The organism is Paraglaciecola sp. L3A3, assembly GCF_009796765.1.
Taxonomy (GTDB): Bacteria; Pseudomonadota; Gammaproteobacteria; order Enterobacterales; family Alteromonadaceae; genus Paraglaciecola.
This window is the reverse complement of sequence record NZ_CP047023.1, coordinates 4072031-4129701: the sequence shown is the minus strand read 5'-3', so window position 1 is coordinate 4129701 and position 57671 is coordinate 4072031. Positions and strand designations below refer to the sequence as shown.

Sequence of the window (57671 nt, the reverse complement as noted above, 5' to 3'; positions counted from 1 at the left end):
ACCTTATTAAAAGTGATTATGGGTATGTTACCCATCAGTGGTGGCAGCTTAACCATTGCTGGTGAAAATGCAGCTAAACGCAGTGTTGAATCTCGCCCCGAAATGGGCATAGGTTATGTGCCTCAAGGCAGACATATATTTCCTCAGTTAACCGTTGAAGAAAATTTAAAGGTCAGCTTAAACTGTAAGCGTCAAACCAGTAAAACCATTCCTGAACATGTGTATGAATTATTTCCGGTTTTAAAAGAAATGTTACACCGCCGAGGAGGCGATTTGTCTGGTGGTCAGCAGCAACAATTAGCTATTGGACGAGCATTGGTGTTAAACCCAGAAGTGTTAATTCTGGATGAACCAAACGAAGGTATTCAGCCAAATATTGTGCAACTCATTCGTGACGTACTATTAAAACTGAATAAAGAACAAGGCATGACTATAGTGCTAGTAGAACAAAAACTGCCTTTTGCTAGAGCTATTGGTGAAGAATTCATATTAATGGAAAAAGGGCATGTTATGTCGTCGGGTCCCATGGCACAATTAACCGATGAATTAGTTGGCAAGTACTTAGCTGTATAAAAAATGCCAGACTGAGTAAAAAGTCTGGCAGTATAAAAACAAACGGTGTGCCGTGAAAATACAGAAAAAAACAGATAAAATAATTTACCTAGGTGGACAAAATTAGTATGTCTGCGACTTCCATCCTGAAAAGAGAATGGCTGGCTAAGTTAGCACTAACTTTCAGCTATTCTGTTCATGGTACTCAATTGGCTCGTACTCAACGGGTCGGCCCTTTGACTATTCAAAAAGCCTTTTATCCCGAAGGTCGTGATTGTGCTCATGTGTATTTGTTACACCCTCCGGCTGGTATAGTGTCGGGTGATACATTACATGTCGATGTTAATTTAGAGCCAAAAGCCCATGTGCTGGTGACAACGCCAGGAGCCAATCGTTTTTATCGTGCTCGTGAAGATGCCAGTATTGGTACGCCAGTGCAAAAACAAATCACCCATGTGTATTTACCCTCAGAAGCAAAGTGTGAACATTTTCCATTAGAGACCATTGTTTACGAAGGAGCGGAAGGGGTGAATCAGGTTGTGGTTAACTTAGCCGCTGATAGCACTTATTTAGGCTGGGATATTACTTGTTTAGGTTTGCCCAGTGCAGCTCAGTTATTTCTTAGCGGTACGTTCAGTCAACTCAACCAAGTGTATTGCGACAATAAACTTATTTTTCATGACAGAATTAAAGTTAGTCCCGAACCCTGCAAAGGCAACGAGCAAGTACAACAGCATGTTGTAGGTTTAGCTGGTAACAGTGTGTTTGCGACCTTATTAGCTTATGCCTCAGCTGAATTAGTGAATCAAAAAACACAAACAGAATTAATTCAGCAGCTTAGAGAAACCATTACACAACAAAACCTACAAAACCAAGTCAGTGTGACCCATATCAATCAGCTGATTATTGTTCGTTACTTGGGTCATCATGCTGAGCAGTGCAAGCAGATATTTATTTTATTGTGGCAGCAACTTAGGCCACTTTATATGCAAAAGCAAGGCATAGTGCCACGCATTTGGCATACTTAATTGTCATCCATTTAGCCTAAAAAATAGCCTAGAGAAAGAGCAAAGAAACTATGGACCTATTACCAAGAGAAAAAGACAAACTGTTATTATTTACTGCGGCATTATTGGCAGAACGTCGATTAAAACGAGGCGTGAAACTGAACTACCCAGAAGCTATGGCGTATATTTCTATGGAAATAATGGAAGGAGCCAGAGACGGCAAAACCGTAGCCGAAATGATGGATTACGGCCGTACTTTGCTAAGCCGCGACCAAGTTATGGAAGGGGTACCAGAGTTGGTAGCTGAAGTCCAAGTTGAAGCGACTTTTCCTGATGGTACTAAACTCGTCACCGTCCATAATCCCATAGTGTAAGGAATAAATATGATCCCTGGTGAAATTAAAACAGATCATGGCGAACGCCAATTAAATGTGGGCCGTGAAACGATTCAGGTGACTGTGGCCAATAGTGGTGACAGACCTATTCAAGTGGGCTCTCACTATCATTTTTATGAAGTGAACCCAGCATTAAGATTTGACCGTGAAATGTGTAAAGGTTTTAGGTTAGACATTACCTCGGGCACTGCGGTGCGTTTTGAACCGGGCCAAGAGCGAGCAGTAACCTTAGTGGCTTATGCCGGAAAACGTCGCGTGTTCGGTTTTCGTGGTGATGTACAGGGAGATTTAGACTAATGGCAACAATTGATACGCATGCTTATGCTCATATGTTTGGCCCAACTGTGGGTGACCGGGTACGGTTAGCCGACACCGACTTATGGTTAGAAGTAGAAAAAGATTTCACTGAATACGGTGAAGAAGTCAAATTTGGCGGCGGTAAAGTTATTCGCGATGGTATGGGTCAAAGCCAAGCCTCTTGTTATGAAACTGTGGATGTTGTGATCACCAACGCACTAATTTTAGATCATTGGGGCATAGTCAAAGCCGACATTGGTGTAAAAGATGGCCGCATTGCCATAATCGGTAAGGCTGGTAATCCTGATATTCAAGATAATATTGATATCGAAGTCGGTCCTGGCACAGAAGTCATCGCCGGTGAAGGGCAAATACTCACGGCTGGTGGCATAGACGCACATATTCATTTTATTTGCCCACAACAAATTGACGAAGCTTTAATGTCGGGCGTAACAACTATGATAGGCGGCGGCACAGGTCCGGCAACAGGTACCAATGCTACTACTTGTACACCTGGGCCTTGGAACATTTATAAAATGTTGCAAGCCACTAATGATTTCCCCATGAACTTTGGTTTTTTAGGTAAAGGTAATGCCAGTTTACCCTTAGCCCTAGAAGAGCAAATTGAAGCCGGTGTCTGTGGTCTTAAGTTACACGAAGACTGGGGCACGACTCCAGCGGCTATTGATTGTTGTTTGTCAGTGGCTGATCGCTACGACATACAAGTAGCGATTCATACTGATACCTTAAATGAATCAGGTTTTGTTGAAGATACCTTAGGCGCATTTAAAGGCCGCACTATTCATACCTATCATACCGAAGGTGCCGGTGGTGGCCATTCGCCCGATATTATTCGTGCTTGCGGTGAAGCCAATGTATTGCCTTCGTCAACTAACCCAACACGGCCATATACTATTAATACTATTGATGAACATTTAGATATGTTGATGGTCTGCCATCACCTTGATCCGAGTATTCCTGAAGATGTGGCCTTTGCTGATTCGCGCATTCGTAAAGAAAGTATTGCCGCTGAAGATATTATGCATGACTTAGGGGCCATCAGTATGATTGCTTCTGACTCACAAGCCATGGGCCGAGTGGGGGAGATGATCACTCGTACTTGGCAAACTGCCCACAAAATGAAACAACAGCGCGGGCCGCTAGCACCAGATACAGAGCGTAACGATAACTTTAGACTTAAACGTTATGTGGCTAAGTACACTATTAACCCTGCTATTAGCCATGGTATTAGCCATGAAGTTGGCTCAATTGAAGTGGGCAAGTTAGCTGACTTAGTATTATGGAAACCGGCATTCTTTGGCATTAAACCAGCGATGATCATCAAAGGTGGTTTTATTGCTGCGGCCCCTATGGGTGACGCCAATGCGTCTATTCCTACTCCGCAACCTGTGTATTATCGCCGAATGTTTGGTGCTCACGGCAGTGCGGCGGCTAATACCTCGATGACCTTTATGTCTCAGGCATCCATTGATAAAGGCGTGCCAAGCGAAATAGGCATGACGCGCCTTACTGGTGCGTGTAAAAACACTCGCAACATTGGTAAAGACGATATGATCCACAATAATTGGCAGCCTAAAATTGAAGTCGACGCACAAACTTATGAAGTGCGCGCAGATGGTGAGTTATTGACTTGTGAACCAGCAGAGTCATTACCGTTAGCACAGCTTTATTGTCTATTTTGATTGTGCAGCATAGGTTAACGTATAAATATAATTTTGAAAGTTAGGAATCGAACAAAGCATGTTACAAGCATATGAGCGTTTACAGCATACGCATGATCCAATTGATGACAGCATCACGTTAGATCATGACACCCGTAAAAAAGCGCGTATCAAAATAAAGACCGACAAAGGATTAGACCTAGGTATTTTTATGGAGCGCGGCCACCCCTTATTAGTGGGTGAAGTACTTAAAACTGAATGTGGTAAGTTAATCGAAATTAAAGGCCAAGCAGAGCCAGTTAGTACCGCTATTGGCACAGATTGGTTAACATTTAGTAAAGTGTGTTATCACTTAGGTAACCGCCATACTGTATTGCAAGTTGGTGAGTTGTGGGTACGTTTTAAACCTGATCATGTTTTGGAACAGCTAGCAGAAAAATATGGCTTAAGTGTGAACCACACTCCGGCTATTTTTGAACCTGAAAATGGCGCCTATGGCAGTGGTGGGCATTCTCACGCACATGAACAGGATCATTCCCATTAGTAGTCCTGATCCGCTCAAACTAAACCGCTTACTGCAACTTTGTAGCGCCAATTTGCCTGTAGGTGGTTTTTCGTTTTCTCAAGGTTTGGAATACGCGGTAGAAAAACAGTGGATCAATAACGCTGCAAGTACGCAAAGTTGGATTGAGTTAAATTTGTCGGTGGCCATTGCTCAAACAGATTTAGCCATTATCAAACGTTTGTATGCGGCCTTAATTGAAAATGATACTCAGCAGTTTAGCTACTGGAATGAATACATATTAGCCAGCCGTGAAAGTTACGAATTGCATATGGCTGACTTAGCTATGGGCAAAGCACTAGTAAGGTTACTTAGCTTACTAGATAACCTCGATTTAGCTGAGGTAGAAGCACTGCTCGTTATCAAAGAGCTGAGTTTTGTGAGTGTGTTTGCCATAGCTGCCTATGCATTTAAGCTAGACTTAATTTCGGCGCAAAGTGGTTTTTGCTGGACCTATATTGACAACCAAGTGGCAGCGGCCACTAAGTTGGTACCTTTAGGGCAAACTCAGGCACAAAATTTATTATATGAACTATCTGCGAAAGTTGACGCAGTGGTCATTCAAGCAAATCAAGTAGCTGATGACGATATAAGTGCGAGCTTACCGCATTTAGCTATGGCCAGTGCTTGGCACGAAGATCAATACACGCGATTATTTCGCTCTTGAGTTTGCACAGATAAAAGAATTAACAGCTTTATTTATTAAAGAGATTTTGAACATTATGAAGAAAAAACAAATATTACGTATCGGTGTCGGCGGCCCTGTAGGTTCGGGTAAAACAGCCTTATTGCGCGAATTATGCCTAGCCTTACGTGACAAATACAATATGGCAGTTGTGACTAACGACATTTATACCCGTGAAGATGCCGAGTTTTTAACCCGCCACGATGCCTTAGCACAAGATCGCATTATTGGGGTCGAAACAGGTGGTTGCCCACATACAGCTATTCGTGAAGATGCTTCAATGAATCTAGCGGCCATTGACGAATTACAATCACGTCATGTTGATTTAGATTTTGTATTAGTGGAAAGTGGTGGTGATAACTTAAGTGCTACTTTTAGCCCTGAATTATCAGATTTAACTTTATATGTTATTGATGTGTCTGCTGGTGATAAGATCCCCCGTAAAGGCGGCCCAGGTATCACTAAATCAGACTTATTGATTATCAATAAAATAGACGTTGCTGAACTAGTAGGTGCCTCTCTAGAGGTGATGGACAGAGACAGTAAAAAAATGCGTGGTGATAAGCCTTTTATTTTCAGTAATATGAAAACTCAACAGGGGTTAGCTGAAATCATAGAGTTTATCGAAACCGAAGGTATGCTTAAGGTTTAACAAACTAATTTATTTAATTTGCTGGTGGCAATAAACGTCACCCATTATTTTTAAGGATTTTTATTATGAAATTAATCACGACTATATTTGCCTTGTTACTCAGTGCCCAAGCAATGGCTCACGAAGATCATGCTTTAGGTGATAGTCACCTTGCTTACCACATGGCTTTATACGCATTACTTACCTTAGTTATTTTTAAAGGTTATGGCTGGTTAAAGGCAAAAAAGCGCAGTAAAAATAAAGAATAATTGTTAAGTCTATTTATCAAAATGGCCCTGCTTGTAGGGCCTTTTATATGTTACTCATACGGCAGAAAATACCTGTAAAGTTGCAATATCTTGATTCTCAGGGCATGGTAAGTAAAAGTGCCCCACTAACTCGTCTTAGGAAATTTAGAATTGGATGAAATTTTCTGCAGACGGGTTAACTTGATCCTAGAGGTGAGCTATGTCTTATAAGTTCAAATTTTTTGCCCAGCCGATAGTGACAAATATAAAAACCTTTGTTGAAGTGGCTTTTATAGAGTTCAGTATTGGGGTCATTTGTGCATTTTTTGCTTATACCTATTATGATGGATTTATTCAGGTTTTTGTTGGTTGCCTGTTAATTGCACTAGTCTGTTTATTTTTAACTATTCATAATATCTATGTGGTGCTTAAAATTAGAAAAGAGCAAAAGCTAAGGGATGTGGCAAATAATAGCTAAGACAGAAATTTCTATCTGCAACATATAAAAAAGGCCTCAACTGAGGCCTTTTTTGATTCTAGTCAACACTAAAAATTAACCAAATAATACGCGGTTAACTTTGTTTTCTAACATTTCTTGACGACCACTTTCATGTTGTGGAGCAATCTCGTTATCTAGTGCGTAAGCTGCTAATGATTCTAAGCTGTGCTCACCTTTTGCAATAGATTTACCTAAATCACCATTCCAATTTCTGTAACGCTCAGATACAGCGGCACCTAAGAAATCATTCTCAACAATAACGGCTGCTTTTTTCAGAGCTAAAGCTAAGTGATCCATACCACCGATATGACCATGGAATAAATCGGCTGGATCTGAAGATTGGCGACGTAGTTTAGTATCAAACAAGAATCCGCCGTTTTCGAATCCACCGGCTTTTAAAATATCAGTCATAACAAGTGTTAATTCAGGCACATCAATTGGGAATTGATCAGTATCCCAACCATTCTGTGCATCACCACGGTTAGCATCAATTGAACCAAACAAACCAAGAGAGATAGCAGTGGCTATTTCATGTTGGAAAGAGTGACCCGCTAATGTTGCATGGTTAACTTCAATGTTTACTTTAATTTCGTTTTCTAAACCAAACTGTTTCAAGAAACCGTACACAGTAGCGGTGTCATAGTCGTATTGATGTTTAGTTGGTTCTTGAGGCTTAGGTTCAATTAATAAAGTACCTTTGAAGCCAATTTTATGCTTATGTTCAACAACCATTTGCATAAAGCGACCCATTTGCTCACGCTCTTGACGTAGGTCAGTGTTAAGCAATGATTCATAACCTTCACGACCACCCCATAACACGTAGTTTTGACCGCCTAAACGTTTAGTGGCATTCATAGCATTAAATACTTGTGTTGCTGCGTAGGTGAATACTTCTGGATTAGGGTTGGTTGATGCGCCAGCTGCGTATCTAGGGTTACTAAAAGCGTTAGCAGTACCCCATAATAACTTCATGCCAGTTTCTTCTTGTTTTTGTTCAAGGACGTCAGTCATTTCAGCGAAGTTATTTACATATTCTTTGATGCTGTTGCCTTCAGGCGCCACATCAATATCGTGAAAACTGTAATGAGGAATGCTTAACTTTGAAAAGAATTCAAAAGCAACATCAGCTTTTTGCTTGGCACGTTCCATTGCATCACCTGCTTTCAACCACGGGCGATTAAAAGTACCTTGACCAAATACGTCAGCACCGTCCCAACAAAAGTTGTGCCAGTAACAAGCACCAAAACGTAAGTGTTCGGCCATAGTTTTACCTAGTATTTTTTCATCGGCGTTGTAATGATGAAAAGCTAAAGGGTCGGTTGAATCTGGTCCTGCATATTCAATTTTTTGGATGTTCTTAAAATATTCGGCCATGAGGCTCTCCTGCTATTAATTATTTCTAAATTTAAATTATCATCTGCTAAATATGACAGATGCTCAATTATGTTTTCTCGGTAAAGATTTGTTCTTTTTATTTAAAATAAGGGGGCTAATTGTTTATATAACTGTTTGAATTTTTCACGGCGTTTTGCGTATAAAATTGCATTAGTGTTGTTGGGTTCAAACACGGCTTCTAAGTCTGGTTGTGGACAAATTTGCTCTAATTTTTTATCCGTATCAATTGCTATTTGCGCGAGTCGGGCGGCACCTAAACCTGGACCTACGTCTCCTCCTTTACGGTAATTAACCGAACGGTTTAACACGTCAGCTAATAGTTGACGCCAATAAACACTTTTAGCACCACCACCAATTAAGGTGATTTCGTCGGCATCAACACCTGAGTTATGTAAACACTCAATGCCATCGGCAAAAGCAAAACTCACGCCTTCTAACACACTATGAGTTAAGCTAGCTTGATCGGTTGAGTGAGTTAAACCAAAAAAGCTACCGGTTGCCATTGGGTTATTATGAGGGGTACGTTCACCACTTAAATAAGGTAAAAATATTGGTGCGTTAGCTATGTCGATATCAGCTTCGTCTAACTCTTTAAGTAACTCTGCTACCGGCTTTTGCGCGATAGATTCTGCATACCATTGCAAACAACTTGCAGCACTTAACATGACTGACATGAGATGCCAAGTGTTAGGTAAGGCGTGACAAAAACTATGTACAGCTGATTCAGGGTTGGCTTTAAAACCATCTGTTACTGCAAAATACACACCTGATGTACCTAGGGATAACATGGCTTGACCAGGCTTCACTATGCCAACACCCACAGCTCCTGCGGCATTGTCACCTCCGCCTGCAACAACTGGTACAGTTTGCATGTTCCAACGGGCTGCAACATCTGCACTTAAGTTGCCGGTGATCTCTGAACCTTCATAAAGTTTAGGCATATTGGCTTCGGATAAACCACAGGCGGCTAATAAACCTGCATGCCATTGACGAGAACTTACGTCTAACCACATAGTGCCAGCAGCATCAGACATATCTGATGCAAAATCACCTGTCATTAAATAACGTAAGTAGTCTTTAGGCAGTAAAACTTTATCAACTTTTGCGAAGTTGTCGGCTTCGTGATTTTTAACCCATAATAATTTAGGTGCGGTAAAACCGGGCATCACAATATTACCAGTGATTTTTTGTACTTCAGGAACTAGCTTTTCTAGTGCCTTACATTCGGCTTCACAGCGGCCGTCATTCCATAAAATGGCAGGACGAATTATATTTTGTTGAGTGTCTAATAAAGTGGCACCATGCATTTGTCCAGCTAGACCAATTGCTTGTACTTTTTCTAAGGGCTGCTTTTTACTTAGAATATCCATCGCTTCACAAAATCCAGTCCACCAATCTTGAGGGTTTTGTTCAGACCAAAGTGGATGAGGACGACTCACATCGAAAGAGCTTGAAGCGCTATCAATTATTTCGCCATCTGTGTTTGTTAACACTATTTTAATACCTGAAGTGCCTAAATCGACGCCTAGAAACATTATACTTCTCCTGAAAAGTTTTAATGACTATAGCAAAGAGAATAGGATATAAAGAGCCTAGGAAGCGAAAACGAAATTAAATAACGAAAAAAAGTAAAAAATATCTAGGCAGAATCTACAATCATTTGTAACAATGATGTTACGAGAAATAAGAAAACATAAAACTATTTATAGACCCTAGATACACCGGAGTTATTTATGTTCCAAGCTAAACACAGTATTAGTCTTTTGTTTAATGCCAATAAAGTATACGACCGTCAAGTGATTGAAGGAATTGGTCATTATCTGCAATCGTCAAAAGTAGATTGGGATATCTATCTTGAAGAAGATCTTTTAACACGCCTAGAAAATATAGATGAATGGGGAGGAGACGGAATTATTGCTGACTTTGATGATCCGACAATCCAAACCGCCTTATTAAATGCCAAAGTTCCGGTTATTGGTGTGGGAGGATCATATTCAAATCAGGCTGATTACCCAGACGTGCCCTATGTTGCCACAGATAACTTTGCTGTAGTTAAGTGTGCTTATGAGCATTTAAAGAAAAAAGGCTTGGAACGTTTTGCTTTTTATGGATTTCCGGCTGACAACAATCACAGATGGGCTGTAGAGCGTGAGCAGGCGATGATTAAGTTGTGTAAGGAGGATGGTTACGATTGTTCTATTTATCGTGGCCATCCAACCCGACCAGAAACTTGGCAATATACCATGAACAGAGTGACAGATTGGATCCAAGCTTTACCTAATCCAGTTGGCATAGTTGCAGTAACAGATGCGCGCGCTAGGCATTTATTGCAAGCTTGCGATCATATTGGAAAATTAGTACCTGACAATATTTCTATTGTAGGCATAGATGATGATGATATTGCCCGTTATTTGAGTCGTATTAGTTTAAGCTCAGTTACACAAGGCTGTTTTGATATGGGCTTTCAAGCGGCAAAATTATTACATCGTCATTTAGATAATGATGGTTTAAAAAACAAACGAGTGTTAGTGCCGCCATTAGGGGTGTCGGAACGTCAATCTACTGATTTTAAAGCTTTAAAAGATCCCTTTGTTATCCAAGCTATGCACTATATTCGGCAAAATGCTTGTCGTGGGATTAAGGTTGATCAGGTGTTGGATTTTGTTGGGGTATCTCGTTCAAATCTAGAACAACGCTTCAAAGATGAAAGAGGTCACAGCATACATGCTGAAATCCACAATGAAAAATTAGAGAAGGCCAGCAAGTTACTCGCAGAAACAGAGTTACCAACCAGTGAAGTCGCACAAGTGTGTGGTTATCCTTCGCTTCAATATATGTATGCTGTGTTTAAAAAACATTATAGTCAAACACCGAGAGAATACAGAATAGAACATACTCAAAATTAACTCTTATGGTTTAGTTGATTTTAAATACTTCTTAACCAATGCCTCTAAAGATTTAAGCTTTAGAGGCTTAGTAATATAATCATTCATGCCGATTTTTTTCGCGTTGGTATAATCTTCTTTCATGGCATTCGCTGACAAACCACAAATAATTAGGTCTTTATGACCGTGCTTTCTAATTTCTTGTGTTGCTTCGTAGCCATCCATTATTGGCATTTGAATATCCATTAATATCAGGTCGTAATATGGGGAGTTAGTGACTTTAGTCACGGCTTGAAGCCCATCTTCAGCTGTGTCGTAACTTATGCCCAATATTTTTAGCATCTCGCCTGCTACTGCTTGGTTTATGTGATTATCTTCAACCAGTAAAATATGTCCAAGGTAAGTTTGTTGAACGTAACCATCAAGTTTAATAAGCGTAGGATCTTGCATTATATTTGTGCTACTAAATACATGAGCTAGAAAGTCAGCGGCTTGATGTGGCACAAAAGGGTGGGTCAGACATTCTGCCGACCATAATGAGGTTAATTGACTAGGTAAATTACTGGGTTGCGAATTAGTAATAAAACCAATTTTGTCTGTTTTTTCTTTTATTTTGATTACTAGTTGATGGAATTTTTTGAATGCAGGCAAACTCGCCACATCAATAATCACTGCATCTTCTGCAGTGATTTTATTGGCGTGTTCAGAGATAGCAGATAATGGAAAGTGATGATAGTTCGGGCAAGTTCTTTCAATGTACTGAGAATATAATAGGCCTTTTCTACTTTCACTAAAATAATAAAGCTTCCCATCGGTTATTTTTTGCATGGGCAAAATGGCCGTTGCATTTCTGCTTATATGAAGAGGGATCATTAAGCTAAATGTACTGCCTTTGCCTGGTTTTGAAAGTAAAGAAATTTCGCCATGCATTAAGTTTATTAACTGTTTTACAATAGTAAGCCCTAAACCAGTTCCACCAAAATTTCGACTCGTTGAGCCATCAGCTTGAGTGAAAGAATCAAATACTTTATTCACTTGTTCTTTACTCATACCGATACCAGTATCGATTACTTTTACCGATAATTTAATCGAATCGGCTTGGTTAGAGTCGATAAGATCTACTTCGATATTTACCGAACCATGGTTAGTAAACTTTATGGAGTTGCTGCATAAATTTAATAAAACCTGAGTGATACGTAAGGGATCACCAATTAAGGTATTAGGAATTTCGGGGTTGACATAAAACAACACATTAAGATTTTTTTCTTTAGCGCGGGTTGATATATTGGCCAAGGTATTAGCTAAAACTGAATTAATCGAAAACTCAACATTTTCAATATCCAATTTACCGGCTTCTATTTTTGAAAAGTCTAAAATATCATTAATTAAGCTTAATAAAATTTTTCCGGAATAGGCGACTTTATCTAGTTTTTCCCGCTGCTCTGCTGTCAGATCGCTACTTAAAATCACATCTAACATACCAATGATACCGTTCATTGGGGTGCGTATCTCATGACTCATATTGGCTAAAAATATGCTTTTGGACGCCGTTGCTTGTTCAGCAGCTCTGTTAGAGATCATCAGTTGTTGGTTTAGGGCTTCTTGTTTGGAGTTAAGCATTTGTGACTGTTCAAGTAACACTGTGGTCTGCTTATTTTTTTCATGGAACACGGATGCGGATTGAGCTAATTGACCTATTTCATCTTTTCTATCCAGTCCATGTATCGTTTCTATGTCTTTTCCTTTGGCTAATTTTTCAAAAATTACTGTAATGTTTTTTATCGGTACCATGATTCGATAACCTAGGAATAATGCGGTGCTAAGCGCTAATAAAATGCCGAATGCAGAAAATAAATCACTTCTAATTTGGGTATCTTCTACTGATTGTTTTACATTAATATTTGTCTCAGTAAAGTTTTCAGTCACTAATCTATTTAGTTCACGGGCTAGAAAAAGAAATTCATTGGCAGAACCTGCCATCACCACATTGACTAAAAATAAATAGCCACGAGTAATTTGCGATAACTGCAAAAAATCACTTTCAACTTGCAATAGTTTATCTAAAACAGGTTGTAGCTGATTACTTTGTTCAAGTTGGCTTAAGGCTATTATTTTGGCTTCTTTTAGTTGAGATTGAAAAGAGGTGACTAGTTCTTGTTCTGGGGTGACTAGATACTGCAGTAAGAAGTTTTGAGCTCTTGCAAGGTGATAACGAATTTGATTCATTGAAGCAGTTGTTGAGGTCTGGTTTACTTTTAATTGATTAAATATGGACTCTAATTCAGCTAAAATACCGACTTTATGGATATATTGTCTTTTTGTTCGTCCAATAATCACATTGCCAAAATTTTCATCATATTCTTGAAGGTGGGCACGCATCCGCAAAATATAATCATGATAAACATCTTTTTGTGCTTGATGAGCGGTGAGATCTTCTAATGATGTGAGGTTTTGTTGATTTCTTTTCATCAAGGTATTGAAGCGATTAATCGCTGATTCACTTGCTGATTCTTTGTATATCAGAACATTACGTTGTAAGTCGATAACATCTCTCTCTAACTCTCTTACCAGACTCACTTTAAGCACGGCTTCTTGGGTTAGATCTAGGCTGTCGACAAATGTCGCTCTGATACTACGGGATAAAAATACTTGCGATAGAAGTAGTATTGTTAAGATTACTGAGACTAATATAATCTGAGCTTTTATTGTTTTAAGCACACTGCACCTTAAAATATAATTATGAACTAATAAATTCGTACCACTTCTGTACACTATAATCGTAAGTGGGCATAGCAGTATTCCAAACCGCTATATTACTAAATCGCTTAATGTAACTACCACCCGAACGTATGTCGCCTTTTTTTACTGAAAGTTTTCCATCAGTCCCGAGTAAATTTTCGTTCGCGGCTTTACCCTCATACCAATAGTCCCATTCTGACTTATTTAAATATTTGGCTGAACGTTGGGGGTTAGAAATATAATACCCTTGCCGAGCAATGAAAGCACCTGGCCATCCTGATAACCACCAATTCATGTAATCATAAGCTGCGTCTTTAGTTCGTCCTTGTGTAGCGGCCGATAAACACATTACGCCATGCCAACCTCTGTACCCCTCTTTGGGGGCAGCGTATCTAACGTTTATATTTTGGCTGTTTAATGTTGAAACTGCGGGAGAAAACAAACTGCTGATTGCTACTCTACCAGTTCTCATAAAATCGATAGATTCGGGAACTGAATTCCAAAATCCGCTAAAATGGTTTTGGTGTTTCAGATTAATCAATATTTTAAATAACGTATCTAATTCTGCTTTAGTTATATTACCTATGTCATTAAACGTAATAAAACCTTGTGCTTGAGCCGCCAAAGCTAAATCAAATATGCCAATACTAGGAGCATTAACTATGGCCACTTTTCCTTGATGTTTAGGATCAAGTAACCATCCCCAGCTTTCAGTTTTGTATGCTTCGCCAGGGACAATGATATCTGTGTTGTAACCAAATGAATCAACATTATGTACATAGGGCAAAAAACTAATTTGCTCAGTGTGATTTTTGCCTAATGAGCCATCTTTTTGGATATGTAATATCTTATTTGGGGCATCCCCAGCACCAATTTTTGCTTCATCACTGACTTTGCCGGTTTTACTTAATGGGTTTATTTCATCCCAATAGGTTAGACGTTTTTTCTCTATTGGTTGAATAGTGCGAGCGGCCCAAAGGGGGCGGATGCTGTTTGACCATTGTTCATATAAATCAAAGGATTGTGGGTTCATTGACGCTTTTTGCAATACGGCAGCGCTACCTTTTGCTTCATAAATCAAATCTATGCCGAGATCTTCCATGGCTTTTTGACGTAATTCTTCCTGTAAAGTGACATGTGTGCCTAATACTTTTAATTGAGTACGTTGTTTGGCAAAAACATAAGGGGCTTGAGTTATGGCCGTAGCGCTAATTACTGCCTGACCTATGGTTTTTAATGCCTCTCGACGACTTGCACTTGTCTTTAAAGGGAGTTTGCAGATGATTTTTGGTTTTTTGATACTCACAAACATACTCCCTTAAACAATAACCATATCTTATGATTACCTTAGAGTAAGTCGAAATTAAGTGCAATTAAATATAGGCTTTTAAAGGGAGTTATCAACTCCCAAGGCGGATAGATGTCTAATCTGCGTAAAACTTATGCTGGAATTTTAGCGTTTTTGTTACTTTCCCGTCATTAATATCGATTGATATTCGATATTGTTCTTGATCGCTAAAAGATAAGACAGCCAAATAGTATATAGCTTCACCTTCTGTTACTTCCTTGAAGGCTAGTTTTTTGACTACACCAAGTAAATTCTTAGCCGTGCCTGTTAATGCTACTGATTGAGCGGCTTTACTTTTGCTATCTAGTACAGAAATATTAATTAAGCCGTTAAATTTACTGCGCACTATGCCGTATTGTTTCGCTACGTCAGGGGTTAAAAATGTACTATTTAAAGCAATATAATGTAAATCCCAGTTGGCTAAACTGACTTTTTGTTCAGCTAAAACTGGGTTAGCGTACAATGTGACACAGCTAGCCCAAACAAGAGCTAAGCAAGTTAATTTTTTCGATTTAAAAAATGCCAAAAATGTCACCTAATAATTTTTGTAAAAATAATAGGACTAATATTACCACCATAACTGATAAATCTAAGCCACCCATTTCTGGTAAACGTCGACGAATTGGCGCTAACATGGGTTCAGTTAATTGATTTAATACTAATTCCATTGGGCTGCGGCCTTGGCTTATCCAGCTCATGACTGCTCGTAAAATTAAGGTATACATAACGACAGTAAAGGCTTCTTTAATCACTATGATAAAAGAAATAATCACTAGAGATATTGGATTGATCCCCACACCATTTACCACCACATTAAGAATTACCAGTTTAAGAGCTGCAACCAATAAAGCCAACACAAAAGTCGCGGTATCTAAACGGCCTATTGATGGCAATATCCGGCGCATGGGGGCCACTATAGGATGAGTGGCTTTAACCACAAACTGACTAAAAGGGTTATAAAAATCTGCCCGAGCAAATTGTAACCAAAGGCGTAACAATACCACCATCAGGTACAAGTCAAAGACAGTGCTAATTAAAAATTGTACTGAACTCATAAAATTATTTTCCTAACTTTTAAAACAGTTTAGCCATTTCTTCGGCACGAATCACTGCTGCTTGCATAGCTGTGGCAACCACTTTATCTATATCTTGCTGTTGAAAAGATTCAATAGCTTTAGCGGTAGTGCCTCCTTTAGATGTAACTTGGGTGCGTAGCTCTGATAATTCAAGTTGAGGATTGTGACAAACCATTTCTGCCGCACCTAACATAGCTTGTTGAACTAGTAAACGAGCGGTTTTGTGATCGAAACCTTGGCGCTCCGCTTCTTTTTCCATGGCTTCTAAAAATAAGAAGAAATAAGCGGGGCTGCTGCCTGCTGCAGCAGTAACAGAATCTATCAATGACTCTTTATCCACCCAAGCTATTTCACCAACTTGAGACATAAGATCGCCAGCAAATGTTTTGTCTTCTTGCTTGATAATAGGAGCAGAAAATAAACCTGTCATTCCTTTGCCTAAAGCACTTGGAGTATTTGGCATAGTACGAATGACTGCACTGTGGCCATTTAACATTTGTTGTAATCTAGCGGTAGGAATGCCGGCTGCGATGGAAACAAACAGCTTGCCATCTAGATTGTTGGACTCAGCTAATTGATTGCAAACTTGTTCCATTAACTGAGGTTTAACGGCTAAAACCACTACTTCGGCAAATTCAACTGCTTGCTGGTTGTCTTGAGTCGTTTGAATCGCGAAGTCGTTTTTTAAAACATCAAGTTTACCGATTGACGGGTTGCTGGCTATGATTAATTCAGCTGGGTAACCGTTAGCGATTAAGCCGCTTATAATGCTTCTGGTCATATTGCCAGCGCCGATAAATGCTATTGTTCTTTGTTGCATGTAAAAATTTACCTAATAATTTTATGTGAATTTAAATACGAGAGCCAAAAATACCTGTTCCTACCCTGACCATTGTACTTTCGCATAATATGGCCGTTTGCATATCACCAGACATACCCATAGATAAGGTATTCACGCTTGGGTATAGGTTTTTAAGTTGATTATATAAATCAGCCATTTTGTTAAAGCTTAATTTCTGTTCTGATTTTAACTGATGGGCTCTAGGAATGGTCATTAGACCACGTAGCACTAAGTTTGGCATCTGTTCAATTGCTTTTGCCAGTTCAGGGAGTTCGTTGCTTGTTACTCCTGATTTATTTTCATCACCATCAATATTGACTTGAATACAGACATTTAATGGCCGGTAAATACTACGCTGATCATTTAACCTTTGAGCTATTTTTAAGCGGTCAATAGTATGTACCCAATCAAAGTTATCAGCCACCAAACGTGTCTTATTTGATTGTAAGGGGCCAATAAAATGCCATTCAATATCGGCTAGTTTTTCTAAAGCCTGGATCTTTTCTACACCTTCTTGCACATAGTTCTCACCAAACAAACGTTGTCCAGCTTCATACGCTTGGACAATATCAGATACGGGTTTGGTTTTACTTACGGCTAGCAATCTCACCGAATTTAATGGACGATGAGCATCTAGGGTAGATTGCTTAATGCTTGCTTGTACGCTTTTAAGTCGTTCTGCTATTGTTTCCATATTGGATCACAAATATACGGAGAATTTTCGTGGATATTACCGAACTTTTGGCCTTTAGTGTTAAAAATAAAGCCTCTGATTTACATCTTTCTGCTGGATTACCTCCCATTATCCGTGTTGACGGTGAAATGCGGAAACTAAATATTCCGCCTTTAGAGCATAAAGAAGTGCATAGTTTGATCTTCGAAATCATGAATGACAGACAACGCAAAGAATATGAAGAAAATTTAGAAACGGATTTTTCATTTGAAGTTAAAGATTTATCTCGATTTAGGGTAAACGCTTTTGTGCAAAACCGCGGTGCAGCAGCAGTGTTAAGGACTATTCCTAGTGAAATCCTTAGCTTAGATGACTTAGGTGCACCACAAATATTTAAAGATATTATCAATCAACCTACAGGTATTGTGCTGGTCACGGGGGCTACTGGATCAGGTAAAAGTACTACCTTGGCAGCAATGGTTGATCATATTAATCGCACTAAACGGGAACATATATTAACTATCGAAGATCCCATTGAATTTGTGCACGAAAATAAATTGTGTGTATTAAATCAAAGGGAAGTCCATCGTGATACTCACAGTTTTAATAACGCTTTACGTTCTGCATTGCGTGAAGATCCCGATATTATTTTGGTGGGTGAATTACGTGATTTAGAAACCATACGTTTGGCTATCTCAGCTGCCGAAACCGGTCATTTAGTATTCGGAACACTGCACACTAACTCAGCCCCTAAAACCATTGACAGATTGATTGATGTGTTTCCTGCGGCAGAAAAATCGATGATCCGTTCTATGTTATCTGAATCATTAAGAGCGGTTATTTCACAAACCTTATTGAAAAAAATTGGCGGGGGCCGAGTGGCTGCCCATGAAATTATGTTGGGTATACCTGCTATTCGAAACTTAATACGTGAAGATAAAGTGCCACAGATGTATTCGGTGATCCAAACGGGTCAACAACACGGTATGCAAACTATGGATCAATGTCTGCAAAATTTAGTGGCGCAAGGTTTAATTACTCCACAAGATGCCGCGGCTAAATCAATAGATAAAAAAACATCACCTGGTTTTTAAGGAGTAATTGATGGAACTTGGCCCATATTTAGAAGCGATGCAAGATCTCGGTGCTTCAGATTTATTCATCACAGTTGGTTTTCCTGTTAGTGCCAAAGTTAATGGTGAAATGACTCCAGTTGGAGGTAGTAATTTAACTGAGGATGATGCTCTCACGTTAGTCCATGACGCTATGACAGATAAACAAAAGCAAGAGTTTGAAGTTACCAAAGAATGTAACTTTGCCATTGCTCGGGATGATATTGGCCGATTTCGTTGTAGTGCTTTTTGGCAACGTGATATGGCGGGAATGGTCATCAGGCGGATTGTCACACAAATTCCTGAAGTGGCAGATCTGGGGTTACCTGAAGTTCTTAAAGATATCATTATGTCAAAACGTGGTTTGGTTTTGTTTGTGGGAGCCACAGGTACAGGTAAATCAACCTCATTAGCTGCATTAATGGGTCATAGAAATCATCATTCTAGGGGGCATATATTGACTATAGAAGATCCTATCGAATTTGTGCATGAACATGGAAATTGTGTGGTTACACAAAGAGAAGTAGGAATAGACACTAAGTCTTTTGATGATGCCCTTAAAAGTTCTTTACGCCAAGCGCCAGACGTTATTCTAATTGGTGAAATACGTTCAATGGAAACCATGGAATATGCCATGTCGTTTGCTGATACTGGGCACTTGTGTGTAGCAACTTTGCACGCCAATAATGCTAACCAAGCCATTGAACGAATCATGCATTTAGCGCCGCCCGATCAACATGAAAAATTACGTTTTGATTTAAGTTTGAATATGCGAGCTATTGTGGCTCAGCAATTAGTGCCTACACCTGACGGTAATGGTCGAGTGGCGGCCATTGAAATTTTACTTAACTCGCCGTTAGTGACCGATCTGATCCAGCGTAATGAAATTGGCAGCCTCAAAGACGCCATGAAAAAAGGCAAAGAGATGGGCATGCAGAGCTTCGATATGGCGCTGTATGATTTATATAAAGCAGGAAAAGTCACTCTTGAACATGCTATTCATCATGCTGATTCACCCAATGATTTACGTTTGATGATAAAGCTAGACTCAGATGAAGGAAATGCTTTAGGCTCTCTTTCAAATGTGTCTATTGATATGGATTAATAGATGTATTGGAGTAGTAGATAAAATGGAAAAAGTTTTTAGTGATAATGATAGGTTCAGAGTGTGGCAAGTAAAACAGCTAATTGAAGAGCAAGGAATTAAATGTTTTATCAAGAATGAATTTGCCATAGGCGCTATGGGAGAGTTGTCTCCATTAGATGTATTACCAGAAGTATGGATTTATGATCTGCAATGGTTGCCCAAAGTTAAAGCCTTTATTAGTGAGTTTTTGGCTCAACCTGTTTCTGAGATCCCTTGGTGTTGTCCTCAATGCCAAGAAAAAAATGAAGCCAATTTTGAAGTGTGTTGGCAGTGTTCAAGCAACAAACCTGAATAACTATACGTTTAAATTAATGGAATAATAGATGAAATATAGCATTGGACTATTGTGGGTATTCTCTCTGCTGGGGGCATATTATATTGGCAATAGTTTGCAACAAACGCCGGCCAGCAATACTGATGTATCAGTGGCAGAAGTGCCGTCGCCATTTCTTGTCTCAACAAGTGTTAGTCAAACACAACATCTGCCAACTAGGGGTGAACAAGAACAACTGACTGTTGCCATTAACCAGCAAAGTAGCAGTAATCAGTTAGATCCATACCAACTATTACAACAAGCTAAAACATTGTTAGACAATAGTTCTAGGATGAACATCTCTAAATTAGCCAAAGCTTACAACTTAATACAAGAACTCAGTCCAGAGCAATTGTTTACCGCACTTAATGAGCTAGATACAAGTGCTCTTGATGCTGAATCAACTCAGTTGTTTTCATTGCTGTTAAGTCGTTATGCTGAGTTTGAACCTGAAAATGCAATGGCCTTTATTGCACAGCAAGTCGAGTCTAATAAAGCACAAGCAGTAGGTCGATTTGCCGTATTAAGTACGTGGGCTGAAAACGACCCTTTAACTGCTTTAGATTGGTTTAAAACTAGTGTCAGTTCAAATCAATTCAGCCAAGAAAATCGTCCTTTGCATAGCATTTTTTCTAATTTAGCCAAACAAGATGTAGACTTGGCGATTGATAGTTTAGCGCCTTTTGCCAAAAATATGCGGCAATTGTCTATGGCTGTTTCAGGCTTAACTCGATTATTATCGACTTCTGAGGATTTTATCCATGTTATGGATAAAACCAAAGAGTTAGATAATAAAAAACTCACACAGGATGTTGTCAGAGCTTGGGCCAGAACTGAGCCTGAAGATGCAATTGAATGGCTAGCGACAATAGAAGATGAAAAGCAGAAAAAGCAGTTGGAATACGATATATATCGCACTTGGCTTTTTTCTGATTCTGATCGAGCCGCCGAAGTTTATATGAACACTGCAGATAGCACTAATCGCCAAGCTAGAGCACAATTTGTTGCCAGATCGTTGAGTTATATCAATCCAGATAAAGCAGTCAGTTGGTTGCAGCAACAGGGCGGAATAGACTCAGATTTTTTGGTCAAAAAAGTGGTGAAAGAGAGTGCTCGTAATAACCCAGAGTTTGCCTCTACACATCTTGATGTGTTTACTGACAAAAAGGAGTACCTAGCTAGCTCGGTGTCTATTTATATGAGCTTTGCTAGAAATAGTCAGACTCAAGCTGATAATTTTTTGGCTGAATCCCCTTATAAAAATGAGCTACAAACTCAGATAGCAGAGCAAAAAAAACGTATGGAAAAGTATCGAAGAAAAAACTAATTCCATTTTAATTAGGGAGCCCAACTCCAATAAATAAAAGCGTTTATAGATGTTTATTGGGATTAGTCTTTCCTTTAAAAGGTTTGCTTTCAAAAATGGCGCGATCTGTTTGGCTTTGTAATTCATGTTCATAATGCCCCTATCTTGAGCAATACATGCACTTTTGGCATTTAAGCCGGTGTCAAAATCCTGAATTCTGATGACGCCTCATGATAATTCCATTTCATTGATACAGACTAACTCGATAATGCCTGTGGCTGACTTGCTTAGCTTATTCAATCACTGTCACTTAATATGTCCAAACTTCTTAGTTGTTAAGTTGCTAGAGTTGAATTAAACCTAATTTTAATGCTTCATGTAACGCTTCTGTTCTGCTGTTCACCTGTAGTTTGGTATAAATATTTTTAATATGGGTGGTAACTGTGTAATAGGTGATGTCGAGTTTTTCTGATATTTCTCTTGAAGAAAACCCCTGACTAATCAATTTTAGTATACTAACTTGTCTATCTGTTAATGCTTCTGGTAGCGCGTTATTTTGACTATGGGATTGAAATTTTTGTAGCATTAAACGCGCGATGATAGGGCTCATTGGTGCGCCGCCCTTCATCATTGAATGAATAGCGTCAGTAATTATTACCTCATCATCATGTTTAAGAATGTAAGATTTAGCTCCAGCTTCTAACGCACGAAAAACAATATGTTCATCTTGAAAACCAGAAATAACCATGGCTTCGCAGTCCAGTTTTTCTCTATTGATGGCCTTAATTATGTCAATACCTGAGCCATCAGGTAAGCCTATGTCGGTTAATAAAATGTCTGGCTTATGCAGCAGAAGTGCGTTTATGCCCTCCTGTTTAGTGGATGCAATGGCTAATAAAGCTAAGTCTTCTTGGGCCGCGATTAGAGCAGAAAATCTTGCTAAAATAGTTAGATCGTCTTCAACTACAATTACCGTGTATTTAGGCATAAAACAGAAGTCCTTGATTGGTGATCTAGCCTTGAAATAAATATAAGTTATTGCACGACATTAGTTCAACTATATTCCGAAATAATGGGAACTAAGTCGTGCAAGGCCTCAAATTAAATTAATTATTCTGGCAAGAAGAATCTTCGGAACCAGGTAGACATCTAACCAGTTGACTCAATCTTGCCACTTTAACCGTGTCGCCATACTGATTTCGAAATATGATTTCCAAATAACCAGTCCGCCCAAAAAGTCGATAATCCTTAAAGGAGCCTGATTCTATATCATCAATACTATATAAAGCAGTATCTAAAGAGGTCACATCTTCACCTAAGTAATTCACCTTACCGCTATCTGCGCCTTTTACTTTCCACGTATATTTCAATTCAGAATCACTAGTAGGGTGAACGTAGAAATACTCAATAACGGGAGAATGAGAGTTCACGTAATCTAAGGAGCTCACTTCTTGAGTTGAGCCGAGGTCATTTGAAAGGGTCGCGGTAATAACCGTGGGACTTGTATCACTAGGCGTAAAGCGAGCGGCAAAAAATTGTGCTTGCGGTAAACTCAGTACTTCAGCACCGACCAGACTCGTTTCGACGTCAACAAACTCATCACCAATGAACGTTCCGCCAATCAGCACTTCATTTTCGACTATTTCATAGGGATCATTATCCGATTCGCGACTAAAAACAGGTTCAGCTTTTAAACTCCAACGTGTAAATTCTGGCAGGGTCTCCTCTAAAACCAGATCGACAGCGAGCGACTCCTCATAGCATCTAATAATATCTGACGCGATACGCTCACCTTGTTCAGCATTTGCCCTCACATTGGCACCTTGAGGAATGATAGTTCTGATATCAGTGCCATCGTAAGTAAATAACTTTGGCAAGGTTGATATGGGGCCTCCAAAGAATGAAGTAATAGAGAAGTATGTAGGTTGACCTATTACTGCCCCAACAAGTGTAATGGAAAGTTCACAAACCCTTCTATCCTCGGCTGAAGCAGATCCGCTACTCGAAAGCCCCCACTGGTCTGCATTAAAATAGGTGAAATGTGTGGTGGTGCCACTTAAAGAAAATCCTGATTCTACCTGAGGGTTGGCTACGATTGTCCCTTCACCCTGCTGCTCCCAAAGACCTGTTGACTCATTTAAGCTCCATAATGGAATTTTACCGCCAATAACTAAGTCCTCATCATAAATATTTTTACTGACATAGATAGGTAGCTCTATTTCTGCCACAGCGCCTTCTTTTAATTGTAGCTCTTCACCGTTTTCATAAAAAGAAAACTCAGTGACACCGAACGAAAATAACTGTTGTTGAACTTCTAACCCTACTGGTATTTCGTCTGCATTGGGTAAGCCATAAAAGCTGCCCGGAAACGCATGTGCCGTCATTTCATCTTGAATATCTATCGGCGTAATATAGAGCTCTACATTGCCAGTGACCAGAGAGCCATCTGCCCTGACAAGTGATTCGCTGGGTATGCTTACTGTTGCGCCGTCAATTCCTGTCAATTCACCACCCAGAAAAGCGTCAAATATAATCGCGGGCGCTCGCTCAAGCAGTGTCACTGTATGGCTTTGAGAAAGCTCGCTATGCTCTTGAAAAAGTATGGCGTCTGAATAACCTGCCTTAGATAAGCGAATTACTCCATATGAACTTGATGAGTCAAGGTCTATTTGTAATTGACTTTGCTCATTATATGCTTGAGATTGTATGGTGAAAGTGTCTGAGGTGGCCGTTACATCAGTAAGTGGCATACCTCGTGTGTTAACGACAGTAATTATGCTGGTTATTGTCGACTCACCTGCAGGATTACTTGTCGGGTCATCTGTAGATTTATTAGCAGAATCAAAACAGCCAAGGGTAAGTAAAGTAATTAATATAAGTAAACAGTTTCGAACTCCTAACATAATATTTGTTAATGAGTTTATGACTAAATTGGTATATTTCATTTTATGATTTCCTTATGTAAAAACGACAGTAATTAGGTTGATTTTTTAGATCAACCTTATAGCGATGTTATTAATGTTGTATCTAAATGAACATACCAATACCTTGGTAGTGAGCTATTTTCTAGTGATTGACTTAGTAAAAAAGTGGGGTAAAGCAGATTGATTTTTAAATTTTGTTGTCGTTAGTGCTATCAATGTGGATTGGTATTAGTGCTAGTTTAACTGAGATTAGTTGCAGAGTTTCCAGAGCCGGTGAAATGGCTCACTTGAAAATGAATAGTTGATTTAATCCAAACCCAACTGAGTGAGTATTTATAAGTATTTGAAATATAAGTGGATTCAAACAACACTTGTTATTTAGAGTTCAGATTAAAAAGGTAAAAAGTTAAAAGAGTATTCTAGTTGGGTTTGGGTTACATTTAGGCTACCAAACTGAATCATTTTAATCCGTGCTAACAAGCGTTTTTCTAGCGCTTCGTCACCTAGTTCACTGCTGACAATGTTAGCAGTTGAAATATTGCCATCTGGCTCTATCACTAGTTTTACGGTAATTTTTCCTTCTAGTTCAGGGTTTTTACGTAAGGCTTTACGGTATAACGAGTAGATCGCACCTTTGTGTTCATCTATGGTTTTACGAATATTTTCTAAGTTGCGATCACCGATTATTTCATCTTCCCGTTCAATCTGTTTAGCGGCTAATGATGCCACGCCTTCCGATGGCGCGACAAACTCGGTACTGCGACGACCGGTTAATTCACCTTTTGCGCCTACATTGGTTGATAAGTTAGCACTATTCACCCCGCCACTGGTGCTGTTTACTAATTCTCCTACAGACTTGCGTTCGGTTTTGGCTTGCTCACCACCGCCTTTAATGGTTTCGGTTTTGGCTAGGTTATTCAGTTGTAAATCTTTGCGCATACTGGCTAAATCATCTTGAAAAGCTAGTAAGCCAGAGCTTTGTGCTTTCGCCTTGGCCTTTGCTATCTCAGCTTTGGGATCAGGTTTAGGCGGCGCTTTCGGCTTAGGTTTGGGGGTAGCTTGCTTTTTAGGCTTTTGCACCACAGGTTTGGGTTTCGGCTCAGGCTTTTTTTCAATTTTTGGCTCTGGTTTAGGTTCGGATTTAGGTTCTATTGCCGGTTCAGGCTTAGGTGGTTCAATTTTTTTAACCTCAAGTGGTTTCGCCTTAATGAGCCTTGCTAATTGAGGCGGAAGTTTTTCTATTTCTATTCTAGGCGCTTCTGGTAATTCAACTATTTTTACCCATAAGGCAGCCAAAAGTGTGATGGCTAAAACCGCTAAAGTAATACGACTAAATAGTGTGTTTTCTTTGGCACTGCTCGACCAAGGTAATACCGATTGACTCACTAAGGCACTACTCATTACACCCCCTCGCCTTGATTAGTGGGAGTCTTCTGTTCAACGGCAAGGGCTATATCGGTATATCCGGCTTGAGCGCATGATTGCATTAGTTTTTTCAGTAAAGCGTAAGGCATAGCTTGGTCGGCCATAATAGTGATGGCTTTGGCTGAACCTTCGGGAGCTGGCTGATTTTCATCTGTGGTTAAAGTGCTAGCTTGGCGAGTGCTTTGATAGTTAAGTTCTTCGACTAAACTGGCGATCACTTCATTTTGACTAGCTAATATATCAGGAATGTCAGCCATTTTTTTACCTTGTAGAATCACTTGATCTTGGTTGACCAGTAACAATAAGGTTTCTTTAGCCGCCGTATTGGCTGTTGATTCTGGCAAGGTCACAGACTTGTCGTTTTGTAATACCTGTACATCAGATGCATTGAGCATTAAAAAGAACACTAGGATAGTAAAAATATCCATTAACGACACTAGGCTTAACTTAGTTTGTTTGCTGTTGCGTTTGTAATTACGTTGTAATCTGCGCGCACGAACTGACATTTTCATCGATTGGCACCATTATTATTTGTGGCTGGGATTTCTGCAGCTAATGTTGGTGCATCGGCAAAGGATATTTCTGGAAACAACTCAGCATCCACTAGGTCTACCCCAATCACATCTTGATAAGAACGCGTTGTATCCATAAGGTGCACAATAGTTTGGTAAGGGACGGTGTCGTCTAACATTAAGACAATATCTTTTTTGTCAGCCCCTTTGCTTAATAAGGTTTGTTTCAGTTGTTTTAAAATTTGTTGTAATTGCTCTAAATCGTGTTGTGTTTGCTTCGCTTCTATTGTTTGTAGTAGGTAGCCAGCTGGGTAGTACACACTTATCTGTTGGTTATTGACTATCAATTCTAGTTGTTTATTTTCTAATTCAGAGGCCGGTGCGTTAGACAATAAAGCCGGTAACTTTAACTCTAAAACAGTGATTTTAGAGAACACCATCATCATTAGCAGAACAGGCACCAGCACTATCATGAGGTTCATGAAAGAAGTGATATCTAGTTCTGCATCTGCTTTTTTGATTTTTCGGCCACGTCTTAGCATAGTGAGCTGCCTTTATCTGTCGCTGTTACGAGTATTGGGGCTGACTTCTTGACGATTGATCAAAATGTTTAAACATTTCACTCCAGCCATCTCCATACTATCGATAATTTCAGTGGTTTTAGTTTGTAAAACTGAATGAAAGGCTAACAGTGGGATGGCGGCTATCAAACCAAAGGCAGTGGTATTCATTGCCACCGAAATACTTTGTGACAACAAGCTGGCTTTTTCTGCTGGGTCGGCATTAGCAACCGCAGTAAAAGCAGCGATTAAACCAATTATGGTACCAAGTAGTCCTAATAGGGTGGCAATATTGGCCAAGGTGCCTAAATATGCGGTGCGCTTTTCAAGTCTTGGTACCGCTTCCATTAAACCTTCTTCCATGGCGTATTCAATATCTTCACGACGTTGGCTGGTGGACATACGTCCAATCCCTGCACTAATAATACGGGCAATAGGCGCAGCTTGCTGAGTACCGAGTTTCACAATAGCGTCATATTTATTTTCGGCCAGTAATGATTCTATTTCATTAAACGCGTTGCGATTCTTACGAAGCGCACCGGCTAAAAACATAAAGCGTTCTATTGCTATGGCTAATCCCAAGGCCAGTACAATTGAAATAGGCAGCATAAACGAGCCGCCTTCTTGGAAGAACCTGACGATAGTGTTGTAGGTGTCCATATTTGATCTCCAGTAAATAACTGAAGCCACACTAGCATGGGGTCATGTAAAGTTAAGTATGCTTATTGAGGTGTACTGTTCGATTTGAATAACTTTTCAAATACCTTTTGCTCGTTAACAAAGCTTTTTCTAAAAATAGGTTCTAGCTGCAAGGGCTTGATATGGCTTGGTTGTTGACCTTTTATAGCGGTATAAACAGGTAACTGCCAAGGTACGATGGTTAATACCTTTGGTTGCTCTTGATTACCTCGAAAAGTGGCTTCTAATTTTATTTTATTGGCGATAGCTTTCGATTTTCCTTGTTCAACGGGCTCCTGAGCGAATCCCGATAGACTACCTAGTAGAGTACAGCCGAGTATGATCAATAGGGTCTTTTTCATGGTCTAGCCTTGTTGTTTAAGCTGGCGGGTAAGATCGACAATCCAGCCCCGCACTTTTTTGGCTTCTTTACCTTGGGTTAAGGTGATTATGCTTTGGTATGTTTGGTAACTATCAAGAGCTTGTTGTTTTTTTCCCATATAAATGTCGAGTAAAATTCCACGATTTAAATAGGCTGGAGCAAAACCAGGCCAACTATCTATCGCTTGTTGGTAATGGTTTAGGGCTTGGTCGAATTCACCTTGTTTAGTGAATAAAATAGCCAATCTGTTATGAGCTAAGTAATTATTAGGATTAATGGCTACTGCTTGATTGTAATAGCCAATTATTACTTGGGAGTCTTGTTTTTGTGCTGCTGCAATATCGCCTTTTACCACCCAGATAGCTGAATGTTTAGTATCTGCTTGGACATAGTTAGCAATCAAATCTAAGGCTTGAGGATATTGCTGTTGCTCGATTGTCTCTAAAGCTAGCTTTACCTGTCTCTCCATCGTTGGCGGCATACTAGGTTCGGTCGCTCTATACTGATTAGGTCTAGCCAATAGTATGGCTTCTGCTGATGGTGGTGTGACGTTTTGCTGACTATTATTATTGTTGGCTACAACTTCTATATTCTTGGTAACCGTTGTCGAACCACAGGCGCTAAGTAATATGCCAAGGCTAAGGATCGCAATGGACAGCGAATTAAAATAACTCATTGGCTAACTCTCCAGTTATTGCTTGTTTACCATAACGTACCGGCAACAGTTTACTGAGTTGATTAATACTATTTTCTACCCATTGATCGTAATTACCTTGCCAACTGCGCTGTACGTTGGATTCATGTAATTCAATGGCTTGCTCTTCAAATGGGTAGGTTTGCTCTTCAAGGAGTAATTCATATTGTTCTAGTGCTAGTACCGATAAGCCCTTAGGACGTTCCGAGGTCATTAGGTCAATTGAAAAAACACGAAAAATTTCCGCAATTTGATAATTGGCGGCACTACTCAATTCAGCGACACCATAAGCCATCACCTGATCAAACTTGGCTATTGCTGTATCCATGGCTTGACGCTTTTTAGTTAAACTTAATTTTAGGGGTAAAGTGAGTTTGATTTGATTAAACACATAAACTGCATCTTTGGCAAATACCATACTTGCCTTAGCTGCTAGGTATTGAGAGCGTACTGTGCGATTTTCTCCAGCTTGTTTATCTGCTGTAATTAATTTGTTTAACCAGTAACGTCGTTTACTGTCTTCATTACTGGTTAGGTAAAATTCACTCATTAAAAAGCGCACTTCTGTGGCTGTGTCAAATGGAGCTGGGTAAGTATGGGCATATTGACGATAGGCAGGTAAGTATTTGCTACGTAGCTGTGCTTTTTGGTAATACTCAGCTGCAGTCCACAGGGCTAGTCGACCCTCTTCTTGTTGTGGGGTTTGTTGCCAAATTTCATATAATCCATCTGCTGCCAACTCCCACTGTTCGTTTTTCTCATAAGCAAAAATGAGTTTGTCAGCTATACCTTGAGTTAATGGGTGTTGCTCAAAACGGCTAGCAAAATCAGTTAATAATGCTATGGCTGCTGACCAGTTTTGTTGCTGTAGCAACAAAGTAGCTGCATCATATTGCGCATTTAAACGCACTTGGCTATTTGGCAGTTCAGTGACAATACGTTGCCATAAGCTGACAGCTTGATCGAGTTGTTGGTTAGTTTGGGCAAGTTCGCCTTGGCGATAAATGCTCACTGCTAGTCTTTCTTGCATATCGACATAACGTTTATCTTTTGTATTTAATTGCGCTAATACTTTTTGGTAGGCTTGCTCAGCGTTAGTAAAGTCTTGGATCGCAAATAAACTATGGGCGGCGACTAAACTGGCTGATAAGTATATTTGTGACGTTTTATCTGAATTGTTTTTGCCCAAAGCATTGTTATATCGAGACATTAACCAGTTTGCTAGCTCAATGGCTACCGGATATTCCTTATTGGTAAAGCGTGTTTGCATTAATAACAAGGCTATGTCATTAGCTCGTTTATCTGTAGTAAAGGTATTAATAAACTTCTCTTGGCTGGCGAATGACGCGGTGACTAAAGATGTGTCAGTGTCGGTGGCTGAAGTATTTAACAACTTTCGGTAACTGAGTATCGCTGCGTAGGCTGCATCAGCTGCTTTGTTACCTTGAGGGATGTCATAGGCATAGCGTTCAAATTCTGTAATTGCCGCTAAGATTTGCCCCCCATCGTGCAGACTTTCTGCCAATAAGAAACGTTTCTCGATTGTGTCTTTTTCATTTTCAAAAGTGTCAATGTATTCTTGATACCAACGGGCGGCTGAGATGAAAGCGGCAATATGTTGTTGCTGGGTATTGGATTCAGACCTACTGACTAATAATTGTGCTCTTGCATGTTCGTATTGGGCAAGTTCATTCAGATACTGACGTAAGTATGGGGTTAACTTTTGCTGAATGCTTTTCGGTTGTGTTGCCCAACTGCTACCATTAATGCCAAACATTTCCACATAACCTTGTTTGGCGGGCATCACTAGACTGGGGAATTCCCCTAAAATATAGGCGTCTATATGTTTAACGTAAAAGTCTGCAGCCAGCGGGTGAGTGGGGTGTCGCTGTGCAAAAGCTAAATAGGCATTAGCACTATCTTTAAAGCGGTCATTATTTAGTTGTAACTGGGCTAAACCATCAAACAGAATATGTTCGTAACGCCTCGCTCCAATATTTTCGATAAAGCTTAATAGGCTTTGTTCGTTACTGGCGTAAGAAAATATTAACGACATAATACGTACGCTATCGTTAACTAACCTTTGTTCACCGGCTCTTAAAGGCTGTTCATCTTCAGGTTCTCCGAATTGCCAAGATTCAGCCCCCAAGTATTTGTCTAATACTTTGCCAAAGGCTTGTGCTGCTTGTTGCTGATTATCTAAATTAAATTGACTCCAACCCAACATATAGGCTGACATGGCAAAGTATTCACTGTTTGGGAAAGTGACAGCTTGATTGTACGCCTCAACGGCACGGCTGAATTCGCCTTTTGCATACAAATATTCACCTTGTCTAAAGTGAGCTTCGGCTATGTATCGGCTAGTAGGGTAGGTTTGGATCAGCGAACTAAGTTCTGCAAAACTGGCTTGGGCATTGCCTTGTAGATCATAAGCTCGAGATAGTTGATAACTTATATGCGCTCCATCCTCGCCTAAATGCTCTTCTTTTTGTATGCCTAAGTATGTTTGAATTGCCTGCTGATAATAACCGGTGTCACTAGTTAAACCTTGTTCTTGCTCTTGTTCTGCTAGTAGCATTTCTAGACTAGCAAGACGTTTGCGCATTTGCTGTTGCTGCTTAGGATCTTGTACTTCTGGAGTCAGTTTGGCGTAGGTATCACGTAAATGAATTAAATCGGCAGGCCCCATCTTACTGGGGGTTATTTTTATCGGCTCTAGTGCGCTGGCAAATAGCGGTGAGGCTGGCTGTATACGATTAGTTGAAGGTGCCTTTACCTCTTCTGTTGCTGACCATAGTTGGCAACCTGTCATCAGTAAAACAACTATGCCAATAGGCAAGCTTAGAGAGTTACAAGTTAACAAGTTAGGTACCTTCATTGTGTTTCTCCTATATTCTTTTCATTAGGGGAAAGTTGTTGAGGATCTTGGTCTTGTAGTCTTAGTTTCGCCAATTGTATGCTTTGCTCCACTTGGTCTAAATAAATCTGACGAGTGGATAATTTGCTGATTGCTTTGGATTTGATCTGTTGGCTGATATTTTTTTGCAGGCCTTTAATGGTCTGTAGATGATGGTTTACTCGCCCAGCTAAATGGGCTATTTTTTGATATTGCTCTGTATATTCAGCCGGTGCAGCAATTTGCTTAAGTAAGTTGGTTTGGCTTTGTTTGGCTATGTCTAAAAGTTGTTCAGTTTCTGTTATCCCTTGCTGATGTTGCCATAATAAAGGTTGAAAATTATCGGCAAAATACCAAGTCAATATACCATCTACTCGTGCCAACCTTTTAGCATAACTAGGAGATAATTTTTGTCTCCCTTTAATCTTTGTAATACGTAACTTGGCTTGCTGAATTCTAGCCAATTGCGCCAGTTGGCTTTCATTGGCTAAGCCACTGGCATCTTGGGTGGCTTGAGCTAATTCCACTTGCCTAGAGAGTCTTTGTAATTGCTTGTCTAACTCAGTTGTTTTTAGCACAAAATCTTTTTGTGCTACTTGTTTACCTCGTGCGACAGCCGCCTGTTTACGCTCATCTAATAGGCTTTTAAATTCGGCTAAATCTTGTTTTTTGGCTGTCAGTAAATTGCTTTCTTGTTGCAGGTCGAGCCAAGTCTTGAGTTGTTGTTTCGATTGGCCTGCCAGAAATGATTGCATTATATCGCTTTGGCTAAGGGGCCATGTAATCCCATCTAGATTAGCTTGTGTATTTTCGGTCAGGACTAATATACGTGGTAAAAAATCAGCTTGTTGGATAAGAGCTAAGCTAGTGTTGATATCTTGCTGGGCGACAGCTAACTGCTTTTCTGAGACCAGTAATTTTTGCCAAGCTTGCACTTCATCTCCAGCTTGTTCTAGTTGCCACGCCATTGCAAGTAAGCCTTGTAATGCGGCATCCCTAGCAGGGAAATCAATACTGATTTTTTGCCAAATAGCCAAAGCCATAGGCAGCTTACCTTGATTAGCTAATGCTTGGGCATAACCTAATAATGCATTGGCTCCGTCTTGTCGCTGACTGTGCACATTGGAAAAGTGGGTAAGTGCTTGCTCTGTCTCTAAGGTATTTAAATAGGTATAACCTAAAGCTAAATGAATACGATCACTTAATCCTTGGTATTCGCTTTCAGTCATTTTGTCTGTGGGCTTAAACCATAAACCATTGGTCCAATTTGCCCACCAACTTTGTTGCCAAGGAGCCTTTTCTTGAGCAGATAAGTCGTTAAGTGCTTGTCTGAATGAGGCTATGGCTAAAGGATATTCTCCCTTTTCTAATTCAAATAGTCCGTAGTTATAATGCAGATAAGGTCGATACACCGAATCATTTGGTAAGCTGTTTACAACATTTGAAAACCGCTGTTGGCTAGCCGATTGATTGGGGATGGCAACTAATAGTTGACCTTGTATGTAAGCGAGTTGCTCTTGCTGTTGAATATCATATTGTTTGCGCCATGCTTGGCTGTTATCTAACCCTTGCTGGGTTTTTATATACTGGCCAGAATCAAAATAAGCTTTGCTTAACCAAAACCAAGCTTGTGCTTGCACCTCAGGCTCTGCTTGTTCGGTTAATTGAGTCAGTATCTGTTCCGCTTGATTATTTAGGCCGTAAACTAAACTCATTCCCCCTTTTGCCACTTGTGCCTGTTGCTTGTATTCCCCTAAACTTTGCTGCTCTGCCACTGCTAATTGTACTAATCCTTGTCGATAGTTTTGTTGGTAAAATTCAAATAAAACCTGCCCCCAGCTTTGTTTAGCTAGGTATTCTTCTGGCTTGTTTGTGTCTATGGTTTTCGCCAAAGCACTAGTCACCCATAGCACCAGTATCAGTGGCCATAAGCTGCTGATTTTTGTCCATTTAAGTTGAGGTAAATAAAAAGTTAGGCGCATGCTTTACAGTTCCACTGCCTCAAATTTAGGTTGCAGCTTTAAGTTTGAATCACGTATTTGTAATTCAATTGCTTTAGGGTCTTCATCTTTATCTACGCTTAATACGACTCCTCTTTTGTATGGACGTTTTTCAGGTCCAAGGCCATGAAAGAATGCACTTATTTCATGTTCGCCTTGGGCGATATTACCTATATAAAGTTTCTGCACGCCGCCTCGATGTAAGGCATCAATTTGTTTTTGGGTATACAAATAATGGGTGACGGTTTTATCACCAATTTTTAATTCTACTGAATCTAATTGAAAGTAAGTACCAACATCAATAGATAGGTAAACGGCAAGTTGGGTGCTTGAAGGAAAGAGTAAATCTTCTTCCAAAATAAATAAATCTCGATTTAGTGCAATGATTTCTTTTTTCAAATCTTCAATTTGTTTGGCAATGGGGGCAGTGGACTGGGTCTGTGCAAAAACACTAACACTGGCAAATATTGTTAAGCTGATTAGGCTTTGTATGATTAATTTTTTCATCATAATTCCTTAAACGTTTGGCCTAATACCAGACAGAGAAAAATACACGTAACACGTTGGCATTAAAGGCGAATAGAGGCTCTTCACCTACCGCTCCTTCAGCTAATACATTGCGAAAATCGTCGTACTTAAAGCGTATGTGATCTACTTCACCATTAACTGACCACTTTTTAAATGTGGCCGTACTAGATAAACTTTTTTCATAACTCACACTTAAGCCTACTGATAAGTTAGAAAAGGTACTGAGTTCTTTATCTCGTGCCATGAAATTAAATTCATTTTCACGGCTAAATAAGTCTTGATAGAAATCCGCTTTATCTTGAGAATAAATACGACTTCGAATGTCGATAATCCATTCATCGCCAATAGTATGGGTGTAAGCTAACTTGGCATTTCTGCCTTTAATCCCCCAACTATCTTGATATACCCGAACTTCGCCATGTATTGATGCGCGGTATGCAAGATAATAGTTAGCGGTTAAGGCTAGAGCATTACTGCTACGTGAGTTGGGATATATTTCAGTGACAAAGCGGTAACCTTTTGCGGCCTGGGGGTCAACAAAACGAATGCTTCTGTAGGGGTTGTTCAAATAACCAGAATCAGAAATATTCTCTAGACTTAAGCCCATAATTAAGTTTTTAGTGGCGACTTGAGTAAGCCCCAGACCATATTTTTGTCTATCGGCTTGCTCTATAAAATTAGCATCACCGGTTTTGCCAACTTCGTCTTGTCCTCGTGCATAACTTAGGGATAGGGTGGTCAAGTCGCCAAAGAAATCTTGCGATAAACCTAAATATATAGAGCGTGCTTTAAAGTCATTTTCGTCACTTGCTGTGTAACTTAAACTGAGTATGGATTTGTTATGTAAGAAGTCTGCAGCCAGGGTGGTTTCTTTGCGCTCTTCTTGGTATTCACTTGCTGTGGCACGCACATCAATAGAGGCTCCAGAAATACTGTCCACATAATAATTGGCCGATATAGATACTTTATCGCTAATTTTTTTGCGCAATAAAACTGAAGGGCCATCGATACTCACTCCATCGCCATTATATGAATGATATAACGCATCGGAACGATCTTGTGGCAACACTGCCGCCCAACTACTGGCTGCAAGAAATAAGACCAAGGTACATAACCCGAGCTTAATCATTGACTGACTATAACTAGTTACACCCACAACCACCTCCTGCTCCGCCTTCCGCTCCTCTTGCCCCTTCTCTGGCTTCGAGTACGTGTTTCATATAGCTAGCTGTCACTGGATTGCGCCCTTGACTCATAATAGGATCTGCCAAATGACTTCTTTCATAAGGTTTGACCCAAGGCTCAATTTTGGTGGCGCAACCAGTCATCATCACAGTGCTGGCTAAGATGATGACATATTTAAATAAAGGTGATATCGACATGGGCTTACTCACGTATTAGTGCTTTAACCATTTTGGCGTACTTTTTTTCATCCCCAGATTTATAACCCATGTGTAAAAATCTTTGCTTGCCGTTGCGGTCGATAATGACTGTAGTTGGCATGGCACTGACATCGTATAATTGACTAACACTTGAACTTGGGTCAAAGAGGATGGGGTAGGTGACTTTTATATCGTCTAACAAAATATCGGCTTTATTTGAATCTTCATCCACATTAATGGCAAGTATGGTAAAGCCCAAATCTTGATAATCTTGTTGGATCTTTTCCATTTTAGGTAATTCTTCACGACATGGCCCACACCAAGACGCCCAAAAATTGATGAGTACCACATTGCCTCTTTGTTCTGATAACCGCATATTGGCTCCCTGATTGCTCTTTAATGTGAAGTCAGGAGCAAGTTTTTCAGTGGTGTCTGCTTGAGCCGTATAGCTAAAAATGATTAAAGATGTGGTCAATATATATAAAAAATGGGTGACAAGAGATTTCATAATTGTGTGTTCCTATTTTAAAAGAAAACCGACAAGCCAAGGCTAAATGCTAGGTTGTGAGTGGTTTTTTTCGGACCGATTATTTCACTATCAAATATTTGGTCTTTTCCGTCAAAACGCAGCACTAACCAGTCGGTTAATAACAAACGATAACCTGCGCCTATTGTCACTGTCATACGGTCATCGCCACCAAATTCGGTATTGCCCGCGCCAGCTTGAAGGTAAAAGTCTGAATTGAATACCCAGTTTTGGGTTATAAAGGTTTCGCCACTAAAACGGTAGCCTAATGATAAGTCGTAGTAACTATATTCTCTTTCTTCGTCCGTTAGAAAAGGTGCGCCACCACTGAGGATTTCGTAGCTAGTTTGCCCACCTTCGGCCACCCCATAGCTGGCCTCGGTGAAAACGCTTTCAGTTAGATGATAGGTTAACCGTAGGCCGGTAAGAGATGAGTTTGAAAAGTCTTCAATACTGATGCTGCCAAAAAACACACCAATTTCAAAATCTTCGGTATCTATGTCTGCTTCGTTAATATCTCGACGTTCAACCTTAGGTTCAATTACCATCGGGGGGGTTGCCCTAGTAGATGATGTTTGCTGGGAAAATGCACTAGGCGTTACCAAAAGTAGGCCTAAAAGAAAACTGCGAAACCAAGGTTCCATTGGTTTAACTCCTGTTGTTCGTCACGGTCGGTAATGACAAGTAAATTCTTGTATTCTAAGCGAATGATAAAATTACGGTTTAAGTAGTAACGGGCACCTAAGCCCAGTTCAAGGGCATCGCTATTGCGAACTTCGTCGCCACTTTGTACTAAACTGGCTTTTGGGGTAGTTCGAACTAAGCCGGCACCTAAAGATAGGTAAGGGCTCAAGCGCCATTCGGGAAACATAGAATGTTGTATTCTAAGCATTAGCAGTTCATTTTTTGAAAAATCACCTAAGGCTTGGGTATAGCTTAATTCTGTGGCAATGTTTTCGGTCCACACCCAAGAACCTGCAAAGGACAATCCATTAACGGAATCAAATGTACCCGCAAATATTGCTAGCTCTATATCTCGTTCGGCAAAATTAGCAAGGCTACCTTCCTTAATTTGCGTTTTTTCACCCGTTATATTTTTAGTTTGGTTGAGATCTGCCTGAGTGATCCAGCCCTGTTGTTTGTTACCTAACATGACTTTGAACCAATTTGTTCGGCGTTTTAAAACTGTGACCCATTCGCCTCGCTCAATCACCTGAAAAACAGGGTAACCACTTGCAGGGCCAGTGTGTACGTTGACAAAAGCTTGACTGATTTGTACTTCTGCCGTATCCGCTCTCACTTGGCTGCTAAGTAGGGTAAAAGCCATTAGGCTCAAATGAAGGAATACTCGTAACATGCTAATTAGCCGGAAAATCAAAAGGGTTATTGTAATTTTGTGCACCAATATCCATCCACTCTGCTAGTAATTTTAGTTCTACTGGGCTAAGCCAATTTTGATGTGAAGCGTTTGCAGCAAAAGGAGCAAAAAATCGAGAACTTGAACGGGCTCCGTTAGTGCTGACAGTGTTATTGACGCGAACTGTGGTAAATACTGGGATGGGCATTTCATTGGCATCTAGAATGAGCTCACCTTCTTCGTCGGTTTCGTATACAGGGTCGCCATTGCCGTCCAATACCTCAACTAATTTGTCTATGAGCACACCTTCGATAAGTTCTTGTTCATTGTCGGTAAATAGTAGCTCTCGGTAACTGGTCAGTAAATCGGCATTGTCAGTAGACACAGTAATGGTGAGGTCTAATTGCGCCGCTGGTATTTGGGTCATGCCATCCATATCAGCTGGGCTGTGACAACTGATACAAGTATGATCTTCTAGCAACAGTTCCATGTCATCGAACACTTGTCTAGATAATTCAAAGATAGGTTGAATATGTACAGGGTAATTAATGGTAATTCGGCACAGATTGTGCCAATTCTGTGCACAACTTGCAGAAATAGGCAGTGGAGTTTGCATATCTTGGTATGCATAACTGAAATCAGCGGAAGCGTCTTGCTCTGCTGAGTCAACCCAAATATCACTAAATTGAATATCAGCTTGAGGGTAAGCTAAGCCGTTGATGCGACTTTTTGTTTGTGCCATGGTTTCGCCGGCGTCGGCAAATAAATCTGGGTTCGTATTGGGGAAAGGTAAGCCATTTACCGCCGCCCCTAAATTAATGGAAGGAGTTTCTGCTGCTAATCGACCATGAGGGGCTTGGTTATTACTTTGGTGACAACCATTACAGGTTTTCACTTCGCCAGATGTCACTTGTAACCAGTTTTGATGACGTTGGCTAATTCGTTTGCCGTCTTTATCTAAAATGCTTAGAGCAATGGGCACATTGGCAGGCACTTGGAATTTGGCAGAGCCATCTGGCTCTACAGTGGCATAACCGACAATTTCTCGCATTAATTGATTACGGCTGCGACCATAAGCATCATTATCAAAATCTAAGGTATCGTCGTCTGGAATTGATACCCCTTTTATTATGCGAATAAAGCGAGCCGGTCGATTATCAGCCGAGGTTTGAGCAGGATCAGCCATCACTGCTAGCCCATTTGGGGTCGTATCTAGGCCAGCCATATCGTAAACGCTTCGAATATGAAGCGCCCCTGTATTGTTGTCTGCTAACTCAGTGTCAAATTCGACTGCTTGCTGTGCATTCGCTGGACTAGGACGAGACTCCATGGCGACGACTTCGGTATAAGCCATTCCTTCTGTTGGAATACTAACTAAGCTTTGGGTATTTTCATCTGGGTTATATATCCATAAACCATATAACTCTGGCGCCATTTCAATTGTATCTAAGGCTAATAATTCATCATTACAGGGCAGTATTTTACGGGCGATTGTTGAACCATCTTCGATGACTTGTTCTGGATCAAATACTCGGCATTGACTCCAGCTGAATAATTGTCTGCCACTGCCATCCCATAATGGGTAAACAGCAGCAAAATAGCCACCCGGTGAAATCTCTGTATTGATCTGTACATTGTCGAATAGGGCCGACTGCTGGGCATTGCCATTTATGCCAGGACTCGCTGCACTAGGTGTTTGTATGTCGATATAATTGGTGATATCTACTTCGACTATATCTGTTCCTAAGCGTGATTGTTGATAAGGTAATAGGCTCAGTAGAATTTTGTTATTCGGTGTTTCTTTGCTTTGTACAAAGTGTAAAGACTGATCTATGCCTTCTTGGTTGTGGCTATGACGGCCGTAGATGATTTCTAAATCACTGCCATCTGGGTTCATTTGATAAAGATGTATACCTTTATCGCCGCCCATTTGGTCCCAACGACTAAACAATATTTTGCCATTTTGTAACACTAAGGGGTCTAAATCGTGACTCTGATTAAAAGACACTTGTTCAATTTCAGAGCCGTCACTGTTGATCACATGTAATACCGAAGCAGGGCGTCGTAGGCTTTCTTCTAACCCTGAATATTGAGGTTTGCCTTCGTCTAACAATATCGCTTGGTTGGTACGTTGACGTGTTGAGCTAAACAAAATACGGCCATCTGGAAGATAGACTGGAGCAGTGTCTTGACCAGCCTCAGCAACAATATCTGAGCTGATAATGCGTCTTAACTCATCTGTGGTACGGTTGTATTCCCATATGTTCCAAGTGGGTTGTTCATCATCATTAGCACCTTCAATTTCTGGTGCACGCATGGAAAATAACAAGCGGTTGCCATCATAAGAAGCTTCTAAATCCTTTACATCATATAAAGGGGCTTCGCTAGCGTCTTCTGTGATGAAGGCTTGGTCGGTAATATTGATTTCGGTTTCTGTAGCACTGGCTCTAGCTTTAATATACAAGGCAGCGCCTGGCACAAATTGGCTTGGTTCCCGTAAATCAAACTCTACTGCTTGATTGTTTTCATCTATAGGTAAGCTGCGTTTTATAAAAGCAATTGGAATATCCACCACTACAGGATCAGGGGCTTGAGTTGAAGGCTCAATTGATACGTCTGAATTACAGGCACTCAACCCTAAAGCTGCTAAACAGCATAAAAATAAGGGTGAAAACAGTGCTATTTTCATATGTATCAATACCTTGCCTTGATAGAGGAATGTATATGTATATCAGATTTAAAATAATATGCTGATGTGCAAGTGTACAGATTTTCATTCTAAGGGATATAAAACAAGACTAATGGTTATACTTGCGCATAACTTTTAATACTTGGAAGTATAGCCTGATAAATGATTTATGGTGTTGGCGATGAAAAGTTGGTTTATTAGTTATGAAATTATATCCGCATGGGTCAGTGAGTATATTTTAAATTGGTCAATATAGGTGCTTAATGCAGCTTATATCGGTCCATCTATTATTATCAATCAAATGATAGGTACGTATTACGGGAGCATTCATATGGTTGGTTTTTATACTAAACCTACACACATTCGCAGGACCAAGTGGCAGCAAACGCTTATTTCATTCGTCGCTTTGATTTTATCTCATTCAAGTTTAGCTGGCCCTGCAGAGCAGGCTAAACGTATCCATGACCGCTTGGCTGGTGTGCCACCTTCTCAAGTTGTACTAGAACAAATGCGTACCTACATTAGTAATGGCGATACACGAGCTGCAGCAGATTTAGCTATGAATAATGCCAATTTTTATAATGTGACTTTAAAAAATTGGGTGGCACCTTGGACTAATGAAGAAAGTGATATTTTCGTACCACTGAATGATTATACTGCTACGGTAATTGGTATCGCTCGAGATGATGTGGATTTTAGGCAAATTTTAAGTGGCGATATTTTATATGTGGCAAACGCAAACTTAGCTCTGCCTGCATATTCGAATAACAATAATAATTTGTATCAAGCTCTGGATGAGCAGAGTATTGATTTACAAACGGCTTTAGTGGCGACAACTCAATCCGCAGTGACTGGGTTACCAGCTGAGGCAACAGCCGGGGTGTTGACCACTCGCGCAGCGGCAAAATCATTTTTTAAAGATGGCACTAATCGCGCCATGTTCCGTTTTACCCTAATCAATCATATGTGCACCGATCTTGAAGGATTAAAAGATACTAGCCTATCACCGGATAGAATTAGGCAAGATGTGTCACGTAGTCCAGGTGGCGACAGTCGCATATTTATTAACTCATGTTCGGGCTGTCATACGGGGATGGACCCATTAGCTCAATCATTCGCTTATTATGAATATGACTACAATGTAGAGTCAGATCCAAACGGTGAAAACGGCAGTTTGCAATACAATACTGAAGGTCAACTTGATGCTGACACTGGTAGTCGGGTTCAGGGAAAATACCATATCAACGGTAATAATTTCCCATTTGGTTTTGTCACCCCAGATGATAAATGGGACAACTATTGGCGTAAGGGGATTAATCAATTTCTGGGCTGGGATGATAGTTTACCAGGGGCGGGCAATGGCGCGAAAAGTATGGGCCAAGAGTTGGCTCACAGCCAAGCTTTTGCCCAATGCCAAGTGAAAAAAGTATTTCAAAATGTTTGTTTACGGTCTCCTCAAGATGCCACGGATAGAAGTCAAATCGATACTATAGTGAATAACTTCCAAGCAGATGGTTACAAAATTAAAGGCGTGTTTGCGAACGCCGCTGATTATTGTAAGGGAGAATAGAGATGAATAAATTTACTTGCTCTGGGCTCCTATTGATGGGTGTTGTCACGCTAACGAGTTGTGGGGGGAATGGTGTAGCAGAAGTTGTAGAAACGCCCTTGCCTCCAACAGATCAGCAACCTGTGGAAAATTACGCAGGGCCTGCACCGAGTACCGATGATATCCAAAACTTTAAATTAGCTCTATGGGACAATATCGCCACAGAAGACCGCTGTGGTGCCTGTCATGTACAAGGTGAACAATCTCCTAGTTTTGCTCGTAATGATGATATTAACCTTGCCTATACCGATACTAACCCTTTGATAACCTTAGACAGCCCTAAAGATTCTTTGTTAGTGACTAAAGTTGCGGGGGGGCACAATTGCTGGTTAAGCAGTGCGCAGGCTTGCGCTGATATTTTGACCACTTGGATCGCCAATTGGCGGGGTGATGAAGCGGTCGCTACCGAGATTGTACTTGAAGCGCCAATGGAAAAGACGCCGGGAGAAAATAAAAACTTTCCAGCCGATTCTCATTTGTTTTCTACGACAGTTTACCCCTTATTAACCGCTAATTGTGCCAGTTGCCATACCAATTCGGCTGCCATTCCTATTTCGCCGTATTTTGCTGCGGCAGATATAAATGAGGCATACGAGGCTGCGATCCCAAGATTAAATTTAGACTCGCCTATGGATTCTCGTGTTGTGGGCAGGGTACGTGATGAATTTCATAACTGTTGGACTGACTGTGCCTCTGATGCACAGTCCTTAGTGGCTGCTATTCAGGATATGGCCGATCAGATTGACACCACTGCATTAGACCCAAGCTTAGTTTATTCGAAAGCTTTAACTCTGTTTGATGGCACATTAGCCACAGGTGGTGGCCGGTTTGAGTCTAATCTAATTGCTAAATGGGAATTCAAAACCGGCAGCGGCAATACTGCTTTTGATACAAGCGGAGTAGAGCCAGCGTTAAATTTAACCTTAAGTGGTGAATATGATTGGGTCGGGGGCTATGGCATTCAATTAGCTGATGGTAAAGCTCAAGGCTCGACCACCAATAGTAAAAAAATTCATGATTTACTGACTTCAACCGGAGAGTTGTCTATCGAAGCCTGGATCGCACCTGCTAACGTCACGCAAGAAGGGCCAGCCCGCATTGTGAGTTATTCTGGAGGCAAAGACAGACGTAATTTCACCTTAGGACAAACCCTATATAATTATGACGTTTTGTTGCGTTCAGATCAGGGGGATGTCAATGGCATACCTATGTTGTCAACTGCAGATGGTGATGAAGATTTACAGGCTGCGTTGCAACATGTAGTAGTGAATTTTAGCCCTATTACTGGCCGACAAATATATGTAAACGGTGTTTTTACCGACGATCTAGATGAACAAACAGGCGCCATTTTAAACGAATGGGATGACAGCTTTGCCTTTGTCTTAGGTAATGAAGTGTCTGGCGATATGCCATGGGCAGGCACTATTCGTATGGTCGCTATGCATAATAGAGTGCTAGAGCCGGGGCAAATTATTAAAAACTTTGATGCAGGTATTGGACAAAAGTATTTTTTGTTATTTAACCTAAGTGAATGGCTGGCGACGGAACAAAGTTACATAGTGTTCAAAGTGAGCCAATTCGATAACTACAGCTATTTGTTTAGCGAACCATATTTTTACAACTTGAATAGCGAAGCGATCATCCCGGATGTCAGTTTGCAAGGTTTGACACTGGGTTTAAATGGCCGAGAGCTCACATTTGGCCAAGCTTACGCCAATCTAGATACGCAAATTAGCCCGCAAACTTATATCCCTGGAGAGGGACAGCCCTTATCTCGATTAGGGACGTTAGTGCAACTTGAAAAAGGCCCCGCTGCCGACGAGTTCTTCTTGTTATTCGATCAAATTGGCGAGTTCGAACATGTTCGGGTGGAAGCTGCCCCCCCAGCGACGGCGATAGCTGCAGATACTTTACCTCAGCCTGATATAGGCGTGAAAAACTTTGCCGAAATTAACGCTAGTATGTCGGTGATGACAGGCGTGCCACTTTCAAATGCTGGCACTAAACAAACTTTCGATACCTTATCTCAGCAATTACCATCGGTAACCAATATTGATAGTTTCTTGGCATCCAACCAAATGGCCGTCACTCAGTTGGCCATTAAGTATTGTGATGCATTAGTGTCGTCAACTAGTTTACGCTCAGCTTACTTTAGTGGATTTGATTTTTCGCAACCGGCCTCTACGGCTTTCACCACCGAGGTCAGGCAACAGCTAACGACTTCGTTGTTAGACAATATGTTAGGTAGTGATATCGAATCGCAACCCTCACGGCTTGATGTTGAAAATGAATTAAATCAATTAATTAGCCAACTTAGTGATTGCTCGGGTGACAAAGTATGTGACGCCCAGTATACCCAAACCATAGTTAAAGCCAGTTGTGCTGCCGTGTTAGGCAGTGCTGCTATGCTCATTCAGTGAGGACGACAATATGTTTAAACCATCATCAAAATCATTGAAAGACTTAGCCAAAGCGGCAAAACAAGCCACAGGCGATGCTGATGCCCCTTTGTTACATGAAAATCACGCCAAACCAGTGAGTAGACGTGAGTTTATCGCTCAAGGATTTTGTGCTGGCATGGCTACAGTTACCGCAGGTTCGGCGTTGAATTTATTTTCGGCGAATACTGCTAATGCAAGTTTATCTGCCGATCTAGAAGCACTAAAAGCCCAATGCGGTATTGCCACGCAAGGGGCGGGGAAAATTCCTTTTATTGTGTTTGATTTAGCCGGTGGGGCAAATATTGCGGGGTCGAATGTGCTGGTAGGGGGGCGCGGTGGACAAATGGATTTTTTAAGTACCTCTGGCTATAGCCGCCAAGGCTTACCCGGTGACATGGTGCCGTCTATTGCTAATCCTGATAAAGGACTCAGTGATTTTATTAACTCTGAGTTAGGTTTAGCTTTTCATAGTGATAGTGCTTTTTTACGAGGCATGTTAGAAAAAGTTAGTGTGGGTAATAGAGTCAATATTAACGGTGCAGTGATCCCCGCGCGTTCTGAAAACGATACAGGCAATAATCCCCATAACCCTATGTATGGCATTAATAAAGCAGGCTCTGATGGTTCGCTATTAACTTTAATAGGCTCAAGAAATACTGATTCTGGTGGTAACTCTATGGCACCCACCATGATGATTGACCCTAGTAAACGACCAACAAAAGTGGATAGGCCAACAGATGTGACAGGCTTAGTCGATACCGGTGATTTAATTGGTTTATTATCACAACAAGATTCAGTGGCAGTGATGGAGTCTATCCAGCGTATCAGTGACATGAAACTGAATAAAGTGAATACCAAAGTGACCTCAGACGAAGTGTTAAAAGACTTGGTGCGCTGTGGCTACGTAAAAAGTGCAGACATTGCCGATCGATTTGGTGATCCCAGTGCTCTCGATCCTGTGCAAGATATCGAAATAGTCGGGGATGGCGGGATATTTAGCCAAGAAGAATTTGATAGTGATGGTGAGTACAGAAAAACCGCTGCAGTAATGAAGTTAGTGATGAATGGTTTAGCGGGGGCAGGCACCATTACTATGGGCGGATTTGACTATCACACCGGTGATCGTTCAACCGGTGAAGTACGAGATCTAAGAGCTGGCCGCTGTATGGGCGCTTGTTTAGAATATGCAGCCCGATTAGGTGTGCCTTTAATGATGTATGTATGTTCTGATGGTTCGGTCGCCAGTAATGGCATGATTGACAATAGTGTGAATGGACGAGGCAAGGGCGTTTGGACCGGCGATAACTCCTCTACCGCTGCTTCATTCTTTATGGTTTACAACCCGAATGGCACGCCTGAACTTATGGGCGGCACCCCAGAACTCCAAGCCATGCAACAGCAAATTGGTTATATGCGTCGTGATGGCTCGGTAGAAACTGCTTCTACCCCTGCAGCCAATAACGTCAACTTACTGGTAGAAACCGTTATCTTGAATTATATGGCACTACATGGCGAACAAGGTCAATTTGCTAATTTGTTTCCTACCAATGGTTTAGGTAATAGCACCTTGATGGATAGCCTCACTGCCTTTCAACCTATAGTAAATGGCACGATTTAGGGTTTAGTACTAAGCCCGCCCCGTAAGGCATGACTTCGTCATTTATGCGCTGCGCGCACGGGGCATGGCTTCGCCACCAAAGCATTCGCTTCGCTTACCGTCATCCATGACGCTTTTGATGCGGCATCCCTGCCGCACCAGTTACTCTTTTTCAACAGCAAAAAAGAGTAACCAGAAAACGCCGCGCTTCGACCAAGTTCTATTACCTGCGCTACTTGCCTAATAGAGGTCGCAAAGAAGTTAGAACTAAATTCAAAGCAGTCATATACACTTCCCTGATGATCGGCACCCAACCTCAACATCCATGTTGAGCTGTTCAAGCTGGCGGAGCTTCGCTCCTAAATAATCAGCTTTCACCCATGTCATTTTCCTCTATTAGTCTGCGTTGCTCGGTGAACTTGGAGTCGCGGGGAAATTAAAAGCATCGGCTACGCCGACAAAGTCAAAAGCATGTGCTTCGCACACAGAGAAAAGCAGTAGATAGAAACTAGCAGATAGATTGAAGTGAAATAAAAAAATAAACACTTAAAGTTGTTGCTATCGTTGCAAAAACAGCATAACTGTCGTCCTTCCGGTGGGCTTTTGAGCTGAAATCCATTCTTTTGATTTTTAGTTCCGCATATTCGCAAGATCAAGGTGTTTACCCATATTTCGTCATGAATTAATTTTTGAACGGTCAAAAAATTAAATTATACAGATACTTAGAAAGTATGTTAAAAATAGAGAAAATTAATACGCTGCTTATCCCGTGTTTAAGCACGGGATAAGCAGGCTGATAAACTGTACAAAGGAAAGTTATGCAACGAATTCAAAGCATAGATTTAATGCGCTTAATTGCTATTTTAAGTGTGATAATTATACATACAACACCTTTTGATTCTTCTTCACATGATACTTTCTATTACTTGAAAATTATTTCTAACCAATTATCTAAATTTGCGGTCCCATTCTTTTTTATTATTTCGGGGTATTTTTTCCATATTAAATACCTTAAAACTAATTTGGATACAGCATCAGTTTTTGTAATCAAAAGGTTATTGATATTATTCATTTTTTGGTGTTTTTTTTATTTAATTCCTTGGAATGGGTCTATTCTGTTTGAAAATTTAATATCTAGATTTCAAACTAATCCATATAATACAATTCTAGAAGGAACTCAGATTCATTTATGGTTTCTGGTTTCATTAATCCTTTCTATTGCTATAAGTAATATATTTATTAGATTAAATCACAAACACTCTTTTTATTTACTCTCTGTATTTTCATTTTTATTATTTATTTTTGGTGTTATTGCCGGTAGTTGGTCTAAAACACCAATAGGGATTGATATTAACTTTAATACAAGGAATGGCCCTTTTTTTAGTACAATATTTTTTGTAACGGGCTTAGTTATTTCAAAGTTTAAAAATAAAGATAATTTTTTTAAACTTGGAGGAGTGTTACTTTTAATTGGTGCTTCTTTACAGATATCGGAATCATATTTTTTATATAAAAAATACAACGTTTTTTTTACTAATACAGATTATGTTTTTAGTACTTATATATTTGCGCTTGGTTTTTCGCTTTTAGCGTTATCTAATTCACCAAAACTATCTTCAAAATTAAGTGGGTTTGGTGTTTACACTCTTGGAGTTTATGCTGTTCATTTTTCTTTAATTTCTATGTTATCAAGTATCGATGCTCAAATAGATCATCTACTTTGGGAGGTTACGTACCCTTTTATTGTTTTATTAATTTCTTTAATTATAGCTATATTATTCAGCAAAATTAAGTTTATGAGACGTTTTTTTACATAATCGGGTAGCCGGATGCCAGAGCCCAGGGCGTTTCACTTCGGATAGTGCAGCGCAATCCAACCATCACGGAATCGATAAGGTGACGTCTGTGTACTAAAAACTGAATGTCTGCAATTGCACAGTGTCGATTGTGTTTTGTTTTTTCTGCCTTATGCTGCTTCGTTCAGCTCCACGCTGACTTTATCTGATTTTCATGTTTTCCTCTGTGCAGCAAAGCCTCTGTGCCCTCTGTGGGTTATATTCTTTTATCTTTGGCTTTTGATTTTACTGATCTATTCAGCTTCATTCTGCCTTTTCAAAGCACCAAATCTTTTGAATAATGCATTTTTCGTTGGTTATCCATAATGATGGCGTCATATCCTGGGGTGCGATTGATGAGGTCTATACCGTCTTTCACTCCTAGCACAAACACCGCGGTGGATAGGCCGTCATTCAAGGTGCTGCGTTTACCTATAATCGATACACTTTGTACTTGGTATGCTGACTTACCTGTTTTAGGTGAGAGGATATGATGATATCGCACACCATCTTGTTCGAAGTAACGTTCGTAATCGCCGCTGGTGGAAATGGCGGTATTGATTAAAGGAAGCGTTACTGCTTGGCGCTCTTTGTTGCGTGGATCTCGAATACCTACATGCCATGGTCGGCCAAGCCTATCCCCTAATAATTTGGTATCGCCACCTGCTGTGACTAACGCATGTTGAATCCCTAGATTTTTTAATAACTCGATGCTGGTGTCCACCACATGACCTTTGGCAATCCCCCCTAGATCGATTTTTACATCAGTATGATTGAAGTAAACACTAGTATTTGCTGGATCTAACTGGATATGTTTATAACTGATTGCTGATAAGGCTTTATCTATATCTTGTTGAGTGGGTTTATGCTTTTTTTGATAGTGATACAAAAATCCTACACTGGCGAAGGTAATATCAAATGCCCCTTGGGTTTCAGCTGACAGGCCCACTGAAAGTTGTAATAAATCGAACATTTCTTGTGATATTTTTACCGGCTGATGTGCGGCTAATCGATTAATTTTTGATAACTCGCTGCTATCGATATAGGGGCTCATTAATTGATTTATGCGCTGCATTTCTGTAAACACTGTTTGAATAGCATGAGTACCTAATTCAGGTTGTTCTGCCCATACTTCTACATGAATATTGGTGCCCATAATAGTCGCATTTTCTGTGTGCCATTCGGCTTGCGCTGATGCAGTGATAAAACAACAGGCAAAAAATATAATAAACAGTTTCATACATGGGCCTAAGGTGATTGTTAGGTGATAGCTTAACCTTAGTTATCAAAATTTTCGATTGGTTTTGAAATGTAAGATAGGGATGAAAAATTGGCAAACAAATAACAGCCTTAGGATCGTTGTAACCTTCTGTTACTTTCTGTAACTTTAAACCTTTGGTTTACTCTCGCTATTCCGTTAAACTGATGTCTAATTATTGTTAGAACATGAAATTATTTGGCCTGTTTAAGGTCTTATTCTTATTAGACTTATATTTAGGAAAATTATGAACAGTGTAAAAGTCTTATCGATAGGTGTTGTCGGTATGTTGATCCTCGCTACTTTTGTTATTTCACTTGACCGAGCTATTGCTGCGGTTGCTAGCACAAGTGCTCCAGTAACGGCTAAGGCAAATAATAATCAAGCGCTAGATTATACTCAAGTAGGGGATAAAATTAGACGTTCGTTACAGTTAAATGTTAGCTCTGTTGCAGAATCACCAGTGCAAGGTTTATTACAAGTCATGACTGAGAAGGGTTTATTTTACGTGAGCCAAGATGGTAGTTACTTCATGCAAGGACGTATTTTTAATCTTGATGAAGGGATGCGTAATGAAACAGAAGCTGCATTATCTGGCGCTCGTTTGTCTGGATTAGAAACCTTTAAAGATAATGTGATCGAATATAAAGCAGATAAAGAAAAGTATGTGGTGAATGTATTTACCGATATTACCTGTGGATATTGTCGTAAATTACATAATCAAATGGCAGAATATAATGATTTAGGTATTACTGTGCGTTATTTAGCCTTTCCTCGAGCGGGTCTAGGTGGGCAGTCTTATCACGACATGGTTTCAGTTTGGTGTGCAGCCAACCCACAAAAAGCAATGGATGACGCTAAAGCAGGTTCACAAGTGGCAGCTAAAAATTGTGATTCAAAAGTGGCTGAGCAATATGCATTTGGTCAAAGTATGGGCGTCAATGGCACGCCAAATATAGTGATGCCTGATGGTTCTGTTATACCTGGTTACCAACCACCAGAGCAATTAGAAGAAGCGTTAAAAGCCATCATGTAATTTTTATTGTCCGCTTGGGTTTGTCCAAGCGGCTTCACTCTATGCATACGGAATGATTTTATGCCAGCTGTGCAAATTAGCCGCAGAATCCACAAAAATGCCGACCATCTACCTCATTCAATTCACCCAAGATTAAGACAAATATATGCCGACAGAGGCGTAGAAAACGCCGAACAATTGAGTCGTAGTGCCCAAGCATTATTGCATTATCAATTGTTGAGCGGCATCGACCAAGCTGTTGAATTATTATGTCAAGCCATAGCTGAAAACAAAAAAATAATGATAGTGGGCGACTTTGATGCTGATGGCGCTACCAGCACAGCACTGAGTATTTTGGCGTTACGTGGTATGGGGGCCAATAATTGTGATTTTTTGGTGCCTAACCGATTCGATTTTGGTTATGGTTTAAGCCCTGAAATTGTCGAAGTGGCCGCGTCACAACAGTCTGAAGTTTTAGTGACTGTCGACAATGGAATTAGTTGTTTTGCTGGTGTTGAAAAAGCTAAGGCTTTGGGAATGACAGTAATTATTACCGATCATCATTTAGCCGCTGAAACTTTGCCTAACGCTGATGCTATTGTGAATCCTAATCAACCGGGTTGTGATTTTTTATCGAAAAATTTAGCCGGTGTTGGAGTGGCATTCTATTTAATGCTGGCTTTAAGAGCCAAATTAAAAGCCAATGCTTGGTTTGTAAACAAACAAATTCCGATGCCTAACTTAGCTGATCTTTTAGATTTAGTCTCTTTAGGCACAGTGGCCGATGTGGTGCCCCTTGATGAAAATAATCGTATCTTAGTGCATCAAGGATTACAGCGTATCCGTAGTGATAAATGTCGACCTGGGATCCAAGCTATTTTAGAAGTCGCGGGCAAAGACAAAAGTCGTCTGGTGGCCTCTGATTTAGGTTTTGTCGTGGGGCCAAGACTTAATGCTGCTGGGCGTTTAGATGATATGTCTTTGGGGATAGAATGCTTATTGACTGATGACTCAGGCAGAGCCAGACAGATAGCGGTGCAGCTCGATAGTCTCAATCGAGAAAGACGAGAAATTGAAAGTTCGATGCAACAAGAAGCTGTAAAGGCTCTTGATTCGTTAAACATTGAATCCGCTAATTTACCTTATGGCTTGGTGTTATACCAAGCTGATTATCACCAAGGGGTGATTGGTATTTTGGCTGGGCGTATCAAAGATAAATATCACAGACCGACTATTGCGTTTGCTCATCAAGATGATGAAACCTTAAAAGGTTCGGCTCGTTCTATTCCTGGTTTACATATTCGTGATTTATTAGAAGAGTTGAATAGCCGTTATCCTGATGTAATAGGTAAATTTGGTGGTCATGCTATGGCGGCTGGTTTAAGTTTGCCGCTGAAAAACTTAGAGGCATTTCAACGAGTTTTTAATCAAATTGCGGAAGAAAGTTTGCGAGATAAACCTCTAGCTGGCGAGTTGATTTCTGACGGAGAATTGCAGGCGGCCGATTTTACTTTGGCTTTTGCGCAAACCTTAAAAAGTGCAGGACCATGGGGCCAAGGTTTTCCTGAGCCACTGTTCGATGGTGATTTTCAGCTAATGGAACAAAAAATAGTGGGCGTTAAACATCTAAAAATGATGGTTAAACACCCAAGTGGATTATTGTTTGATGCTATTGCTTTTAATATTGACCCCGATATTTGGCCTAATCCAAGATGTTCTACTGTGAATTTGGCTTATAAGTTAGATATCAACGAATTTCGCGGCAGAACCAACTTACAGCTTATGGTTGAAGGTTTGATCCCAGTTTAATTTTTACACTCGCAGTTTATATATTTATGAAGTTAGCGAAAAGTGCTAAACTTGTTTTTTTCAGCTAACTCTAAAGTGGCCATGGCAAAAAAATCTGATGTAGAAAAATTGCTCGATAAACACGATAACCTCACTCACTCTGAAGAGATGACTGTGGTATCACATGTTCAACGCAAAGATGACGATTGGTTTATGAATACCTTATTGGTAGAAGGCACTGATGTACCTTTCAAATTCCGCCGTCGAAAAGTCTACAAAAATCTAACGGGTGCGCGGGTGAATTTGACTTATTACCCTATGACCGAAGAAATTGCGGGCATGGAGTTTGAAGCAATGAAAGTGGTACGCATAAAAGTTAGCTAGCTCACAACTCAATCTATTTTTCAGGTAAATCCTTTGGTTCCACAGCAGTTAAATGGTTTTTTGTTACATAGACGTGAGTATCGAGAAACCAGTTATTTAACTGACTTTTTTACTGCGGAACTTGGAAAAATAAGTGCCGTGGTGAAAGGTGTTCGTGGTAATAAGGGCGATAAAAAAAGTTTATTGCAATCGTTCCAGCCTTTGTTAATCAGTATTTCTGGAAAACACGAATTGCGTAACTTGAATCAACTTGAATCGAGTGCAAGTATGTTTCGTTTAGCTGGCCATCATTTATTTTCGGCTATGTATATCAACGAAATTCTCAATCGTTTGTTGCCTAAAGAAGTTCCTCATCCTGAATTATATTGTTTGTATCAAGAAACCCTTGCGTTATTAAACACAGGTTGCAAAATTGAGCCTTGTTTACGAGAGTTTGAAATCAGTTTATTAAATGAATTAGGTTACGGTTTTGATTTAAATTATGACTATGAAAATGAGCAAGCGGTAGAACCTGATGGTGAATATTGTTTGGTTTTAGAACAAGGAGTGAAACGAGTTGGGGCTGAATTTAAAGGCAACAATCGATTCTCTGGAGATGCTTTGTTACAGATGAGCCAATTAATTTGGAACCCTGCTAGTTTACATTGCGCCAAAAGTATAAATAGGCTCGCTTTGAGTCAGTTGTTGGGCCCTAAGCCCTTAAAAAGTAGAGAGTTATTTCAACAAACGTGGAAAATTAAACAAAAAAATACGGTTTAATAAGAAGGATAGTAAATATGAAAGAAATTTTGCTGGGTGTTAATATTGATCATATTGCTACCCTACGTAATGCTCGCGGGACTTCATACCCAGATCCTGTTCATGCTGCAGAAATAGCTGAGCGTGCAGGAGCAGATGGCATTACCGTACATCTGCGGGAAGATAGAAGACATATCACCGATCGTGATGTGCAAATTTTAAGACGCACTATTCAAACTCGAATGAACTTAGAAATGGCCGTGACCGAAGAAATGTTGGCTATAGCTGAACAAACGCAGCCAGAATTTTGCTGTTTAGTTCCCGAAAAAAGACAAGAATTAACAACCGAAGGTGGTTTAGACGTAGCCGGTAACCTTCCTCGTATGACTGCTGCATGTGCACGTTTGGCTTCGGCTGGTATACTAGTGTCATTATTTATTGATGCAGATAAAACTCAAATTGACGCCGCAGTCGCTGCGGGTGCGCCATATATTGAGATCCACACTGGTCAATATGCTGAAGCGAAAAATGAACAGCAACAAGAAAAAGAATTGACCATTTTGCTTGAAGGTATTCAATACGCCCATAAACAAGGTTTAAAAGTTAATGCAGGTCACGGCCTGCATTATCATAATATTAAACCTATTGCGGCCATTCCTGAGCTGTATGAACTCAATATTGGCCATGCAATTATTGCCCGCGCGGCGTTTGATGGTTTGCATCAAGCTGTGGCCGATATGCGCAAATTAATGCAAGAAGCTCGAGCTTAATGATTGCTGGGCTAGGGACTGACATAGTTGAGGTCGCAAGATTTGAGCAACAGCTTGAAAAATCTCAACGTTTAGCCAATAGAGTCTTGACTGAAGCTGAATTGCAGCAGTATGCCCAGCATAAATTTCCTGCTCGTTTTTTAGCTAAACGATTTGCCGCTAAAGAAGCAGCAGTCAAAGCGTTAGGTACCGGAATAGCGAGCGGTGTCAGCTTTCAAGATATTGAAGTACAAAACTTAAGCTCTGGACAACCCGTATTACAATTTAGTGGAAATTATGCTGAATTGTGTAAACAAAGAAATATCAGCTGTAGCTTTATTTCAATTTCTGATGAGCAAAATTATGCAGTAGCGACAGTGATATTGGAAATTAACGAGTTAGTTAAGAATACTTGAGTCTGCACCCTTTTGGTGATTTTCAGAGCTAGTCTGACGCATTTAATTTCAGGTTTGCTATTTTAGTGCCTAACAAGCCCATAAACCTTGAATAGTAATCTTGGCTCGTTATCTGATAGCTAAGTCTATTTCTCAAAGTTATATCAACAATTTCGCTGATTGACCACTCATCACGTTGAAACGGTATAATGTAAAAACCTAATCGAAAATAGGATTGTTTAGATGGTTTCTATTCGTAAAGTACATGAAGAACAGCGCCCACCATTTGCCGAATGGTTAGCGGGGTTGAATTTATCAGACAGTAGTAAACAAAAACTACGAGATGTGTCTGATACACCAGAAATTCTGCTCATCGGCCAGGAAATGGTGGAAATTCTGCATGAATTACATATGGATGATGAAACTCTTCAAGCTGCATTAGTGTATCCCTACTGTGAATTCCATAAGTTAAATGAACAAGAAATTGAAGAAAAGTTTGGTACAGATATTCAAAAACTAATTGTCGGTGTGAGGCGTATGGATGCTATCAAGTCACTGCATACTAGAGCCAATAGTGCGAAGAAAAACGACGAAGCACAAATCGATAATGTCAGGCGTATGTTGTTAGCTATGGTAGAAGATGTTCGAGCTGTAGTACTTAAGTTGGCTGAGCGTATATGCACCCTACAAAAAGTTAAAAATGAAGAAGAAGAAACCCGAGTCCTAGTCGCTAGAGAATGTGCCACTATTTATGCACCTCTTGCCAATAGGTTAGGTATAGGCCAATTAAAATGGGAATTAGAAGACCATTCATTTCGTTATTTACATCCAGAAACCTATAAAAAAATCGCTAAATTATTAGATGAAAGACGTACCGACCGTGAACAGTATATAGAAGATTTTGTTAGCGAATTACAAGGTGTGTTAGACAGTCAAAACATTCAAGCTAAAGTGTATGGTAGGCCAAAACATATCTATAGTATTTGGAAAAAAATGCAGAAAAAGCATTTAAGTTTTGATCAATTGTATGACATACGTGCGGTGCGTATTATCGCAAACCGACTACAAGATTGTTACGCAGCCCTAGGGGTTGTGCATTCCCATTGGAAACATATTCCTAAAGAATTTGATGACTATATTGCCACGCCTAAGCCCAATGGTTACCAGTCAATTCATACTGTGACTTTAGGAAAACAAGGCAAAACCATTGAAATCCAAATTCGTACTAAACAAATGCATGATGATGCTGAGTTAGGTGTGGCAGCTCATTGGCGCTATAAAGAAGGCACCACTTCAGGGCGCACAGCTTACGAAGAAAGAATTAACTGGTTACGTAAAATTCTACAATGGCAGGAAGAAGTGGCCGACAGCGGTGATATTGTTGAAGAGTTACGTAGTCAGGTGTTTGATGACAGAGTTTACGTATTTACGCCAAATGGTGACGTGGTTGATTTACCTTTAGGTTCAACCCCTTTAGATTTTGCCTATTATATTCATAGTAATGTTGGCCACAGATGTATTGGGGCCAAAGTCAGTGGCCGTATAGTCCCCTTTACTTACCAATTACAAACGGGCGATCAGGTTGAAATTTTAACAGGTAAGCGGTCTAACCCAAGCCGTGATTGGATGCACCAAGGTTTAGGTTATGTGTATTCATCTCGCGCTCGAGCAAAAATTCAAACTTACTTTAAGAAGCAAGACAAAGATAAAAACACCATCGCCGGTAAGGATATTTTGGATCGTGAACTGATTAAGTTGCATATTGATTCGAAAGAAGCCAATGCAGCAATCGAACGCTTTAACTTTCAGAATTTAGATGATTTATATGCGGCAATTGGTGGCGGCGATATTCGTATTATGCAAGTGGTGCACTTTTTACAACAAAAGCACCAGCCAGTCCCGCCTCCTGAATTAGATTTAGATCCTAGAATTCGTCCTAGAAAACCTCAGTCTGCTAAGTTGAAAAAAGACAGCATAGTGGTTGAAGGTGTGGGGAATCTAATGAATTCTATTGCTGGCTGTTGTCAGCCATTACCAGGAGAGGCGATTTTAGGCTATATCACACAAGGGCGAGGGGTAAGTGTACACAGAGAAGACTGTGAGCAATTAAATCACTTATTAGATACTCATCCAGAACGTGAAATCGAAGTGCATTGGGCTGGAAACTTGCAAGCGGCTTTTCAAACTAAACTGCAAGTATTGAGTACAGATAGAGCAGGTGTGTTGCGTGATTTAACCACTGTTTTAGCCAATGAAAAGGTGACCTTGTTAGGGGTAAATAGCTTGAGTGACAAAGGTAAAAACAGTGCCAAAATTGAATTGAATTTAGAAGTCAAAGATGCCAGCAGTTTAGCTAAAATTATCAATAGTTTGCAGCAAGTTAAAGATGTTCTTGATGTATTTAAGGTTGATGCTTAGTGGCACAGAAACAAAGTCAATTAGACAAGTTGTTGCAAATTATGCAGCAACTGCGAGATCCAGAAAACGGCTGCCCTTGGGATAAAGAACAAACCTTTGAGTCTATTGTGCCCCATACAATTGAAGAAACCTACGAGGTGGCCGACGCTATCTTTAACGGGGATATGTCTGAAATCAAAGATGAACTAGGTGACTTGTTGTTCCAAGTGGTGTTTTATGCGCAACTTGGCAAAGAACAAGGAGATTTTGAATTTGATGATATTGCTCAAGCCATTAACGACAAGTTAATCCGCAGACATCCTCATGTATTTTCAGAAAGTCAGGCAGAACAAAACATAGACTTATCTGCTCAATGGGAGCAAATAAAATCTGAAGAACGCAAAGTTAAAGGTTTAGCCGCCGATAGCAGTATTTTAGCTAACGTCACCCAAGGTTTAAGTCCATTAACTCGAGCCAATAAGTTGCAACAGAAATGCTCAAAAGTAGGTTTTGACTGGAACGAATTACCGCCAGTGGTAGATAAGATTCATGAAGAAATAGCAGAAGTCTTAGCTGAAGTGAATGCCCCAAAAATAAACCAACAAGCGGTAGAAGAAGAAATAGGCGATTTAATGTTTGCTGTGGTCAATTTAGCTAGGCATTGCAAAGTTAATCCAGAAACCGCTTTAATTAGGGCGAACTCTAAGTTTGAAAAACGTTTTAGACAAGTTGAAAACTTAATCGAAAAACAAGGCTCTAGCGTTGAAAATTCAAGTTTAGAAGAAATGGAAGCCGCTTGGGTAAAAATCAAAAAGCTTTAAAAACGCAGTTACGCAGTAACGGAGAATAAGCAGGTGTAATTGTATGGGAGAATTGTTTTGCTTTTATACTGCTAAGTCTGTTGCCCTTGCCATACCAATAAAGACAAAAATGAATACAAATACTGTATTGATTAAGTGCATTTAATTTCTCGCTGAGTGGCTACTTATCAATACGGATTGATATCAATCCAAATCAAATACATGTCTTGATTCATTTAACATTTTTAATGCTTTGGCATTGTTGCCATGTTGCATAAAGTATTCTTCATAGCTGCCATCTTCGATACTTTTAATCAGTCCGTATTCAAGTCTTTTCGCAAGCTTAGTGTTGTCTTTGGCGACAAAGAAATATGCATTATTGCGAAACTTAAGTAACAAAGTCTGCTCAATGGCTAAATTTTCTGCTTTAGCATTAGCTAATTCGTTGTGTATATCCATTACAGAGCGAGGGTAATAATCTACTGAGCCATTGCTCACTAGTTGATAAAACTTAGGTGTCCAATCCATAGTTTTTACTTTCAAACCCGCATTACGCATTAACTGAACCTCGGACCAGCCTTTGCCTTGAAGAGCTGTTAGTTCAGCTAGTTGATTAATCGATTTAATAGAAGAGAATTTTGCTTGTTCATTTTTACGTATTAACAATACTCGATAACCAAACATGCCTTTTAATAAGGGAATTTTCACTGCTAAAGCTT

At 40.1% G+C, this 57671-nt stretch carries 54 protein-coding genes (2 of these 54 running past the window's edge); 27 read left to right on the top strand and 27 right to left on the bottom strand.

Annotation, left to right across the window (positions count from 1 at the left end; all coding sequences use genetic code 11):
- The 10 genes from urtE to GQR87_RS17160 all read left to right on the top strand — a co-directional run.
- Window positions 1–573, top strand: partial view of an urea ABC transporter ATP-binding subunit UrtE gene (gene urtE / locus GQR87_RS17205; RefSeq protein WP_158971468.1) — the 3' portion only. It extends 123 nt beyond the left edge of the window; only the last 573 of its 696 coding nucleotides appear in the window; the start codon falls outside the window, past its left edge; its stop codon occupies window positions 571–573.
- A 107-nt stretch (window positions 574–680) separates the two neighbouring features.
- Window positions 681–1580, top strand: a complete 900-nt coding sequence (locus tag GQR87_RS17200) for an urease accessory protein UreD (protein ID WP_158971466.1) — start codon at window positions 681–683, stop codon at window positions 1578–1580.
- A 50-nt stretch (window positions 1581–1630) separates the two neighbouring features.
- The gene (ureA, locus tag GQR87_RS17195; protein WP_158971464.1) at window positions 1631–1933 is read left to right on the top strand and encodes an urease subunit gamma; all 303 of its coding nucleotides are present in this window, start codon (window positions 1631–1633) and stop codon (window positions 1931–1933) included.
- A 9-nt stretch (window positions 1934–1942) separates the two neighbouring features.
- The gene (locus tag GQR87_RS17190; RefSeq protein ID WP_158971462.1) at window positions 1943–2251 is read left to right on the top strand and encodes an urease subunit beta; all 309 of its coding nucleotides are present in this window, start codon (window positions 1943–1945) and stop codon (window positions 2249–2251) included.
- A complete protein-coding gene (gene ureC, locus GQR87_RS17185; RefSeq protein ID WP_158971460.1) occupies window positions 2251–3954 on the top strand; it encodes an urease subunit alpha in 1704 nt (567 codons plus the stop codon). The genes GQR87_RS17190 and ureC overlap by 1 nt, the downstream gene beginning before the upstream one ends.
- A 58-nt stretch (window positions 3955–4012) precedes the next feature.
- A complete protein-coding gene (locus tag GQR87_RS17180) occupies window positions 4013–4477 on the top strand; it encodes an urease accessory protein UreE (RefSeq protein WP_158971458.1) in 465 nt (154 codons plus the stop codon).
- Window positions 4455–5162, top strand: a complete 708-nt coding sequence (locus GQR87_RS17175; protein WP_199271637.1) for an urease accessory protein UreF — start codon at window positions 4455–4457, stop codon at window positions 5160–5162. Before GQR87_RS17180 ends, GQR87_RS17175 begins: the two co-directional genes overlap by 23 nt.
- 55 nt (window positions 5163–5217) lie before the next feature.
- Window positions 5218–5832, top strand: a complete 615-nt coding sequence (ureG, locus tag GQR87_RS17170) for an urease accessory protein UreG (RefSeq protein ID WP_158971456.1) — start codon at window positions 5218–5220, stop codon at window positions 5830–5832.
- Window positions 5833–5897: 65 nt separating this feature from the next.
- Window positions 5898–6080 (top strand): hypothetical protein, encoded by a 183-nt coding sequence (locus GQR87_RS17165; protein ID WP_158971454.1) that lies wholly within the window; start codon window positions 5898–5900, stop codon window positions 6078–6080.
- A 199-nt stretch (window positions 6081–6279) separates the two neighbouring features.
- Entirely contained in the window at window positions 6280–6537 is a 258-nt protein-coding gene (locus GQR87_RS17160) for a hypothetical protein (protein WP_158971452.1), read from the top strand.
- Window positions 6538–6612: 75 nt separating this feature from the next.
- Here the strand turns inward: GQR87_RS17160 and xylA are convergent, their stop codons facing one another.
- On the bottom strand, window positions 6613–7932 hold the full coding sequence (gene xylA / locus GQR87_RS17155; RefSeq protein ID WP_158971450.1) for a xylose isomerase: 1320 nt from the start codon (window positions 7930–7932) through the stop codon (window positions 6613–6615).
- Between the two features lie 101 nt (window positions 7933–8033).
- Window positions 8034–9488: a xylulokinase gene (gene xylB, locus GQR87_RS17150; RefSeq protein WP_158971448.1), complete on the bottom strand. Its 1455-nt coding sequence runs from the start codon at window positions 9486–9488 to the stop codon at window positions 8034–8036.
- 198 nt (window positions 9489–9686) lie between these two features.
- Between xylB and GQR87_RS17145 the strand changes: the two genes are divergently transcribed.
- Window positions 9687–10859 carry a DNA-binding transcriptional regulator gene (locus tag GQR87_RS17145; protein ID WP_158971446.1) on the top strand — a complete coding sequence of 391 codons (1173 nt, stop codon included), beginning with the start codon at window positions 9687–9689 and terminating at the stop codon, window positions 10857–10859.
- 3 nt (window positions 10860–10862) lie between these two features.
- On the opposite strand, the gene GQR87_RS17140 is transcribed toward GQR87_RS17145, so the two are convergent.
- The 6 genes from GQR87_RS17140 to GQR87_RS17115 form a co-directional block, all read right to left on the bottom strand.
- Window positions 10863–13556 (bottom strand): ATP-binding protein, encoded by a 2694-nt coding sequence (locus GQR87_RS17140; protein WP_158971444.1) that lies wholly within the window; start codon window positions 13554–13556, stop codon window positions 10863–10865.
- Between the two features lie 19 nt (window positions 13557–13575).
- Entirely contained in the window at window positions 13576–14883 is a 1308-nt protein-coding gene (locus tag GQR87_RS17135) for a PotD/PotF family extracellular solute-binding protein (RefSeq protein WP_370459612.1), read from the bottom strand.
- 118 nt (window positions 14884–15001) lie between these two features.
- Window positions 15002–15388: a DUF4426 domain-containing protein gene (locus tag GQR87_RS17130; RefSeq protein WP_233267499.1), complete on the bottom strand. Its 387-nt coding sequence runs from the start codon at window positions 15386–15388 to the stop codon at window positions 15002–15004.
- 49 nt (window positions 15389–15437) lie between these two features.
- A complete protein-coding gene (locus tag GQR87_RS17125; protein WP_158971437.1) occupies window positions 15438–15980 on the bottom strand; it encodes a YggT family protein in 543 nt (180 codons plus the stop codon).
- A gap of 19 nt (window positions 15981–15999) precedes the next feature.
- On the bottom strand, window positions 16000–16821 hold the full coding sequence (gene proC / locus GQR87_RS17120; RefSeq protein ID WP_158971435.1) for a pyrroline-5-carboxylate reductase: 822 nt from the start codon (window positions 16819–16821) through the stop codon (window positions 16000–16002).
- 31 nt (window positions 16822–16852) lie between these two features.
- Window positions 16853–17536 (bottom strand): YggS family pyridoxal phosphate-dependent enzyme, encoded by a 684-nt coding sequence (locus GQR87_RS17115; protein WP_158971433.1) that lies wholly within the window; start codon window positions 17534–17536, stop codon window positions 16853–16855.
- A 29-nt stretch (window positions 17537–17565) separates the two neighbouring features.
- Here GQR87_RS17115 and GQR87_RS17110 point away from each other — a divergent pair, with 29 nt between their 5' ends.
- Genes GQR87_RS17110 through GQR87_RS17095 form a run of 4 tightly spaced genes read left to right on the top strand, consistent with a single transcriptional unit; the run spans window position 17566 to window position 21414 of the window.
- Entirely contained in the window at window positions 17566–18609 is a 1044-nt protein-coding gene (locus GQR87_RS17110) for a type IV pilus twitching motility protein PilT (protein ID WP_158971431.1), read from the top strand.
- Between the two features lie 10 nt (window positions 18610–18619).
- Entirely contained in the window at window positions 18620–19732 is a 1113-nt protein-coding gene (locus GQR87_RS17105; protein WP_158971429.1) for a PilT/PilU family type 4a pilus ATPase, read from the top strand.
- Between the two features lie 25 nt (window positions 19733–19757).
- Complete coding sequence (locus GQR87_RS17100; protein WP_158971427.1) at window positions 19758–20069, top strand: DUF2007 domain-containing protein; 312 nt, start codon at window positions 19758–19760, stop codon at window positions 20067–20069.
- Between the two features lie 28 nt (window positions 20070–20097).
- Window positions 20098–21414: a hypothetical protein gene (locus GQR87_RS17095; RefSeq protein ID WP_158971425.1), complete on the top strand. Its 1317-nt coding sequence runs from the start codon at window positions 20098–20100 to the stop codon at window positions 21412–21414.
- A 322-nt stretch (window positions 21415–21736) separates the two neighbouring features.
- Here GQR87_RS17095 and GQR87_RS17090 read toward each other — a convergent pair whose 3' ends face one another.
- From GQR87_RS17090 to GQR87_RS17010, 17 genes are all read right to left on the bottom strand, one after another.
- Window positions 21737–22381, bottom strand: a complete 645-nt coding sequence (locus tag GQR87_RS17090; RefSeq protein WP_158971423.1) for a response regulator transcription factor — start codon at window positions 22379–22381, stop codon at window positions 21737–21739.
- Between the two features lie 118 nt (window positions 22382–22499).
- A complete protein-coding gene (locus GQR87_RS17085; protein ID WP_158971421.1) occupies window positions 22500–24338 on the bottom strand; it encodes a hypothetical protein in 1839 nt (612 codons plus the stop codon).
- 369 nt (window positions 24339–24707) lie between these two features.
- Window positions 24708–25718, bottom strand: a complete 1011-nt coding sequence (locus tag GQR87_RS17080; RefSeq protein WP_158971419.1) for an AgmX/PglI C-terminal domain-containing protein — start codon at window positions 25716–25718, stop codon at window positions 24708–24710.
- Complete coding sequence (locus GQR87_RS17075) at window positions 25718–26254, bottom strand: biopolymer transporter ExbD (RefSeq protein ID WP_158971417.1); 537 nt, start codon at window positions 26252–26254, stop codon at window positions 25718–25720. The genes GQR87_RS17080 and GQR87_RS17075 overlap by 1 nt, the downstream gene beginning before the upstream one ends.
- Window positions 26251–26796: a biopolymer transporter ExbD gene (locus GQR87_RS17070; protein ID WP_158971415.1), complete on the bottom strand. Its 546-nt coding sequence runs from the start codon at window positions 26794–26796 to the stop codon at window positions 26251–26253. Before GQR87_RS17070 ends, GQR87_RS17075 begins: the two co-directional genes overlap by 4 nt.
- Before the next feature lie 12 nt (window positions 26797–26808).
- Window positions 26809–27474: a MotA/TolQ/ExbB proton channel family protein gene (locus GQR87_RS17065; RefSeq protein WP_158971413.1), complete on the bottom strand. Its 666-nt coding sequence runs from the start codon at window positions 27472–27474 to the stop codon at window positions 26809–26811.
- Between the two features lie 62 nt (window positions 27475–27536).
- Complete coding sequence (locus tag GQR87_RS17060; protein ID WP_158971411.1) at window positions 27537–27854, bottom strand: hypothetical protein; 318 nt, start codon at window positions 27852–27854, stop codon at window positions 27537–27539.
- A gap of 3 nt (window positions 27855–27857) precedes the next feature.
- The gene (locus tag GQR87_RS17055; protein WP_158971409.1) at window positions 27858–28550 is read right to left on the bottom strand and encodes a M48 family metallopeptidase; all 693 of its coding nucleotides are present in this window, start codon (window positions 28548–28550) and stop codon (window positions 27858–27860) included.
- Window positions 28537–31446: a tetratricopeptide repeat protein gene (locus GQR87_RS17050; protein ID WP_158971407.1), complete on the bottom strand. Its 2910-nt coding sequence runs from the start codon at window positions 31444–31446 to the stop codon at window positions 28537–28539. Before GQR87_RS17050 ends, GQR87_RS17055 begins: the two co-directional genes overlap by 14 nt.
- Window positions 31443–33446 (bottom strand): hypothetical protein, encoded by a 2004-nt coding sequence (locus GQR87_RS17045; RefSeq protein WP_158971405.1) that lies wholly within the window; start codon window positions 33444–33446, stop codon window positions 31443–31445. The genes GQR87_RS17050 and GQR87_RS17045 overlap by 4 nt, the downstream gene beginning before the upstream one ends.
- 3 nt (window positions 33447–33449) lie before the next feature.
- On the bottom strand, window positions 33450–33971 hold the full coding sequence (locus GQR87_RS17040) for a hypothetical protein (RefSeq protein ID WP_199271636.1): 522 nt from the start codon (window positions 33969–33971) through the stop codon (window positions 33450–33452).
- A gap of 22 nt (window positions 33972–33993) precedes the next feature.
- Window positions 33994–35148 carry a DUF3570 domain-containing protein gene (locus GQR87_RS17035; protein ID WP_233267304.1) on the bottom strand — a complete coding sequence of 385 codons (1155 nt, stop codon included), beginning with the start codon at window positions 35146–35148 and terminating at the stop codon, window positions 33994–33996.
- On the bottom strand, window positions 35135–35323 hold the full coding sequence (locus GQR87_RS17030; RefSeq protein ID WP_370459642.1) for a DUF4266 domain-containing protein: 189 nt from the start codon (window positions 35321–35323) through the stop codon (window positions 35135–35137). The genes GQR87_RS17035 and GQR87_RS17030 overlap by 14 nt, the downstream gene beginning before the upstream one ends.
- 55 nt (window positions 35324–35378) lie before the next feature.
- Entirely contained in the window at window positions 35379–35882 is a 504-nt protein-coding gene (locus GQR87_RS17025) for a TlpA disulfide reductase family protein (RefSeq protein WP_158971399.1), read from the bottom strand.
- Between the two features lie 17 nt (window positions 35883–35899).
- On the bottom strand, window positions 35900–36544 hold the full coding sequence (locus tag GQR87_RS17020; RefSeq protein WP_158971397.1) for an outer membrane beta-barrel domain-containing protein: 645 nt from the start codon (window positions 36542–36544) through the stop codon (window positions 35900–35902).
- Window positions 36514–37257, bottom strand: a complete 744-nt coding sequence (locus tag GQR87_RS17015; protein ID WP_158971395.1) for an SH3 domain-containing protein — start codon at window positions 37255–37257, stop codon at window positions 36514–36516. The genes GQR87_RS17020 and GQR87_RS17015 overlap by 31 nt, the downstream gene beginning before the upstream one ends.
- Window position 37258: 1 nt before the next feature.
- A complete protein-coding gene (locus GQR87_RS17010) occupies window positions 37259–39946 on the bottom strand; it encodes a hypothetical protein (protein ID WP_158971393.1) in 2688 nt (895 codons plus the stop codon).
- Window positions 39947–40277: 331 nt separating this feature from the next.
- On the opposite strand from GQR87_RS17010, the gene GQR87_RS17005 reads away from it, so the two are divergent.
- The 4 genes from GQR87_RS17005 (at window position 40278) to GQR87_RS16990 (ending at window position 47410) form a co-directional block, all read left to right on the top strand.
- On the top strand, window positions 40278–41516 hold the full coding sequence (locus GQR87_RS17005) for a hypothetical protein (RefSeq protein ID WP_233267303.1): 1239 nt from the start codon (window positions 40278–40280) through the stop codon (window positions 41514–41516).
- 2 nt (window positions 41517–41518) lie between these two features.
- Complete coding sequence (locus GQR87_RS17000; protein WP_158971391.1) at window positions 41519–43975, top strand: LamG domain-containing protein; 2457 nt, start codon at window positions 41519–41521, stop codon at window positions 43973–43975.
- Between the two features lie 10 nt (window positions 43976–43985).
- Window positions 43986–45614 (top strand): general secretion pathway protein GspF, encoded by a 1629-nt coding sequence (locus tag GQR87_RS16995; RefSeq protein WP_233267302.1) that lies wholly within the window; start codon window positions 43986–43988, stop codon window positions 45612–45614.
- Window positions 45615–46411: 797 nt separating this feature from the next.
- Window positions 46412–47410, top strand: coding sequence for an acyltransferase (locus GQR87_RS16990; protein WP_158971389.1), 999 nt, complete (start codon window positions 46412–46414; stop codon window positions 47408–47410).
- A 295-nt stretch (window positions 47411–47705) separates the two neighbouring features.
- On the opposite strand, the gene GQR87_RS16985 is transcribed toward GQR87_RS16990, so the two are convergent.
- Window positions 47706–48668, bottom strand: a complete 963-nt coding sequence (locus GQR87_RS16985) for an FAD:protein FMN transferase (RefSeq protein WP_158971387.1) — start codon at window positions 48666–48668, stop codon at window positions 47706–47708.
- A gap of 304 nt (window positions 48669–48972) precedes the next feature.
- Between GQR87_RS16985 and dsbC the strand changes: the two genes are divergently transcribed.
- The 8 genes from dsbC (at window position 48973) to mazG (ending at window position 56973) form a co-directional block, all read left to right on the top strand.
- Window positions 48973–49722: a bifunctional protein-disulfide isomerase/oxidoreductase DsbC gene (gene dsbC / locus GQR87_RS16980; RefSeq protein ID WP_158973067.1), complete on the top strand. Its 750-nt coding sequence runs from the start codon at window positions 48973–48975 to the stop codon at window positions 49720–49722.
- Between the two features lie 69 nt (window positions 49723–49791).
- Window positions 49792–51510, top strand: a complete 1719-nt coding sequence (gene recJ, locus GQR87_RS16975; protein ID WP_199271761.1) for a single-stranded-DNA-specific exonuclease RecJ — start codon at window positions 49792–49794, stop codon at window positions 51508–51510.
- An 81-nt stretch (window positions 51511–51591) separates the two neighbouring features.
- Window positions 51592–51873, top strand: a complete 282-nt coding sequence (locus tag GQR87_RS16970) for a hypothetical protein (protein ID WP_158971384.1) — start codon at window positions 51592–51594, stop codon at window positions 51871–51873.
- Between the two features lie 33 nt (window positions 51874–51906).
- Window positions 51907–52632, top strand: coding sequence for a DNA repair protein RecO (gene recO / locus GQR87_RS16965; protein ID WP_158971382.1), 726 nt, complete (start codon window positions 51907–51909; stop codon window positions 52630–52632).
- Window positions 52633–52649: 17 nt separating this feature from the next.
- Entirely contained in the window at window positions 52650–53381 is a 732-nt protein-coding gene (pdxJ, locus tag GQR87_RS16960; protein ID WP_158971380.1) for a pyridoxine 5'-phosphate synthase, read from the top strand.
- A complete protein-coding gene (gene acpS / locus GQR87_RS16955; RefSeq protein WP_158971378.1) occupies window positions 53381–53776 on the top strand; it encodes a holo-ACP synthase in 396 nt (131 codons plus the stop codon). The genes pdxJ and acpS overlap by 1 nt, the downstream gene beginning before the upstream one ends.
- Before the next feature lie 222 nt (window positions 53777–53998).
- Entirely contained in the window at window positions 53999–56173 is a 2175-nt protein-coding gene (gene relA, locus GQR87_RS16950; RefSeq protein WP_158971376.1) for a GTP diphosphokinase, read from the top strand.
- The gene (gene mazG, locus GQR87_RS16945) at window positions 56173–56973 is read left to right on the top strand and encodes a nucleoside triphosphate pyrophosphohydrolase (RefSeq protein ID WP_158971374.1); all 801 of its coding nucleotides are present in this window, start codon (window positions 56173–56175) and stop codon (window positions 56971–56973) included. Before relA ends, mazG begins: the two co-directional genes overlap by 1 nt.
- Before the next feature lie 183 nt (window positions 56974–57156).
- Here mazG and GQR87_RS16940 read toward each other — a convergent pair whose 3' ends face one another.
- A protein-coding gene (locus tag GQR87_RS16940; protein ID WP_158971372.1) for an ABC transporter substrate-binding protein crosses the window boundary here: on the bottom strand, window positions 57157–57671 show its 3' portion. 289 nt of this gene lie beyond the right edge of the window; the window shows 515 of its 804 coding nt (coding positions 290–804); its start codon lies off the right edge, out of view; it ends in the stop codon at window positions 57157–57159.

Coding starts and splice junctions, on each gene's coding strand:
- GQR87_RS17200 (WP_158971466.1), top strand. CDS start 681: ATGTCTGCGACTTCCATCCTGAAAAGAGAATGGCTGGCTAAGTTAGCA.
- ureA (WP_158971464.1), top strand. CDS start 1,631: ATGGACCTATTACCAAGAGAAAAAGACAAACTGTTATTATTTACTGCG.
- GQR87_RS17190 (WP_158971462.1), top strand. CDS start 1,943: ATGATCCCTGGTGAAATTAAAACAGATCATGGCGAACGCCAATTAAAT.
- ureC (WP_158971460.1), top strand. CDS start 2,251: ATGGCAACAATTGATACGCATGCTTATGCTCATATGTTTGGCCCAACT.
- GQR87_RS17180 (WP_158971458.1), top strand. CDS start 4,013: ATGTTACAAGCATATGAGCGTTTACAGCATACGCATGATCCAATTGAT.
- GQR87_RS17175 (WP_199271637.1), top strand. CDS start 4,455: ATGAACAGGATCATTCCCATTAGTAGTCCTGATCCGCTCAAACTAAAC.
- ureG (WP_158971456.1), top strand. CDS start 5,218: ATGAAGAAAAAACAAATATTACGTATCGGTGTCGGCGGCCCTGTAGGT.
- GQR87_RS17165 (WP_158971454.1), top strand. CDS start 5,898: ATGAAATTAATCACGACTATATTTGCCTTGTTACTCAGTGCCCAAGCA.
- GQR87_RS17160 (WP_158971452.1), top strand. CDS start 6,280: ATGTCTTATAAGTTCAAATTTTTTGCCCAGCCGATAGTGACAAATATA.
- xylA (WP_158971450.1), bottom strand. CDS start 7,932: ATGGCCGAATATTTTAAGAACATCCAAAAAATTGAATATGCAGGACCA.
- xylB (WP_158971448.1), bottom strand. CDS start 9,488: ATGTTTCTAGGCGTCGATTTAGGCACTTCAGGTATTAAAATAGTGTTA.
- GQR87_RS17145 (WP_158971446.1), top strand. CDS start 9,687: ATGTTCCAAGCTAAACACAGTATTAGTCTTTTGTTTAATGCCAATAAA.
- GQR87_RS17125 (WP_158971437.1), bottom strand. CDS start 15,980: ATGAGTTCAGTACAATTTTTAATTAGCACTGTCTTTGACTTGTACCTG.
- proC (WP_158971435.1), bottom strand. CDS start 16,821: ATGCAACAAAGAACAATAGCATTTATCGGCGCTGGCAATATGACCAGA.
- GQR87_RS17115 (WP_158971433.1), bottom strand. CDS start 17,536: ATGGAAACAATAGCAGAACGACTTAAAAGCGTACAAGCAAGCATTAAG.
- GQR87_RS17105 (WP_158971429.1), top strand. CDS start 18,620: ATGGAACTTGGCCCATATTTAGAAGCGATGCAAGATCTCGGTGCTTCA.
- GQR87_RS17100 (WP_158971427.1), top strand. CDS start 19,758: ATGGAAAAAGTTTTTAGTGATAATGATAGGTTCAGAGTGTGGCAAGTA.
- GQR87_RS17095 (WP_158971425.1), top strand. CDS start 20,098: ATGAAATATAGCATTGGACTATTGTGGGTATTCTCTCTGCTGGGGGCA.
- GQR87_RS17090 (WP_158971423.1), bottom strand. CDS start 22,381: ATGCCTAAATACACGGTAATTGTAGTTGAAGACGATCTAACTATTTTA.
- GQR87_RS17085 (WP_158971421.1), bottom strand. CDS start 24,338: ATGAAATATACCAATTTAGTCATAAACTCATTAACAAATATTATGTTA.
- GQR87_RS17080 (WP_158971419.1), bottom strand. CDS start 25,718: ATGAGTAGTGCCTTAGTGAGTCAATCGGTATTACCTTGGTCGAGCAGT.
- GQR87_RS17075 (WP_158971417.1), bottom strand. CDS start 26,254: ATGAAAATGTCAGTTCGTGCGCGCAGATTACAACGTAATTACAAACGC.
- GQR87_RS17070 (WP_158971415.1), bottom strand. CDS start 26,796: ATGCTAAGACGTGGCCGAAAAATCAAAAAAGCAGATGCAGAACTAGAT.
- GQR87_RS17065 (WP_158971413.1), bottom strand. CDS start 27,474: ATGGACACCTACAACACTATCGTCAGGTTCTTCCAAGAAGGCGGCTCG.
- GQR87_RS17060 (WP_158971411.1), bottom strand. CDS start 27,854: ATGAAAAAGACCCTATTGATCATACTCGGCTGTACTCTACTAGGTAGT.
- GQR87_RS17055 (WP_158971409.1), bottom strand. CDS start 28,550: ATGAGTTATTTTAATTCGCTGTCCATTGCGATCCTTAGCCTTGGCATA.
- GQR87_RS17050 (WP_158971407.1), bottom strand. CDS start 31,446: ATGAAGGTACCTAACTTGTTAACTTGTAACTCTCTAAGCTTGCCTATT.
- GQR87_RS17045 (WP_158971405.1), bottom strand. CDS start 33,446: ATGCGCCTAACTTTTTATTTACCTCAACTTAAATGGACAAAAATCAGC.
- GQR87_RS17040 (WP_199271636.1), bottom strand. CDS start 33,971: ATGAAAAAATTAATCATACAAAGCCTAATCAGCTTAACAATATTTGCC.
- GQR87_RS17030 (WP_370459642.1), bottom strand. CDS start 35,323: ATGATGACTGGTTGCGCCACCAAAATTGAGCCTTGGGTCAAACCTTAT.
- GQR87_RS17025 (WP_158971399.1), bottom strand. CDS start 35,882: ATGAAATCTCTTGTCACCCATTTTTTATATATATTGACCACATCTTTA.
- GQR87_RS17020 (WP_158971397.1), bottom strand. CDS start 36,544: ATGGAACCTTGGTTTCGCAGTTTTCTTTTAGGCCTACTTTTGGTAACG.
- GQR87_RS17015 (WP_158971395.1), bottom strand. CDS start 37,257: ATGTTACGAGTATTCCTTCATTTGAGCCTAATGGCTTTTACCCTACTT.
- GQR87_RS17010 (WP_158971393.1), bottom strand. CDS start 39,946: ATGAAAATAGCACTGTTTTCACCCTTATTTTTATGCTGTTTAGCAGCT.
- GQR87_RS17005 (WP_233267303.1), top strand. CDS start 40,278: ATGGTTGGTTTTTATACTAAACCTACACACATTCGCAGGACCAAGTGG.
- GQR87_RS17000 (WP_158971391.1), top strand. CDS start 41,519: ATGAATAAATTTACTTGCTCTGGGCTCCTATTGATGGGTGTTGTCACG.
- GQR87_RS16995 (WP_233267302.1), top strand. CDS start 43,986: ATGTTTAAACCATCATCAAAATCATTGAAAGACTTAGCCAAAGCGGCA.
- GQR87_RS16990 (WP_158971389.1), top strand. CDS start 46,412: ATGCAACGAATTCAAAGCATAGATTTAATGCGCTTAATTGCTATTTTA.
- GQR87_RS16985 (WP_158971387.1), bottom strand. CDS start 48,668: ATGAAACTGTTTATTATATTTTTTGCCTGTTGTTTTATCACTGCATCA.
- dsbC (WP_158973067.1), top strand. CDS start 48,973: ATGTTGATCCTCGCTACTTTTGTTATTTCACTTGACCGAGCTATTGCT.
- GQR87_RS16970 (WP_158971384.1), top strand. CDS start 51,592: ATGGCAAAAAAATCTGATGTAGAAAAATTGCTCGATAAACACGATAAC.
- pdxJ (WP_158971380.1), top strand. CDS start 52,650: ATGAAAGAAATTTTGCTGGGTGTTAATATTGATCATATTGCTACCCTA.
- acpS (WP_158971378.1), top strand. CDS start 53,381: ATGATTGCTGGGCTAGGGACTGACATAGTTGAGGTCGCAAGATTTGAG.
- relA (WP_158971376.1), top strand. CDS start 53,999: ATGGTTTCTATTCGTAAAGTACATGAAGAACAGCGCCCACCATTTGCC.